Source organism: Streptomyces angustmyceticus (genome assembly GCF_019933235.1).
Lineage (GTDB): Bacteria > Actinomycetota > Actinomycetes > Streptomycetales > Streptomycetaceae > Streptomyces > Streptomyces angustmyceticus.
Window position 1 is genome coordinate 8041995 of sequence record NZ_CP082945.1, and the last position, 56459, is coordinate 8098453.

General features: G+C 71.8%; 54 protein-coding genes and 3 pseudogenes (2 of these 57 cut by a window edge). 41 read left to right on the forward strand and 16 right to left on the reverse strand.

The genetic code is table 11. From position 1 onward, the window contains the following. Positions 1-102, reverse strand: partial view of a CAP domain-containing protein gene (locus K7396_RS35245; protein WP_086718701.1) — the beginning only. The gene continues 546 nt to the left of window position 1, outside the view; the window shows 102 of its 648 coding nt (coding positions 1-102); it begins with the start codon at positions 100-102; its stop codon lies off the left edge, out of view. Positions 103-592: 490 nt separating this feature from the next. Between K7396_RS35245 and K7396_RS35250 the strand changes: the two genes are divergently transcribed. From K7396_RS35250 to K7396_RS35260, 3 genes are all read left to right on the forward strand, one after another. Then, a complete protein-coding gene (locus K7396_RS35250) occupies positions 593-1216 on the forward strand; it encodes a histidine phosphatase family protein (protein ID WP_086718702.1) in 624 nt (207 codons plus the stop codon). A gap of 89 nt (positions 1217-1305) precedes the next feature. Beyond that, positions 1306-1512: a DUF2180 family protein gene (locus tag K7396_RS35255; RefSeq protein WP_086718703.1), complete on the forward strand. Its 207-nt coding sequence runs from the start codon at positions 1306-1308 to the stop codon at positions 1510-1512. A 99-nt stretch (positions 1513-1611) separates the two neighbouring features. Further along, a complete protein-coding gene (locus tag K7396_RS35260; RefSeq protein WP_086718709.1) occupies positions 1612-2340 on the forward strand; it encodes an alpha/beta fold hydrolase in 729 nt (242 codons plus the stop codon). 155 nt (positions 2341-2495) lie between these two features. Here the strand turns inward: K7396_RS35260 and K7396_RS35265 are convergent, their stop codons facing one another. Further along, positions 2496-3137, reverse strand: coding sequence for an HAD family hydrolase (locus K7396_RS35265; protein ID WP_223660338.1), 642 nt, complete (start codon positions 3135-3137; stop codon positions 2496-2498). A 42-nt stretch (positions 3138-3179) separates the two neighbouring features. On the opposite strand from K7396_RS35265, the gene K7396_RS35270 reads away from it, so the two are divergent. After that, positions 3180-4097 (forward strand): DUF4232 domain-containing protein, encoded by a 918-nt coding sequence (locus K7396_RS35270; protein WP_223660339.1) that lies wholly within the window; start codon positions 3180-3182, stop codon positions 4095-4097. A 169-nt stretch (positions 4098-4266) separates the two neighbouring features. Continuing rightward, the gene (locus tag K7396_RS35275) at positions 4267-4920 is read left to right on the forward strand and encodes a DUF2238 domain-containing protein (protein WP_086718705.1); all 654 of its coding nucleotides are present in this window, start codon (positions 4267-4269) and stop codon (positions 4918-4920) included. Between the two features lie 66 nt (positions 4921-4986). Here K7396_RS35275 and gntA read toward each other — a convergent pair whose 3' ends face one another. Together gntA and K7396_RS35285 are read right to left on the reverse strand one after the other, a co-directional pair. Continuing rightward, on the reverse strand, positions 4987-5664 hold the full coding sequence (gene gntA, locus K7396_RS35280) for a guanitoxin biosynthesis heme-dependent pre-guanitoxin N-hydroxylase GntA (RefSeq protein ID WP_086718706.1): 678 nt from the start codon (positions 5662-5664) through the stop codon (positions 4987-4989). 347 nt (positions 5665-6011) lie between these two features. Further along, positions 6012-6617: a hypothetical protein gene (locus K7396_RS35285; protein ID WP_086718707.1), complete on the reverse strand. Its 606-nt coding sequence runs from the start codon at positions 6615-6617 to the stop codon at positions 6012-6014. 636 nt (positions 6618-7253) lie between these two features. On the opposite strand from K7396_RS35285, the gene K7396_RS35290 reads away from it, so the two are divergent. From K7396_RS35290 to K7396_RS35315, 6 genes are all read left to right on the forward strand, one after another. Next, positions 7254-8207, forward strand: coding sequence for an LPXTG cell wall anchor domain-containing protein (locus K7396_RS35290; protein WP_086718708.1), 954 nt, complete (start codon positions 7254-7256; stop codon positions 8205-8207). Positions 8208-8345: 138 nt separating this feature from the next. After that, a complete protein-coding gene (locus tag K7396_RS35295) occupies positions 8346-8939 on the forward strand; it encodes a hypothetical protein (RefSeq protein WP_152104929.1) in 594 nt (197 codons plus the stop codon). 187 nt (positions 8940-9126) lie between these two features. Then, positions 9127-9336 carry a ferredoxin gene (locus tag K7396_RS35300; protein ID WP_086716248.1) on the forward strand — a complete coding sequence of 70 codons (210 nt, stop codon included), beginning with the start codon at positions 9127-9129 and terminating at the stop codon, positions 9334-9336. Continuing rightward, entirely contained in the window at positions 9326-10690 is a 1365-nt protein-coding gene (locus K7396_RS35305; protein WP_086716246.1) for an NAD(P)/FAD-dependent oxidoreductase, read from the forward strand. Before K7396_RS35300 ends, K7396_RS35305 begins: the two co-directional genes overlap by 11 nt. Positions 10691-10725: 35 nt before the next feature. Then, entirely contained in the window at positions 10726-11958 is a 1233-nt protein-coding gene (locus K7396_RS35310; protein ID WP_086716245.1) for a cytochrome P450, read from the forward strand. Positions 11959-12089: 131 nt separating this feature from the next. Continuing rightward, positions 12090-12749 carry a CatB-related O-acetyltransferase gene (locus K7396_RS35315; RefSeq protein WP_086716243.1) on the forward strand — a complete coding sequence of 220 codons (660 nt, stop codon included), beginning with the start codon at positions 12090-12092 and terminating at the stop codon, positions 12747-12749. 48 nt (positions 12750-12797) lie between these two features. On the opposite strand, the gene K7396_RS35320 is transcribed toward K7396_RS35315, so the two are convergent. Further along, positions 12798-14285, reverse strand: coding sequence for an alpha/beta hydrolase (locus K7396_RS35320; protein WP_086716242.1), 1488 nt, complete (start codon positions 14283-14285; stop codon positions 12798-12800). A gap of 170 nt (positions 14286-14455) precedes the next feature. Between K7396_RS35320 and K7396_RS35325 the strand changes: the two genes are divergently transcribed. From K7396_RS35325 to K7396_RS35375, 11 genes and pseudogenes are all read left to right on the forward strand, one after another. Further along, complete coding sequence (locus K7396_RS35325; RefSeq protein WP_152104928.1) at positions 14456-15712, forward strand: ATP-grasp domain-containing protein; 1257 nt, start codon at positions 14456-14458, stop codon at positions 15710-15712. Then, positions 15709-16596 carry a Rossmann-like domain-containing protein gene (locus K7396_RS35330; protein ID WP_152104927.1) on the forward strand — a complete coding sequence of 296 codons (888 nt, stop codon included), beginning with the start codon at positions 15709-15711 and terminating at the stop codon, positions 16594-16596. Before K7396_RS35325 ends, K7396_RS35330 begins: the two co-directional genes overlap by 4 nt. Further along, complete coding sequence (locus K7396_RS35335) at positions 16593-17789, forward strand: PLP-dependent cysteine synthase family protein (RefSeq protein ID WP_152104926.1); 1197 nt, start codon at positions 16593-16595, stop codon at positions 17787-17789. Before K7396_RS35330 ends, K7396_RS35335 begins: the two co-directional genes overlap by 4 nt. Further along, positions 17786-18844 carry a mandelate racemase/muconate lactonizing enzyme family protein gene (locus K7396_RS35340; protein WP_152104925.1) on the forward strand — a complete coding sequence of 353 codons (1059 nt, stop codon included), beginning with the start codon at positions 17786-17788 and terminating at the stop codon, positions 18842-18844. Before K7396_RS35335 ends, K7396_RS35340 begins: the two co-directional genes overlap by 4 nt. Then, positions 18841-20130 (forward strand): MFS transporter, encoded by a 1290-nt coding sequence (locus K7396_RS35345; protein WP_152104924.1) that lies wholly within the window; start codon positions 18841-18843, stop codon positions 20128-20130. The genes K7396_RS35340 and K7396_RS35345 overlap by 4 nt, the downstream gene beginning before the upstream one ends. 19 nt (positions 20131-20149) lie before the next feature. After that, positions 20150-21046: a class I SAM-dependent DNA methyltransferase gene (locus K7396_RS35350; RefSeq protein ID WP_152104923.1), complete on the forward strand. Its 897-nt coding sequence runs from the start codon at positions 20150-20152 to the stop codon at positions 21044-21046. A 72-nt stretch (positions 21047-21118) separates the two neighbouring features. After that, a complete protein-coding gene (locus K7396_RS35355; RefSeq protein WP_086721086.1) occupies positions 21119-22705 on the forward strand; it encodes an ABC transporter substrate-binding protein in 1587 nt (528 codons plus the stop codon). Then, positions 22702-23655 carry an ABC transporter permease gene (locus K7396_RS35360; protein WP_086721087.1) on the forward strand — a complete coding sequence of 318 codons (954 nt, stop codon included), beginning with the start codon at positions 22702-22704 and terminating at the stop codon, positions 23653-23655. Before K7396_RS35355 ends, K7396_RS35360 begins: the two co-directional genes overlap by 4 nt. Beyond that, positions 23652-24485, forward strand: a pseudogene (locus K7396_RS35365) (ABC transporter permease subunit); the annotation flags it as partial. The gene K7396_RS35360 and the pseudogene K7396_RS35365, both read left to right, overlap by 4 nt. A 203-nt stretch (positions 24486-24688) precedes the next feature. Further along, complete coding sequence (locus tag K7396_RS35370) at positions 24689-26371, forward strand: ABC transporter ATP-binding protein (RefSeq protein ID WP_152104922.1); 1683 nt, start codon at positions 24689-24691, stop codon at positions 26369-26371. 38 nt (positions 26372-26409) lie between these two features. Further along, the gene (locus tag K7396_RS35375) at positions 26410-26988 is read left to right on the forward strand and encodes a dihydrofolate reductase family protein (RefSeq protein WP_086721688.1); all 579 of its coding nucleotides are present in this window, start codon (positions 26410-26412) and stop codon (positions 26986-26988) included. Between the two features lie 60 nt (positions 26989-27048). Here the strand turns inward: K7396_RS35375 and K7396_RS35380 are convergent, their stop codons facing one another. Next, positions 27049-28338 carry a cytochrome P450 gene (locus K7396_RS35380; protein WP_086721680.1) on the reverse strand — a complete coding sequence of 430 codons (1290 nt, stop codon included), beginning with the start codon at positions 28336-28338 and terminating at the stop codon, positions 27049-27051. Beyond that, positions 28335-29129, reverse strand: coding sequence for an alpha/beta fold hydrolase (locus K7396_RS35385; RefSeq protein ID WP_086721681.1), 795 nt, complete (start codon positions 29127-29129; stop codon positions 28335-28337). Before K7396_RS35385 ends, K7396_RS35380 begins: the two co-directional genes overlap by 4 nt. A 259-nt stretch (positions 29130-29388) precedes the next feature. Between K7396_RS35385 and K7396_RS35390 the strand changes: the two genes are divergently transcribed. Further along, complete coding sequence (locus K7396_RS35390; protein WP_086721689.1) at positions 29389-31158, forward strand: MOSC and FAD-binding oxidoreductase domain-containing protein; 1770 nt, start codon at positions 29389-29391, stop codon at positions 31156-31158. Between the two features lie 130 nt (positions 31159-31288). Here K7396_RS35390 and K7396_RS35395 read toward each other — a convergent pair whose 3' ends face one another. Beyond that, positions 31289-31966 (reverse strand): DsbA family protein, encoded by a 678-nt coding sequence (locus K7396_RS35395; RefSeq protein ID WP_223660340.1) that lies wholly within the window; start codon positions 31964-31966, stop codon positions 31289-31291. A gap of 450 nt (positions 31967-32416) precedes the next feature. On the opposite strand from K7396_RS35395, the gene K7396_RS35400 reads away from it, so the two are divergent. Continuing rightward, positions 32417-33022, forward strand: a complete 606-nt coding sequence (locus K7396_RS35400; RefSeq protein WP_086721682.1) for a hypothetical protein — start codon at positions 32417-32419, stop codon at positions 33020-33022. A gap of 151 nt (positions 33023-33173) precedes the next feature. On the opposite strand, the gene K7396_RS35405 is transcribed toward K7396_RS35400, so the two are convergent. Both K7396_RS35405 and K7396_RS35410 read right to left on the reverse strand, forming a co-directional pair. Further along, positions 33174-33743 (reverse strand): GNAT family N-acetyltransferase, encoded by a 570-nt coding sequence (locus tag K7396_RS35405; protein ID WP_086721683.1) that lies wholly within the window; start codon positions 33741-33743, stop codon positions 33174-33176. A gap of 166 nt (positions 33744-33909) precedes the next feature. Further along, positions 33910-34362, reverse strand: coding sequence for a winged helix-turn-helix transcriptional regulator (locus tag K7396_RS35410; protein WP_086721684.1), 453 nt, complete (start codon positions 34360-34362; stop codon positions 33910-33912). A 109-nt stretch (positions 34363-34471) separates the two neighbouring features. Between K7396_RS35410 and K7396_RS35415 the strand changes: the two genes are divergently transcribed. Then, the gene (locus tag K7396_RS35415; protein WP_086721685.1) at positions 34472-35770 is read left to right on the forward strand and encodes an MFS transporter; all 1299 of its coding nucleotides are present in this window, start codon (positions 34472-34474) and stop codon (positions 35768-35770) included. Positions 35771-36133: 363 nt separating this feature from the next. Here K7396_RS35415 and K7396_RS35420 read toward each other — a convergent pair whose 3' ends face one another. The 4 genes from K7396_RS35420 to K7396_RS35435 all read right to left on the reverse strand — a co-directional run bounded on the left by K7396_RS35420 (position 36134) and on the right by K7396_RS35435 (position 40392). After that, positions 36134-36967, reverse strand: a complete 834-nt coding sequence (locus K7396_RS35420; RefSeq protein ID WP_086721686.1) for a PIG-L family deacetylase — start codon at positions 36965-36967, stop codon at positions 36134-36136. A 339-nt stretch (positions 36968-37306) separates the two neighbouring features. Beyond that, positions 37307-38071: a YqjF family protein gene (locus K7396_RS35425; protein ID WP_152104921.1), complete on the reverse strand. Its 765-nt coding sequence runs from the start codon at positions 38069-38071 to the stop codon at positions 37307-37309. Positions 38072-38158: 87 nt separating this feature from the next. Further along, positions 38159-39586, reverse strand: coding sequence for a carboxylesterase/lipase family protein (locus K7396_RS35430; protein ID WP_086716222.1), 1428 nt, complete (start codon positions 39584-39586; stop codon positions 38159-38161). A 185-nt stretch (positions 39587-39771) separates the two neighbouring features. Beyond that, complete coding sequence (locus K7396_RS35435; RefSeq protein WP_086716224.1) at positions 39772-40392, reverse strand: hypothetical protein; 621 nt, start codon at positions 40390-40392, stop codon at positions 39772-39774. 556 nt (positions 40393-40948) lie between these two features. Here K7396_RS35435 and K7396_RS35440 point away from each other — a divergent pair. The 13 genes and pseudogenes from K7396_RS35440 (at position 40949) to K7396_RS35500 (ending at position 53166) form a co-directional block, all read left to right on the forward strand. Then, positions 40949-41725, forward strand: coding sequence for an IclR family transcriptional regulator (locus K7396_RS35440; RefSeq protein WP_086716226.1), 777 nt, complete (start codon positions 40949-40951; stop codon positions 41723-41725). A gap of 393 nt (positions 41726-42118) precedes the next feature. Beyond that, a complete protein-coding gene (gene dhaL / locus K7396_RS35445; RefSeq protein WP_167392708.1) occupies positions 42119-42784 on the forward strand; it encodes a dihydroxyacetone kinase subunit DhaL in 666 nt (221 codons plus the stop codon). A gap of 193 nt (positions 42785-42977) precedes the next feature. Further along, the gene (gene hppD / locus K7396_RS35450) at positions 42978-44087 is read left to right on the forward strand and encodes a 4-hydroxyphenylpyruvate dioxygenase (RefSeq protein ID WP_086716230.1); all 1110 of its coding nucleotides are present in this window, start codon (positions 42978-42980) and stop codon (positions 44085-44087) included. Next, positions 44084-45256, forward strand: a complete 1173-nt coding sequence (locus K7396_RS35455) for an alpha-hydroxy acid oxidase (protein ID WP_223660341.1) — start codon at positions 44084-44086, stop codon at positions 45254-45256. The genes hppD and K7396_RS35455 overlap by 4 nt, the downstream gene beginning before the upstream one ends. Next, positions 45253-46170 carry a phytanoyl-CoA dioxygenase family protein gene (locus tag K7396_RS35460; protein ID WP_086716232.1) on the forward strand — a complete coding sequence of 306 codons (918 nt, stop codon included), beginning with the start codon at positions 45253-45255 and terminating at the stop codon, positions 46168-46170. Before K7396_RS35455 ends, K7396_RS35460 begins: the two co-directional genes overlap by 4 nt. A 65-nt stretch (positions 46171-46235) precedes the next feature. Next, positions 46236-47489, forward strand: a complete 1254-nt coding sequence (locus K7396_RS35465; protein ID WP_086716240.1) for an aminotransferase-like domain-containing protein — start codon at positions 46236-46238, stop codon at positions 47487-47489. Further along, positions 47486-48439: a DMT family transporter gene (locus K7396_RS35470; protein WP_086716234.1), complete on the forward strand. Its 954-nt coding sequence runs from the start codon at positions 47486-47488 to the stop codon at positions 48437-48439. The genes K7396_RS35465 and K7396_RS35470 overlap by 4 nt, the downstream gene beginning before the upstream one ends. Positions 48440-48528: 89 nt before the next feature. Further along, complete coding sequence (locus K7396_RS35475) at positions 48529-49614, forward strand: prephenate dehydrogenase (protein WP_086716235.1); 1086 nt, start codon at positions 48529-48531, stop codon at positions 49612-49614. A gap of 343 nt (positions 49615-49957) precedes the next feature. After that, complete coding sequence (locus K7396_RS35480; RefSeq protein WP_086716237.1) at positions 49958-50317, forward strand: 5-carboxymethyl-2-hydroxymuconate Delta-isomerase; 360 nt, start codon at positions 49958-49960, stop codon at positions 50315-50317. A 515-nt stretch (positions 50318-50832) separates the two neighbouring features. Continuing rightward, positions 50833-51180 carry a DUF6042 family protein gene (locus K7396_RS35485; RefSeq protein ID WP_174886978.1) on the forward strand — a complete coding sequence of 116 codons (348 nt, stop codon included), beginning with the start codon at positions 50833-50835 and terminating at the stop codon, positions 51178-51180. Next, complete coding sequence (locus K7396_RS35490) at positions 51077-51343, forward strand: DUF6042 family protein (RefSeq protein ID WP_223660343.1); 267 nt, start codon at positions 51077-51079, stop codon at positions 51341-51343. Before K7396_RS35485 ends, K7396_RS35490 begins: the two co-directional genes overlap by 104 nt. A gap of 24 nt (positions 51344-51367) precedes the next feature. After that, positions 51368-51919: pseudogene (locus tag K7396_RS35495) on the forward strand (kinase); the annotation flags it as partial. 890 nt (positions 51920-52809) lie between these two features. Then, positions 52810-53166 (forward strand): tyrosine-type recombinase/integrase, encoded by a 357-nt coding sequence (locus K7396_RS35500; protein WP_223660344.1) that lies wholly within the window; start codon positions 52810-52812, stop codon positions 53164-53166. Positions 53167-53843: 677 nt separating this feature from the next. Here the strand turns inward: K7396_RS35500 and K7396_RS35505 are convergent. Continuing rightward, positions 53844-54344 carry a hypothetical protein gene (locus tag K7396_RS35505; RefSeq protein ID WP_143589040.1) on the reverse strand — a complete coding sequence of 167 codons (501 nt, stop codon included), beginning with the start codon at positions 54342-54344 and terminating at the stop codon, positions 53844-53846. Between the two features lie 109 nt (positions 54345-54453). Here K7396_RS35505 and K7396_RS35510 point away from each other — a divergent pair, with 109 nt between their 5' ends. The 3 genes and pseudogenes from K7396_RS35510 to K7396_RS35515 all read left to right on the forward strand — a co-directional run bounded on the left by K7396_RS35510 (position 54454) and on the right by K7396_RS35515 (position 55803). After that, the gene (locus K7396_RS35510) at positions 54454-54831 is read left to right on the forward strand and encodes a site-specific integrase (RefSeq protein ID WP_223660345.1); all 378 of its coding nucleotides are present in this window, start codon (positions 54454-54456) and stop codon (positions 54829-54831) included. A 147-nt stretch (positions 54832-54978) separates the two neighbouring features. Continuing rightward, positions 54979-55161 (forward strand): annotated as a pseudogene (locus K7396_RS35780) (tyrosine-type recombinase/integrase); the annotation flags it as partial. After that, positions 55162-55803, forward strand: a complete 642-nt coding sequence (locus tag K7396_RS35515) for a hypothetical protein (RefSeq protein WP_233476825.1) — start codon at positions 55162-55164, stop codon at positions 55801-55803. It begins immediately after the preceding pseudogene. 20 nt (positions 55804-55823) lie between these two features. On the opposite strand, the gene K7396_RS35785 is transcribed toward K7396_RS35515, so the two are convergent. Next, positions 55824-56459, reverse strand: partial view of a TniQ family protein gene (locus K7396_RS35785; protein WP_263296030.1) — the 3' portion only. Its footprint extends 408 nt past the window's final position; 636 of the gene's 1044 nt are visible here — the last part of the coding sequence; its start codon lies beyond the right edge, outside the window; it ends in the stop codon at positions 55824-55826.

The following is a 56459-nucleotide window of genomic DNA, read 5'->3' on the forward strand; positions in this document are numbered from 1 at the left end:
CCCCAGACAGGCCATGGCGGCGGAGGGAATACCCACGGCTCCTACGGCCAGGGCGGCGACGGTTATCTGCCGGTAGCGCCGCGTCCTGCGATGTTTCGTCATGCGTGACCTCACTCGGTAATTGCGGAGCGTCCCTGGCGCGGCTGGCTCTGTGCAATTCCCGCGCCTGAGCTGCGGAGACGCCTTGCGGCTCGTCATTCTTGGCACCGCCGTGCAGGTGAGGCAACAAACTCGGCTACTACCGCGCTTCGTAGTGATGACCGACCCTTGTCATGGGTGCGGGGGCATGCTGGTCCGCCTCCCCGATCTTCGGGAATTCCTGTTGTCCCGTCAGAATCCTTTAGGGGTTCGTCGCCCGGGTAATCGCGCCGAGCGGACCGAATGGCTTTGAATGGCGAGCGAGATATGCATAGACCAAGACGGACAAATCTCTTATGTCGCCGAGGCGTCACCTACTAAGCGGCTTAGTTGATACCGGAATGCGCTATGACGCATGTCACGGAATCGCTTTGTCCGTACGGGGAACCGCGCCGGGCGGGCCCGCGTCCACCAGGGCATCCGAAGATCATGAACGCTCACGGGGACCGGACTCATGACGCGAACGGCTACGCGCTTCCTCTACCTCGCCCGGCACGGCGAGGCTTCACCGGACGAGACCGAGCTGACCGACCGCGGCCGCCGTCAGGCCGTCCTGCTCGGCGAGCGGCTCCGGGGCACGCCCGTCTCGGTGTGCCATCACGGCCCGCTGCCGCGCGCGGAGCAGACCGCCCGGCTGATCTGCGCCCAGCTCGACGACGTTCCCCGGCAGGTGTCGGACGTGGCCGGGGACTACGTCCCCTACCTGCCGCAGCGGGCGGAACTGCCTCCGGAGTGCGCGGACGACATGCTCCGCCGCCTGGCCCAGTTCCCGGCGGCGGAACGGGAACACGGACCGGGGCTGGCTCGGCAGGCACTCGACCACTTCACCGGCCCCGTCCCCGGTGACGAGCCCCGCCACCAACTCGTCGTCACCCACAACTTCCTCATCGGCTGGCTGGTCCGCGCCGCCCTCGACGCGCCCGCATGGCGCTGGATGGGCCTCGCGCACGCCAACGCCGCGCTGACCGTCATCCGCTATGCGCCCGGCCGCCCCGCGTCCCTGGTCTTCTTCAACGACATGGGCCATCTCCCCGCGGAGCTGCGCTGGACCGGCTTCCCGCCCGACGCCCACCCCTGAGGGCGGCGCCTTCCCGCGTCCGCCGGGCATCGCGACGTACATTGCGCTTGGGTCCGCGTCGACCTCCCCCACGAGATCGGACATGTGCCATGAACTGCTACGACTGCGCGACGAGCGACGCATCCGCCGCCGCGGTGGCGATCTGCCGGAACTGCGGTGCGGCGCTCTGCGACCGGCACGCCTGGGCCGCCCCGCAGACCGTGGTGCGCGTCCAGGGCGTGGGGCAGAGCACCATGCCGGAGCCGGCACGCCGCATCGTGTGCACGGTCTGCCGCGGGGCGACGCAGCCGGTCTGATGCCCGGCGCCGGGGGAGTGCCGGTGGACCGGGTCCAGCGGGCGGGAATCCGGCCGGGAACGGGGGTACCGGCCCGCCCGCGGTGGCATGATGCGGTCGATGACGACCTTCGTGCTGATACCGGGTGCGGCCTGCGACGCGTGGCACTGGCATCTCCTGGAGAGGGAGCTGCGCGCCCGGGGCCGCGATGTGGTGAGCGTGGATCTGCCCTGCGGTGACGACGCGGCAGGTCTGGACGAGTACGCGGACACGGTGGCCGAGGCGGTCGCGGGCCGTGGGCGGCTGGTGCTCGTGGCGCACTCGTTCGCCGGCTTCACCGCGCCGCTGGTCTGCGAGCGGGTGCCGGTGGACCTGCTGGTGCTGGTGGCCGCGATGGTGCCCCTGCCGGGTGAGGAGCCGCGGGAGTGGTGGCGGGCGACGGGCCACCCGGACTCCCGGGTCAGGCGGGCCGCACGGGACGCACAGCGGGCCGGCGCGGGCCCGGCCGCGGAGGACGTACCCGAGTCCGCCGTGCCCGGCTCCGCCGCGGATCCGTTCTTCCAGGACCTGCCGCCGGAGCTGGCGGCCGAGGCGGCGGGCCGCTGGCGGCGGCAGTCCGGGACCCCGGCCGCACGGCCCTGGCCGATGGCGGCCTGGCCCGAGGTGCCGACCCGGTTCCTGCTGTGCCGTCAGGACCGCCTCTTCCCCGCACCGTTCCTGCGCTCCGTGGTGGCCGAGCGCCTGGGGATGGCGCCCGACGAGATGCCGGGCGGGCACTTCCCGATGCTGTCCCGCCCGGCCGAGCTGGCCGGCCGGCTGGAGGGCTACAGCCGGCCGGCCGCGAGGTGAGGACGACCTCGTACACGGGCCCGCACGCACCGGCCCGCACCAGCTCGTCCGCACGAACCGGCCCGTTCAAGTCGGCTTGTGAAAGCCGGTTTCACAGGCCGGTCCGTTTCACCGCACTCTCGCTCCGCGCTCGCCCGCTCGACCGGCCGGGCGCCTCAACGCTCCTTCACGGCCCGCGTTTCCAACTGGGGAAGGTGGGCCAGGGCGGTGATCACCGGCACCGGGAGGTACGTGGGCCACTTGGGCCGGGTGGCCAGGTAGGCGAAGTATCCGAGGGAGCGGCTGGCCTGCACCTCGTCAGACGTCTCCGCCTGGTACACCAGCCGGCAGCGGCCCGATGCGCTCCTGGCGCGCTGCCACAGCGCCGGCGCGGGCTTCCGCTCCGCCTCGGTCCGCGGGGTGAAGATCCGGTCGCCGAAGTCCGACCAGGCGAACGGCGTGCTGTCCGCCCAGTCCTTGTTGATCACCCGCTTCATCTCCGCCGCCCGCTCCTCGTCGGTGGAGCCCCAGGACGACGGCACGTTGGTGATCAGTCCGACGGGGATGTGGCGGGCACGCAGCGCGCGCAGATACCGGGCGGCTCCCGGCATGTAATGGATGCTCTTGTCCTCGGCCGTGTGCACCAGCGTTTCGCCGAGGTCGAAGTACACCACGGCGCACCCGCCGCCCCGGCCTCCTTCCGAGGTGGTGCGCGGTACGCCTTCGGCGGCTCCCGCGGTCGGCACGCTTAACGCTGCCGCACCGCCCAGGGCGAGCAGGGTGCGCCAGGTGGCTCTGCGCGCGGATGTCTTCTTCATGGAGATGCCTTTCCCGTAGGGGGGCATCCGATCGTACGCGCCATGTGCACGTCATCGGTGGGTTCGGTGCGGTCCGGCCAATGGATCTCGGCCGTCCTCGCGACCATGACGGTGGCGGACGGCAGCGCGGCGTCAGCGAGCCGACAGTGCGGACGGAGAGGCTCGTTCCCGCTCGTCCGCACCACCGACGACCGCGCCGGCCGCACGCCGACGGCGCCCGACCGGTTGCCGTCGAATCGCGGCGACGCCGTGGCGAACGCCCACGGACGGGGCGGACGGGTGTACCACAGCAGTGACCGGTACACGTACCACCAGATCGGGAGCACGATGTCGCCCTCCACCTCGCCCCGCCGCGCACGCCACCTCGCCGCCGTCGTGCTGGCGGCCGCCTGTGCCGTCGCGCTCTGCGCATGCGACAAGAACATGGCCGACCACGCGAGGGGCCCGTCGCCCGCGGCCTCGTCCGACACCGGCTCCGGCTCGGCCTCCGGCGGGACGGGCGGCAACGGCCGGCCCACCGCGGCGCAGAGTGCCGCCTCAGCGGCCGGCTCGGCCGGCCGCTGCCGGGCCGCGTCGATGCGGATGAGCCTGGGCCGGCCCGACCAGGGGGCCGGCAACATCCGCTATGCGCTGGTCTTCACCAACAGCGGCAAGCAGTCCTGCACCCTGCGGGGCTACCCGGGCGTCTCGCTCCTGGCCAGGGACGGCCAGCCGGTCGGAAGGCCGGCGGGCCGTGAGGGCGGCGCGGGCAGGGCCGTCACCCTCGCGCCAGGTGCCAGTGCCCACGCGGTGCTGCACACCGTCAACGAGGGGATGAAGGGCTCCGGCTGCTGGAAGGGCGCGGACCTGGTGCAGGCATACCCGCCGGGCTCCAAGGAGTCGATGACCACGCGTGGCTCCGGCCTGCGGGTGTGCGGCAACGAGTTCACGGTCAGCACGCTGTCACCCGCCGCCGGGTAGCTGCCGGCCCCCTTCCCTCGACGGCCAACCCTCCTCGTATCTCACGAGGGTTGGCCGTCGTGGTCTTCCCGCCCGTGGTGTGGCGACGGGCCCGCTGGGCAGACGCGCCATGCGGCACGGAGTACGCCGACCCTTGTCCCGATCCCCCACGTCGATCCATAAGGGCACCATGACCACTTCCCGTAAGTTCCCCCCGATGCTGGCCGTAGCGGTGTTCCTCGCGCTGGCGCTCTCGGGCCTGCAGCCCCACGACCGGACCACCTGGGTCATGGAGACCTGCTGGGTGATGGTCGGCCTGCCGCTGCTGGTCGTGGTGTGGCGGCGGTTTCCGCTCAGCCCGCTCCTATGCTGCCTGCTCGCCGTACACGCGCTGGTCCTGATCGTCGGCGGCCACTACACCTACTCCGAGGTCCCCTTGGGCCACTGGCTGCAGGACGCCCTGGACCTCTCGCGCAACCCCTACGACCGGATCGGGCACCTGATGCAGGGCTTTGCGCCCGCCATCCTGGTCCGCGAACTCCTGGTCCGCACCTCCCCGCTGCGCGGCAGCGCCTGGCTGGCCCCGCTGACGGTGTGCGCCTGCCTGGCCTTCAGCGCGTTCTTCGAGATGATCGAGTGGTGGAGCGCACTGGCCGGCGGGTCGGCGGCCGACGCGTTCCTCGCCACCCAGGGGGATCCGTGGGACACCCAGTGGGACATGGCCTGCGCGCTCCTCGGGGCGATCGTCTCGCTGCTGCTCCTCAGCCGCGTCCACGACCGTCAGCTCGCGCGCTACGGCACCGTCGTGGAGGAGCAGCGGAGCACGGAACGGCAGGCCGTCTGACCGTGCTCCGGGCGGGCTTCGTCACCGTGGCGGCGACGCGGACGGCCGCCGCTCGCTGACGTGCCCTCAGGTCCGGGCGGAGAAGGGGCACTCCCAGTCCGCCGGCTTGCGCCGGCCCGAGTAGCGCCGGGCCTCGGAGAGCTGCTCGTACTCCACGAGGTTGGGGTTGATGTTGCCCTGCAGCTCGATGTCCTGCTTGCGGATCTTCTCCTGCAGGCGGTCCCACAGGCCCGCGGCCTTTATTCGGTCGAACTGGGCGTGGGAGTTGAAGGCGAGCATCGGGAAGGGCGGACGGCGGCCGATGCGGCTGTGTGTCTCGTGCAGTCCGATCACGAAGAAGGGGTGCCCGGCGACGCTGTACGCGAAGGCGCCGGACGCCGGATCGCGGTCGTAGCCCTCGGCCCAGGGGTGCGTGAGGCTGTCGTAGTCGTGCACGGCCTGCAGCTGCTGCCACAGCAGCGTCTCGAACTCGACCTCCGAGACGTTCAGCGGGCCCGAGAAGGTGGCCACGAAGCTGGTGAAGGGCTTGGCGGCCCAGTCCACCGCCTCCACGTACGTCTGAAGATCGGCCGCCATCAGCCGGGCCGCCTCGTCATCACCGAACCACGTGTAATGGCGATGGGTGATGCCACCCTGTCGCCATGCCGAACGGCCGGCCAAGCAGGGGAAGGCATCGCCGAGCAGGAAGCGACCGACGTCGGCGGCGGCGTCAACTTCGGTGGCGGCGGAGGCGTCAACCGTCATGTTCGTGACCTTCGGTGAGTGGGGCAATACCCCTGGTGGGGGCCCTGCAGTGGTGGGACCCTGGCAGTCAAGATCGGGCGGGGCCGGTTCGTCAAGACTCGGCCGTGTCACCCCCTTCCGACTGCCCTCACCGACGGCTCAAGCGCCGCTTTCGCTGCGTTATGTCCGAATCTGGCCGTGGCGTCGCCGCGGCGTCGGACAGCTCGCTCTCACTGCAGGGCTTCTTGTCGATCTTCATCGTCTCAGACGATCTGCCGTCTGAGCGCCGGGGTGGGTCCCGGCGGCGCCACGCCCCGCGCCGCCCGGCCCCTTCTGCGGCGAGCGACCGCTCGCCCGCGCGGCCCCGGTCAGGCTCGGGCGGGCGCGGCCTCCTCGGCGGCCTCCGCGGCGTCGGCCGCGCGCTCCTTGGTGCCCTCCTGGGCAGCGCCCGGGAGGGAGTAGAAGACGCTCCTGCCCTGCTTGCTGCGGTGCGCCAGGCCCTTGGCGACGAGCGAGGTCTCCAGGGTGTTGCGCACGGCGGTCTCCGGTGCCGTGTGGTCCGGATGCTCCTGTGACAGCAGCTTCGTCAGCTCGGTCACCGTGCGCGGCTGCTGGTCGAGGAGGGCGAGCACGCGGTCGGCGCGGGTGGCGTTGCGCTGGCGGGCCTTGCCCCGGGCCGGCGTGGCCTTCCGCGCCTTCTTCGCGCTCCCCGCGGGCTTGGCCGGGGCCTTCTTTGCCGGCTTGCCCTTCGGCGCGGCGGGCTTCGCGCGCCGCGCCGCGGGCACGGTCGCCGGCTTCGCCGCCGTGGTGCCGGTCTCCGGGGGCTGCGGCGCGACGGCCCTCTTCTGGGGGCCCGTTTCGAGGTGCTGCTGGAGGTCCTCCAGCTTCGCCCGGAGCTTCTGCAGTTCGTCGATCTCCTTCGCGATGCTCTTCAGCTTGGCAGCCACCTGCACGGCGAATTCCGAGTCTGACATGAAAAAGCCTGCTCTCTCTTGCCTGATCGATCTGCGGTTGGCTGGATGTTACTCATCTCGCCCCGCAATTAACCCGGTACCGCTCTCTTTCATCGCCGCGCACGGCGCTCCGGCGGTCGGCTCCACGGCCGAACATTCCCACCGTCATGGGGTGTTCGGATGCTGCCCAACCCTTCTGTCGCAGCCAAGAAAAGGGACTTGAATGAGCCATACGAGCCGTGAATACGCTCCCACGCACGGTCAACGCGGGTACGGAACTCCGTCCGGTTGTCACTCCTTTGAGTCCTTCCGTCGGTGGCGCGGTTCGCCGGCGTCTCGTGCGGAAATGTGAGGTTGTTCGGTGGGGGCGGGCCGGTGCGCATGACGGCCTGTCACCCCATCCCGATCCGCCGCTCGGTGATCCCCGAAGGCGGGCGTGGCGGACATCCCCGGACACCTCCCACCCTATGCGTCACTTCGGTGACTTGAGTAGGCAACCTTTTCGTGGTGCGACTCCTCCTACATAAGGCGCAGGTGTGCTCATGTACGCATATCTGCGTGCACACTCCCGCACGCCATGAGTCATGCACGGCCTGAACATGGCGAACGTCAATCTGTGCCGCCCAGGCGGCACTTGGGACACGAGAGGTCTGCTGAATGAACATTCGCCGCACGCTGACGGCCGCCGCAGCGGCTGCCGTGATAGCGCCTGCCGCCGTACTGGCCGGTCCCACCGCCGCGTTCGCGACGGAGGCGGTGCCCAAGGCCGGCCCCCGCACGCCCGCCTCTCCCGGCTCCGCCGATGCCGCGACTCCGGCGGAGCGGTTAGCGGGGACCACCGGCGCGGGTGGTGCCACCGGCAGGGGCAAGGACGCCGGTGATTCCGATGGCGCGGGTCAGTCCTGTGCGTTCGAGTCCGACCAGTTGCAAGCGGCCGTCCACGGGCTGCCGCGCCGGCTGGTCGCGGGCGGTGCCTGGACCCCCTTCTCCATGACGCTCACCAACACCACCGGCAAGCCCCTGGAGGAGGTCCAGCCCTTCCTGCTGGTGTCCTCCGCCGAAGATGTCGACCGGCCGTACTGGGAGCTGGAGACCGAGTACCGCGACGCCAGGACGGGGCGGTGGAAGACCTTCCACGACGCGGCGCCCGAAGACCTGTTCGGCTTCTTCGCCATCGGTCCGCGCAGCACCCTCACGCTCCAACTGCGCACCCGCGCGGTCAAGGACGCCAAGCCCGGCGCCGGGTACGCGCTCGCCGCCGGCGACTACCGCAACCGCGACGGCTCCTGCGGTTCGGCCAAGGAAGCCTGGTACGACGTCACCCTCCTCCCCGCGGGCACGAAGCCGACGCAGCCCCCGGCCGACAAGCCGGGAGGCACGGCCGAGCCCGGTAAGGGCGCCGCGTCCGGTGGCGGTACGGGTGGTTCCGGCTCCACCGGTGGCCTCAGCCCGCAGGGCGGCGCCGAGCTCGCCGCGACCGGCTCCTCGTCCGCGACCCCGGCGGTCGCGCTCGCCGGCGGAGCCGCGATGGCGGTCGGCGCGGGCGCGGTCATCGGCGTCCGCCGCCGGAAGGGCGCGGCCGGTCCGGGCGCCGCGGACCTCCCCGCGTAAACCCGCCGGTCCTCCCAGAACCCGTTCTCCCAGAACCCGTTCTCCATGAACCTGTCGACCCAAGGACCCACGGCCTCGGAACCCCATGACATGGGCAACACGGCTCAAAGGGTCCGACGACCCAGGAAAGAGATCTTCATGAAGCTGCGCCGCGCCCTGTCGGCCACGGCCGCGACGGCCGCCCTGCTCCCCGTGGTGATGACCGCCGCCCCCGCCGCCCAGGCGGCCCCCGCCGCGGAACTCCCGAAGTGCTCCGACCTCGACACCGGGGAGCAGCACCACACCTTGGTGGGCCGCTCGTTCGGCATACCCAAGTCGATCACCCTCGGCACGCACTGGACGACCTACACCGCCACGCTCACCAACGCCTCGGCGAAGGAGCTGAAGTCGTTCGTACTCAGCGCCAAGCTGGGCAGTTATGTCTACAACGAGGGCGAGCGCGACCTGAGCCCGTACGGCGACCTGCAGTACTGGGACACCTCGCAGCGCGCCTGGAAGACGCTGCGCCAGGCCGACGGAAAGGCCGGCGGCATCCTTCCCGGTCCGAAGACGCTGAAGCCCCGTGAGTCCGTCCACGCGCAGCTGCGGTTCAGGGTGAGCAAGGACCTGCCCCTGGACCACGCGTACGACGCGTTCACCGGCCTCACCGGCAGCTTCACCGACCGCTACCGCGACACGGACTGCACGGCCGGCGTCGACGAGGTCGGCGGCTTCTACCCCCGCAAGGGCTGACGCCCACGGGGCTGCCGCCGTCGCGGCCCGACGGCGGCAGCCCCCGCCCCCGGACAGGTGCCTCGGCGAGACCCCCGGATGGCCCAGCATCACATGCCGCCCACCGCCACCGGCTGTAGGACGGAACCCGTACGACACAAGCGGCAGGACACCATCCACGGGTGCGGCGACGGGAGGAGGGCCGGCGGTGAACGTCGTCGTCGATCTCAATCGATGTCAGGGCTATGCGCAGTGTGCCTTCCTCGCTCCCCGCGTGTTCACCCTGCACGGCGAGGAGGCCCTGCTGTACACCCCGGCCGTCCCGGAGGAGCAGCAGGACGCCGTGCTCCGGGCCGCCGCGGCGTGCCCGGTGCAGGCGATTCTCGTGGGCGAGGAGGCGGGCGCCGATGCGGGGTGAACCGCGCGACGGCCGCATCGTCGTCGTCGGTGCGTCGCTCGCGGGGCTGCGGGCCGCCGAGACGCTGCGCGACGAAGGGTTCGCCGGCTCGCTGACGCTCATCGGGGAGGAACCGCATCCCCCGTACGACAGACCGCCGTTGTCCAAGCAGGTGCTGCTCGGAAAGGCACCGGCCGACCGGACGGGGCTGCCGCGGCGGCGCCCCGTGGACGCCGAGTGGAGACTCGGGGTGCGCGCCACGGGGCTCGATCCGGTCGGGAAGGAGGTGCTCCTCGCCGACGGCGGGAAGGTCCCCTTCGACCGGCTGCTGATCGCCACCGGCACCCGCGCCCGGCCCTGGCCGAAGCCGGCCGAGGCCGCCCTGGACGGGGTGTTCACCCTGCGCACCAGCGAGGACGCCGGCCGGCTTGCGGAGCGCCTCGACGCCGGGCCGGGCCGGGTCCTGGTCATCGGCGCCGGCTTCACCGGCTCGGAGATCGCTTCCGCCTGCCGGGAGCGGGGCCTCGCGGTGACCGTCGCGGAGCGGGGCCCGGCGCCCCTGGTCGGTGCGCTCGGCGGCACGCTGGGGGCCCTCGCCGCGAAACTGCAGCGCGCGCACGGCGTCGATCTGCGCTGCGGGGTGACGGTCACCGCGCTGGAGGGCGACGGCCGGCTCACCGGCGCGCAGTTCTCCGACGGCACCCGCATCGACGCCGATGTCGCCGTGGTGGCCCTCGGCGCCGTCCGCAACACCGAGTGGCTGGCCGAGTCCGGACTCGCCGCCGGCCCGCGGGGAGTGACCTGTGACGCGGGCTGCCGCGCCTTCGACATGTACGGGATCGTCACCGACGACATCTTCGCCGCCGGCGACGTGGCCCGGTTCCCGCACCCGCTCTTCGAGTACCAGCTGCTTTCCCTGGAGCACTGGGGCAACGCGGTCGCCCAGGCCGAGGTCGCGGCCCACAACATGGTCAATCCGGGACCGCGCCGGCGCCCGCATCTGACGGTTCCGGCGTTCTGGTCCGGCCAGTTCGGCCTCAACATCAAGTCGGTCGGCGTCCCCACCTTCTCCGACCAGGTCGTCATCGCGCAGGGGTCGCTCAAGGACGCCCGGCTGGTGGCCGTCTACGGATACCGGGGGCGGGTCACGGCGGCGGTGAGCGTGAACCAGGCCAAGGCACTGGAGTACTACCAGCGGCTGATCGAGACGGCGGCGCCGTTTCCCCCCGCCCAGGGGGCCGCCGACCAGATCGAGTCCCCGGAGCCCGTCCCCTCCGACGTACCGGATCCGAAGATGCTGTCGCACGGTCCGACCGTCGCGCTCACCGGCCATCTGCCGGACCGGCGCCTGACCCTGGTGCAACCGGCCCGCTGAGACCGCCACTCCATAGCGATGAGGAGCCCCCGCGCATGGCTGCGGACACCCTGTTCCACCGGATCACCGACTACGCCCACCGCGCCGACCCCTACCCCCTCTACGCCGAACTCCGCGAGGAAGGGGTGGTGCGGCAGGAGGACGGCAGCTACCTGGTCGGGACCTATCACGAGATCGAGGCCCTGCTGCACGATCCGCGCATCAGCTCGGACCGCCGCAAGCGCACCGTCCCGGACGAGACCGCCCTCGCCGAACAGGGGCTCCCGCCGGCCTTCATCGGACTCGACGACCCCGAACACCACCGGCTGCGAAGCCTGACGATGCGCTCCTTCGGTCCGCCCCACACGCCGGACCGGATCTCCGGCATGCACGACGAGATCACCCGCATCGTCAAGGACCTCCTCGGCACCTTCCCCGGCAAGGAACGCCTCGACGTCGTCGACGACTTCGCCTACCCGCTGCCCGTCACGGTGATCTGCCGTCTCCTGGGCGTGCCGATCGAGGACGAACCACGCTTCCGTGCCTGGTCGGACGACATCGTCGCGGGCATCGACCCCACCCCGGGGGAGGACCCCGAAGCGCGCCCGCGAGCCGCCGTCGAGGCCCGGAAGGAGATGGGCCTGTACCTCGGGGAACTCGCCGAGAAGCGCCGGGCCCACCCGTCGGACGACATGCTCTCCGCGTTCGTCGGCGACGGCTCCGGCGGGCAGCTGACGCCGCTCGAAATCATGACCACGTCCGTGCTGCTGCTCATCGCCGGCCACGAGACCACCGTCAACCTGATCACCAACGGGGTCCTCACCCTGCTGCGCCACCCCGAAGAGCTGGCACGCCTGCGCAGCGACCCCGCCCTGATGCCCAGGGCGGTGGAGGAGCTGCTGCGCTACGAGCCGCCCGTCCACATGCTCCCGCAGCGCACGCCGTTGGCCGACATCGAGGTCGCGGGCGTCACCGTCCCCAAGGGCGCGCCCCTCATCCTGATGCTCGCGTCCGGCAACCGCGACCCCCGCAGGTTCCGCGACCCCGACCGCTTCGACCCGGCCCGCGAGGACAACCAGCACCTCGGCTTCGGCAGCGGCATCCACAGCTGTTTCGGCGCTCCCCTCGCCCGCCTGGAGGCGCAGATCGCCCTCCACGGACTTCTCCAGCACCTCGACGCCCCCCGCCTGCTGGAGGACCCGCCCCCTTACCGCCGCAGTCCCGTGCTGCGCGGCCCCCGCCACCTGCTCATCGAGGACGGGCGGTCCGGCGGGCGAGAGCGGCGGTAGCGCGGGTTCTCACCGGTGCCCCGTCCGTTCGCCCCCGGCGGCCGGGCCGTCGGGAAAATGCCTGGCCCGTCGACGGAGTCGGTTGCGATCATGGGGAGTTCGTCTGCCCCGCCTGTCGTGAGGATGCCCTGATGGTGCCTGCTGTTCCCGCCGGTCCCGCGGATCCGACCGTGTTGCATCCGATGCCCGAGCAGCCGCGGGTGGTGCTGTTGAAGCCGTTGGTGACCTCGCCGCTGATCGAGGTGGGGGAGTTCACCTACTACGACGACCCGGACGATCCGACGGCGTTCGAGACCCGCAATGTGCTGTACCACTACGGGCCGGAGAAGCTGGTCATCGGGAAGTTCTGTGCGCTGGGGGAGGGGGTGCGGTTCGTGATGAACGGGGCCAACCACCGGATGGACGGGCCCTCGACGTTCCCCTTCCCGATCATGGGCGGTTCCTGGGCCGCGCACTTCGACCTGATCACCGGGCTGCCCGGCCGGGGCGACACCGTGGTGGGCAACGATGTCTGGTTCGGCTACCGGGCCATGGTGATGCCCGGTGTCCGGATCGGCCATGGCGCGGTCATCGCGTCCGGCTCCGTCGTCGTCGACGACGTTCCGGACTACGGGGTCGTCGGCGGCAACCCCGCCCGCCTGATCCGCCGTCGCTTCGACGACGCGGACATCGCCCGGCTGCTGGAAGTGGCCTGGTGGGACTGGCCGCTCGACCACCTCACCGCACACCTTCCGGCGGTCATGTCCGGCAGCGTCGACGCGTTGGAGGCGGCCCGCCCCGGGGAGCGGTGACCGCGTCGCGGGGCGGGCCGGGCGGTCCGCGGGCGTGCCCGGCCGGGTTCAGGGGGTCGGCAGGCCGGGCCCGGTGCAGTGGACGTCGGTTCGCGGGACGGTTCCGTCGAGCAGGTACGCGGCGGCCGTGCCGTCCACGCAGGCGTTGCCGCGGCTGGCGAACACGCCGTGGGAGTAGTCGTCGTGCAGGGAGACGAGCCGCGAGCCGGGCAGGCGCCGTTGCAGTGCCAGGGCGCCCCGGACGGGGGTGACGGGGTCGTGCGTGGAGGCGATGAGCAGGACGGGCGGGGCGTCGGGGCTGCCGAGCGGTGTGCGGCGTGCGGGACGGTGGTGCCAGTAGGCACACACCGAGGCTTCCACACCGGTGAGCACCGGTTGCGGGTCGAGGCGGCGTATCCGTCGGATGTCGGCGGTGACGCGGGCGGGTGCCGGTGCCGGTCCGTCGGCGCACTTGACGGTGCGGTTGGCGGCCTCGTAGGTGCGTGAGGCGGCGCCGTCGAAGGGCTCCGCCGGGCGCAGCGGGCCGGTGGTCCCGTCGCGCAGATACGTCCGCAGGCCGTCGGCGAGGCCCGTCCAGCGTTCGGCGCGGCCCAGCGCGCGGTACACGGCGCGGTCGAACTCCGCGGCACCGAAGCCGTCCACGGGATGCTTCGCGAGACCGTCCCGCACCCGCTGGTAGGCGGTACGCACCGCCGCGCCGTCGGCACCGAGCGCGAAGCGCCGGTGGTGCCCGGCGGCCCAGGCGAAGAACACGTCCCGCTGCCGGATCAGCGCCCGGCCCTGCACGAGGTCGAAGTCGTACCACGACCAGGGGCCGACGACGCTGTCCAGCACCATCCGGCCGACCCGCTGCGGGAAGAGGGCGGCATAGGCCGCGCCGAGGTAACTGCCGTACGAGACGCCGAGGAAGCCGATCCGGGGTTCGCCGAGCGCCGCGCGCAGGGCGTCCATGTCGCGGGCGGTCTCGGTCGTCGACAGGTGCGGCAGGGCGTCCGCGACGCCGCGGGCGCAGTCGTCCGCGGTCCTGCGGAGGGTGGCGAGGTGGGCCTTCTCGGCGGGCCGGCTCGCCGGGACGGGGTCCGGCGCGGGGGCGTCGAAGAGGCCGCCCATCGGGCCGCAGTCGGCGGGGGCGCTCGCGCCGGTGCCGCGGGGGTCAAAGCCGATCACGTCGTACGCCCGCCGTACGCGTTCCGGCAGTTTGGCGCGCTTGGTGACGGCATAGGGCAGGCCCGAGCCGCCGGGACCTCCGGGGTTGACCAGCAGGACGCCCCGTCGGTCGGACGCCGGTCCCGAGGCGCGGACCCGGGAGACCGCGATGTCGAGGTGCTTGCCGTCCGGGCGGTCCCGGTCCAACGGCACGCTCAGGCGGCCGCATTCGACGTGTGCGGGCGCGGGCGGGTCCGGTACGGAGTCCGGGCAGGGGCCGAAGCGGAGGGCGGCGGCCGGGGGAGTGGCGTGCACGGGGGCCGCGGGGAGCAGGGCGGCGGTGGCCGTCAGGGCGCAGAGCAGGCCGGTGCGGCGGAGGGCAGGAAGCACGGATTTCGCCTTCGGGAGTGCGGCGGAGGGGCCGCTGAGCGGATGTAGCGATGAAAATGATTATCGTTTACAGTAATGGCCGGTCAAGCCCGGCGGTCTCGTCATGCCGCGGCATCACCGTCACCCACCGCCGCCACCCGTGCGGACAACGCTTGCGAAGAAGGGACACCGTGGCTCATCTGCTGATGGTCGAGAGCTGGGTCGGAGCGATGAGCAGGCTGCTGCCACGCGCGATCCGTGAGGGCGGGCACGAGTTCACCTTCCTCACCCGCGACCTGCACCACTACCTGCGCACCGCCCCCGAGGGCACCGCCCACCCCCTGCTCGGCGCCCGCCATGTGCTGACCGCCGACACCAACGACCTCGCCACACTGCTGCCCTACGTGGCGCGGCTGCAGCCGGCGCTCGGCTTCGACGGGGTCCTCACCTCCTGCGACTACTACCTCCCGACCGCCGCCCGGATCGCCGCCCGCCTCGGCCTGCCCGGCCCGGCGCCCGAGGCCGTCGAGAACGCCTGCCGCAAGGACGCCACCCGCCACCTGCTCGCCGCCGCGGGGATACCCGGGCCGCGCTACGCGGTCTGCGCGGACCGCTCCGAAGCCGCCGCCGCGGCCGCGGAGATCGGCTATCCGCTGGTGCTGAAGCCGGTCGACCTGTGCGCGGGGATGTTCGTCCGGCGCGTCGACGACGAAGCGGAGCTGATCCGCGCCTGCCGCGCGCTCGACGGCTTCCCCGTCAACGCCCGAGGGCAGCGCAGGGCGCCCGTGATCCTCCTCGAAGAGCTGCTCCACGGCCCCGAAGTCAGCGTCGAGACCGTCACCTTCGACGGCGGCACCGAGGTGATCGGGATCACCGACAAGAGCGTCGGCGGGGCACCGGCCTTCATCGAGACCGGCCACATGTTCCCCGCGGCGCTGCCGGCGGCCGACGCGACGGCCGCGCAGGAGACGGCCGTCCGGGCGATCGAGGCACTCGGGCTCGACGGCGTCGTCGCGCACACCGAGATCAAGCTGACGCCGGACGGCCCCCGCCTGGTCGAGGTCAACCCCCGCCCCGCGGGCAACCGCATCACCGAACTGATCCGCCACGTCACCGGCATCGACACCGCCGCCGCCTGTGTGGACGTCGCCCGGGGACAGCGGCCCGACCTGCGGACACGGGAGACCGGACTGCGCAGCGCGGCCATCGGTTTCGTGGTGCCGCAGACCGCCGGCGTGCTGGAGGCGGTGGACGGCGCCGACCTCGTGGGCGCGGCGCCGGGAGTACTGGAACTCCAGCTCGCCGAGCCCGGCACGGCCGTCAAGGAGGCCGGCAGCAACAACGCCTACCTGGGACACGTCATGGCCGGTGACGCCGAGGGCCCGGACGCGCGCCGGCGCGTCGAGGCGCTGCTGTCCCAGCTGCGCCCGCGGGTGGTGAACCGATGAACCCGCTCGTCACCCGCACCCCGGACCCCGACGCCCCCGTCCCCGCCGCTCCGTTCGACGCCCCCGCCGCTTCCTACGACGACCTCGTGGCCCGCGTCCTGGACGGCGAGTTCGGGCCCGCCCCGCGCAGCCACCGGATCTCCGTCGCCTTCAGCACCCGCCAGGCCGTACGCCATGACGGCCGCGGCGGCGGCTACCGCAACGAGGTGCTGAGCCTGCGGCTCGCGGCGGCGGTCGGCTCCTGCGCCGTGGAGCCCGGAGAACTGCCGGACGCGGCCGTCGAGGACTGCGTCGGCGCGGACCTCGCCCACCTCCTGGAACACGAGCTGCGGCCCGTGCGGGTGGCCGCCCTCGACGCGTATCTGATGCACGTACGCCCGCACACGCCCGCGAACGGCGCCCGGCCCTGGTCGCTGCCCGCCGGGTCGTCGCTGCGCAAGTCGCGGGCCAGGGCGCGGGCGGTCACCGCCCTGGTCGATGCCCCGCCCGGCGCCCGGGTGCTCGTGGTCGGCGTCGTCAACTCGCTGCTGGAGGCGCTGCGGGAGCGCGGAATGCCGTACGTGCCCTGCGACCTCAAGGGCGGCACGACGGAGTGGGGCGAGCCCGTACGCACCGACGCGCTCGCCGAGGCGGAGCGCTGCGACGCGGTCCTCGCCTCCGGCATGACGCTCGGCAACGGCAGCTTCGAACCGCTGCGGGAACACGCCCGGCGCCACGGCAAACCTTTGGTGATGTTCGCCCAGACCGGCAGCGCGGTACTGCCGCGGTTCCTCGGCTCGGGGGTCAGCGCGGTGTGCGCCGAGCCCTACCCGTTCTTCTGGCTCGACGGCGGACCGGGGCTCATCCACCGCTACGGCACCACGGCACCGGGAGCCGCCCGGTGACCACCGCCGTCGCACCGCCCACCGGCAACCGCGCACTCCTCGGCCTGCTCGGCCGCACCCCGCTCGCCCGCGTCACCACCGACCTGCCCTGCCCGCACCCCGGCTTCTGGGCCAAGCTCGAAGGGCTCGGCGCGGGCGGCATGAAGGCGCGAGCCGCCGTCTCGATGCTGCTCGGCGCCGAGGAACGCGGCGAACTGCGCCCCGGCGCCCCCGTCGTGGAGTCCACCTCCGGCACCCTCGGCGTCGGCCTGGCCTTCGCGGGACAGGCACTCGGCCACCCCGTCGTCCTGGTCGGCGACACCGAACTGGAACCCTCCATGCGCCGCCTGCTGCGCACCTACGGGGTCCGGCTCGAACTGGTCGACCGGCCCGCGGCCGAGGGCGGCTGGCAGGCCGCCCGGCTCGCCCGGCTGCGGCACCTGCTCGCCGAACTCCCCGGCGCCTACTGGCCCGACCAGTACAACAACCCCGACAACGTGGCCGGCTACGCCTCCCTCGCCGCCGAGATGGCAGCCGAACTCGACCACCTCGACGTCCTGGTGTGCAGCGTCGGCACCGGCGGCCACAGCGCCGGAGTCGTCGCCCCGCTGCGCCGGCACTGGCCGCGGCTGCGCCTGATCGGCGTGGACGCCACCGGATCGACCATCTTCGGCCAGCCCGCCAGGGCCCGGCTGATGCGCGGCCTCGGCAGCAGCATCCACCCGCGCAACGTCGCCTACGACGCGTTCGACGAGGTGCACTGGGTCGGCCCGGCCGAGTCCGCCGCCGCCTGCCGCAGGCTCGCCGCCGGCAACTTCGTCAGCGGCGGCTGGAGCACCGGCGCCGTCGCCCTCGTCGCCGCATGGGCCGCCCGCGTCCACCCCGGAGCCGTGGTCGCCACGGTCTTCCCGGACGGGCCGCAGCGCTACCTGGGCAGCGTCTACGACGACGACTTCACCACCGCCCACGGCCTGGACCTGACCCGCGCCGCCGCCCGGCCCGTCGAGATCCCGCACCCGCGGGCGGCGGAGGCGACCGGATGGACACGCTGCCGCACGGTCGCCGACCCGCTCGCACCCCCGGCCGCCGAAGGCCGCCAGGACCCTCCCGCCACCCCGCTCCCCGCCGCGACCGGCCCCCGCCCCGTCCCCACCGCCCCCGCCGCGGAGTCCCCCCGAACCGCCCGCCGCACCACCCGGAAAGAAGCCCCGTGAAGGTCAGCCAGCGCACCGTACGACTCGCCCTCAGCGAACCGCTGCGCATATCCCGCTCCACGATGGCGGCCCGCGACGCCGTCTGGCTCGCCGTCGAACACGACGGCCGGCACGGCCACGGAGAAGCCGTCACCAGCACCTACTACGGCCTGGACACCGCCACCCTCGGCCGGCTGCTGCACACGGCCGGACGCGAACTCGCCCGCTGCACCGACCCCGAGAGCGCGCTCGACGCGCTGCGCGCGGGCGATCTGCCCGCACCCGGCACGCCCCCGGCGGTGACCGCGGCCGTGGAGTCCGCACTCCTCGACCTCGTCGGCAAGCGCGCCGGCGCCCCCGTCCACCGGCTGCTGGGCAGCACCGCGCCGCCGCGCGCCGCCACCGCCCGCACCCTCGGCATCACCTCCTGCCGCGCGGCCGCGGAACAGGCCGCCCGGCTCGCCCGGCAGGGCTTCTCCGTCCTCAAGCTCAAGGCCGGTGCCCCGGACCCCGAGGACGACCTCGACCGGGTACGCGCCGTCCGCCGCGCCGCGCCGCACGCCCGGCTGCTGCTCGACCCCAACGGCGCCTGGCACCCGGCCCTGGCACAGGACCTGCTGCCCCGCTACGCCGACCTCGGCATCGAGGCCGTCGAGCAGCCCCTCGCCCCCGGCGACCCCGAGACGCTGGCCCGCCTCGCCGCGCGCTCGCCACTGCCGGTCATCGCCGACGAGGACGCCGCCGGCCCCGACGACGCCCGGCGGCTGGCCGGCCGGGTGCACGGCATCAACGTCAAGCTCGCCAAGTGCGGCGGCGTCACCGCCGCACTGCGCATCGCCGACCTGATCGCCGGCAGCGGCACCGACCTGATGCTCGGCTGCCTCACCGCCAGCTCCCTGGGCCTCGCCCCCGCCGTCCACCTCGCCGACCGGGCCCGCTGGACCGACCTCGACGGCCACCTGCTGCTCGCCCACGACCCCTGGACCGGCATCGGCGGCACCGACGGCACGGTGGAGGCCGGCCGGCAACCAGGGCTCGGAGTGCGGCCGGTCCGCGATGCGGAGGCCGCACGGTGAAGATCTGGCACGAGATACGCCGGTTCCCGTTCGCCATCCGCCTGTTGCTCATCAACCAGCTCGGCGTGAACACCGGCTTCTATCTGCTCATCCCGTACCTCGCGGTGCACCTGGGGGAGGACCTGGGGATGTCCGCCGCGGTCGTCGGCATCGTGCTCGGCGTCCGCAATCTGAGCCAGCAGGGGCTGTTCCTCATCGGCGGCTCGGCCTCCGACCGGCTGGGCGCGCGCGGCGTCATCATCGCCGGCTGCGCACTGCGCACCGTCGGCTTCGGGCTCTTCGCGCTCGGCGACGGCCTGGCCGTACTCGTCGCCGCGTCCGTCCTCAGCGGGCTCGCCGGCGCGCTGTTCAACCCCGCGGTCCGCGCCTACCTCGCGCAGGCGGCGGGCGACCGCAAGGCCGAGGCCTTCGCCCTCTTCAACGTCTTCGCGACCACCGGAGCCCTGGTCGGGCCGCTGCTCGGCAGCGTCCTGCTGCTCGTCGACTTCCGGGCCGCCGCGCTCACCGCCGCCGCCCTCTTCGCGCTGCTCACCGTCGCCCAGGCCCTGGTGCTGCCGCCCTGTACGGTCGCCCCGGCCGAGAACAGCGTCCTCGGCGACTGGCGCGAAGTGCTCGGCAACCGCGTCTTCCTGGCCTTCGCCCTGGCCATGGTCGGCATGTTCACCCTGCAGAACCAGCTCTATCTGCTGCTGCCCGACGGCGCCCGGCGGGCGACCGGCTGGGACGGCGCGGCCGGTCTCGTCTTCCTCGTCGGAACCGTCGCCAACCTCGCGCTCCAGCTGCGGATCACCCGCGCACTCAAGGGACGTGGCGACCGGGCGCGGTGGATCTGCGCCGGGCTCGCGCTGATGGGTCTCGCCTTCCTCCCGCCGATGGCCGTCGCCGGACCGGCACCGCCGCCCGCCGGCCCCGGCGCCGCCGCGCTGCACGCACTGCCCGTCCTGGCCGGGGCGCTGCTGCTCTACCTGGGCGTGATGATCGCCCAGCCGTTCGTGATGGAACTGATCCCCGCCTTCGGGCGCGCGGAGCTCACCGGCACCTACTTCGGGCTCTTCTACGTGGTCTCCGGCATCGCCGCGGCGGTGGGCAACACCGTCATCGGCTGGGCCATGGACACCGGCGAGCACACCCGTACGCCATGGCTGCCCTGGGCGTGCGCGCTGGCCTTCGGCCTCGCCTCCGCCGCCGGTGTCGGCTGGCTGCACCGCCTCCGGGCCCTGCCGGGACGGACCACCGAGGAAACGACGGCGGCCACGACGGCGGCCACGACGGCGGGAAAGGCGTGACACTCCCATGGACCCCCGGATGAACCACGAAGCCGCCGCCACCGACGACGGAGCGGCCCGGCCGCGAAACGCAGAAGCCCGGCCGCGCCATGACGCATCCCGGCCGCGCCACGAAGTCCCCCCGCCGCGCCACGAAAACCTGCTGACCGACAACCCCGCGCTCTACGAGGCCCGCTTCCCCGACGACGACCGTCTGGCCGGCCGCTGGGCCGAGGACTGCCTGCGACGCCACGGGGCGGGACCCCGCGTCCTGGACATCGGCTGCGGCACCGGACGCGACGCCGCCCACCTGCACGCGGCGGGCCGTACCGTCGTCGCGGCCGACCTCTCCGACGCGATGCTCGCGTACGCCCGTACCCACCACCCGGGGCCGGAGCACGTCCGCGCCGACCTGCGCGGCTTCGACCTCCGCACGGAGCCCTTCGACGCCGTCGTCTGCCTGGACAGCGCCCTGCTCTACTGCCACACCAACGCCGAACTCGACGGCTTCCTGGCCTCCTGCCGGCGCAGCCTCGCCCCCGGCGGACTGCTCGTGGCCGAGATGCGCAACGGCGCCTACTTCCTCGGCCGCACCGACCTGCTCGACACCCCGGCCGTCAACGGCTTCACCTGGCGGGGCACCACCCACACCTCCACCACCACCCTCTCCCTCGACCGCGCCGCCCAGCTCCTGCGCCGCACCCGCCGGTGGACCGCCGACGACGGCACCCCGCCGTACGAACAGCGCTCCGCCTGGCGGCTGCTCTTCCCCCAGGAAATCCGCCACCTCCTCGCCACGCACGGCTTCGAGACCCTCGCCCTCCACGACGGGCCGGGCCCGCGGACCGAACCGGCCTGGCAGGAGGGCCTCGGCCCGGGAGAGACCGCCGACCAGGACCGGCTCCACCTCGTCGCCCGGCTGACCGATCCCGGCTGACCGACCCCGGCTGACGCCCCGCCCGCCGCCCCCTCGCCCCGCCCCGCCTCCGCACCCAGCAAGGACACCGCCATGTACGACGGCCCCCTCGACAATCCCCGCTCTCCCGGCCTGCGCCGCCGCGGCTTCCTCGCCGCGGCCGGTGGTGCGGCCGGACTCGGCGCCCTGGCGCTCACCGGATGCACCGGCCCCGCCGGCGCAACCGCCGGCGGTGGCGGCACGCCCCGCCGCGGCGGGAAGCTGCGCGCCGCGTTCGCCGGGGGCGGCGCGAGCGAGACCCTCGATCCGCACCGGGCAAGCCTCTTCGCCGACGCGGCCCGCGCCAAGGCCCTCTTCGACAAGCTCGCCGACTTCGGGGCCGACCTCGCCGCCGAGCCGCGCCTCGCCGCGTCCTGGGAGCCGAACGACCGACTGGACCGCTGGACGGTGCGACTGCGCAAGGCGTCCTTCCACAACGGCAAGCCGGTCACCGCCCGCGACGTCCTCTACAGCTACCGCCGCATCGCCGACCCCCACCAGGCGTTCCGCGCCAGGGCCTCGCTGGAGCCCCTCGACCTCGCCGCGAGCCGGGCTCCCGACCAGCGGACCGTCGAGTTCGCGCTGAAGCGGCCGACCGCCGAATTCCCCAACCTGCTGGCCGCGTTCGGCGCCTACATCGTCCCCGACGGCGCACAGGACTTCGACCACGAGCCGGTCGGCAGCGGCCCCTTCCGCTTCGTCTCCTTCACGCCGGGCCGCTCGGCCCTCTTCCGGCGCAACGACGCCTACTGGGACGGCGCGCCCCACCTGGACGAGCTGGAGTTCCTGGTCGCCAACGAGGAGTCCGCGCGCCTCGACTCGCTGCTGGGCGGCCAGGTCGACTACGCCCACGAGCTGACGCCGACGACGGCCCGCGCACACGAGGGCAGGGGCCAGATCGAGATCGTACGGCTGCGCAACAGCGCCATGCAGTCGTTCGCGATGAAGACCGACCGCCCCCCGTTCGACGACAAGCGGGTGCGCGAGGCGTTCTTCCTCCTCGCCGACCGCAAGGAACTCGTCGACGGCGCGCTGTCCGGCGCCGGGGAGATCGGCAACGACCTGTTCGGCAAGGGCTACGAGTACTACGCGGACGGCCTGCCGCAGCGCGAACCCGACCTGGACCGGGCCCGCCACCTGCTCAAGCAGGCCGGCGCGGAGGGACTCCGGGTCACCCTCGACACCTCCGCCGTCGCGGCCGGCTTCACGGAGGCCGCCGCCATCTTCCGCGACCAGGCCGCCAAGGCCGGAGTGCGGGTGAAGGTGGCGATGGGCGGCAAGGACAGCTACTGGCAGGACACCCTCGACTCCGGAACGCTGTGCTGCTACCGCTCCGGCGCGATGCCCATCGAGTCGCACTTCTCCCAGCGGCTGCTGACCGCCTCCACCACCAACGCCACCCAGTGGCGGCACAAGGACTTCGACGCGCTCTACCAGCAGGCCCAGTCCACCAGGAACACGCAGGACCGGGCCGCCGTCTACGCGCGCATGCAGCGCCGGCTGCACGCCGAGGGCGGCTTCCTGGTCTGGGGCTTCGCCGACTGGATCCTGGGCACCGCCCGCACCGTCCGCGGGGTGGCGCACCGGGCGCCCGCGAACACGCTCGACTGGGCCCGCTTCGACAAGGTGTGGCTCGCGTGACCGGCCTGCGGTCATGGCTGGTGCGCCGGCTGCTGCTCGGCGCCGGGCAGACCGTCGCGGTCGTCCTGCTGGTCTTCGCCCTCACCGAGGCGCTGCCCGGCGACGCCGCGGTGGCCCTCGCCGGAGACCAGCCCGACCCCGGACGGATCGCCGCCCTCCGCGAGACCCTGCACCTCGACCGGCCCGCCCCGGTCCGCCTGGGGGAGTGGGCGGCAGGGCTGCTGCACGGGGACCTCGGCACCTCGCTGACCTCCGGCCGCCCGGTCACCTCCTACCTCGCCGCCGGCTTCGGGCCGACCCTGCTGCTCGCCGCGCTCACCCTCGTCCTGCTGGTGCCGGCCGCCGGCGGCCTCGGCGTGCTGGCCGCCCGCCACGAAGGACGGCTCCCGGACAGGCTCATCAGCGCGGTCACCCTGGCCCTGTACGCCGTACCGGAGTTCGTCCTCGGCGTGCTGCTGGTCGCCGTCCTCGCGCTGCGCCTGGGCTGGCTGCCCCCGACCGCCGTCGGCTACGGCGACGACCTGCTCGCCCACCCCGCGGCGCTGGTGCTGCCCGTCCTGGTCCTGCTGGCCCGGCCGGTGTGCTCCCTGACGCGCCTGGTCCGCGCCGGCATGATCGACGCGCTGGCCTCGCCGTACGTCGCCCACGCCCGCCGCTACGGCGTTCCCGGCACGCGCATCCGTTACGCGCACGCCCTGCCGCACGCCCTGGGGCCCGCCGCCCAGCAACTCGCCCGCACCGTCGACTGGCTGCTGTGCGGCGTCATCGTCGTGGAGGCCCTCTTCGTGATCCCCGGACTCGGCACCGTCCTGATGAACGCCGTGACGGAACGCGACATCCCCGTCCTCCAGGGCCTGGCCGTCGTCTTCGGCTGCACCGCCGTCGTCCTCAACCTGGGCGCCGACCTGGTCACCCACCGCTTCGTGCCCCGGACAGGGGAGGCGGCATGACCCCGCGGCCGACCGGCCGACGCCGGCGCTTCACCCTCGCCCTGCTGCTCCTCGCCGTACCGCTGCTGCTCGCCCTGCTCGGGCCGCTGTGCGCGGGGGAGCCGGGGCCGCGCGCCGCGTCCTTCACCACCGGCGGCGGCCACTGGGCCGGCACCGACTTCGTCGGCCGGGACGTCTGGCGGCAGGTGCTGCTCGGTGGCCGCCCCGTGATCCTGACCGCGCTCGCGGCGACGGCACTGGCCTACGCGGCGGCGCTGCCCCTCGGCCTGGCCGGCGCGCTGACCCACCGCCGGTGGCTGGAAGAGCTGTTGATGCGCCCCCTGGACGTCCTGCTCGCCGTGCCCTCGCTGCTGGTCGTCCTGCTGGTGGCGGCGGTCCTGACGCCCGGCGCCGGCGGGCTCGCGCTCCTGGTGGCGCTGGTCAGCATCCCCGACGCCGCCCGCACCGTCCGGGCCGCCGTCGCGGAGGCGGCCGCCTCGCCCGCGGTCGAGGCGCTGCGGATGCAGGGCGAGACCTGGTGGCGGATCGCCGTCGGCTACGCCGGCCGTTCGGCCCTGCGCACCCTCGCCGCCGACGCCGGGGTGCGGCTGACCGGCGTGCTCTACCTGGTGGCCACGGCCGCGTTCCTCGGCGTCGGCGCCGCACCGGACGCCGCCGACTGGGCGGTGATGGTCGACCGCAACCGGACCGGCATGTTCGTCCAGCCCTGGGCCGTCGCGCTGCCCGCCGCCTTGATCATGGCCCTGACCATGGGCACCAACCTGCTGTGCGACGCCGCACTCGGCAGCGGCGGCGCCCGGCGACGGGGCCGGGCGGACCGGGCAGCGCGGCCGGACCGACCACCAGGTTCGGACCGACCGGACCGATCACCACGACCGGACCACGCGTCAGGGCCCTCGCACCCTGCATCACGGGCCGACCATCTGCCCGGCCCGCGCCTTGACCACCTGTCTGCCCCGCGTCCCGACCACCTGCCCGCCACCGACGACGCCACGGCGGCCCCCGGGACGGGGCGTACCGAGAAGAGCAGCCCATGAACGCCACCGACGCCGCCCACGTCCGAGACCTCCGCATCGAGATCGACGGCCGGGCCCTCGTCGACGGCGTGAGTCTCCGGGTGCCGCCCGGCAGGATCACCGCCCTGATCGGCGCCTCCGGCAGCGGCAAGACCACCACCGGACGCGCCCTGCTCGGCGAGTATCCGCCCGGCGCCGTGGTGACCGGCCGGGTGAGCGTCCCCGACGGCCTCATCGGCTACGTACCGCAGCACCCCGCCACCGTCCTCAACCCCGCCCGGCGGATATCCGCCCTCCTCCAGGACATCGCCCGCACCCAGGTCCGCCACCTGCCCCGCCGCGCCCGCCGCGCCGCCGTCCGGCAACGCGTACTGCGCGCGCTCGACCAGGCCCGGATCCCCGACGGCGAATCCCTGTTGCGCCGCTACCCCCACCAGCTCTCCGGCGGCCAGCAGCAGCGCCTCGTCCTCGCCCAGGCCCTCCTGACCGGCGCCACCACCCTCGTCGCGGACGAACCGACCACCGGACAGGACGCACTGACCAAGCAGCAGATCGCCCGCCAACTGGCCGCCCTGGCCCGCCAGGGCCGCGCGATCCTGCTCCTGAGCCACGACCTCGACGTGGTCCGTGCCCTGGCCGACGACGTCCACGTCCTGCGCGCCGGCCGCATCGTGGAGTCCGGCCCGCCGGATAGGCTCCAGCGCTCCCCACAACACCCTTGGACCCGCGCCCTGTTCGCCTACACCACCGCCACGGACACGGCCATGGAATCGGCCAACGACGCGGACGCAGCGACGCAGACAGCCACGGACACAGCCACGGATACGGACGCCACCGCCCCCCGCCAAGCCACCGCCCCCGAAACGACCCCCGCCGCCCCGAACCCCGTCCTCCACGTGCGGGCCCTCACCGCCCGCCACGGCAGGACCACCGTCCTGCACCCCGCCGATCTCTCCCTCCCACCGGGCTGCTCGGCCCTCGTCGGCCGCTCGGGCAGCGGCAAGACGACCCTCGCCCGCTGCCTGGCCGGCCTCCACCGGACCTACGACGGAGAAGTCCTGCTCGACGGGGCCGCGTTGCCCCGCAGCCTCCGTGACCGCACCCGCGCACAACTGGCGGCGGTGCAGTACGTCTTCCAGGACGCCCGCGCCGCCTTCGACGAACACCGCCCGGTCCTCGACCAGGTGAGCCGCAGCGCCGTACGGCTGCGCCGGGTCCCCGCCCCCGAAGCACTGGCCGACGCCGAGCGCACCCTGAGCGCCCTCGGCCTGGACGGCGGCCTCGTACGCCGCAGGCCCGCGGAGCTCTCCGGCGGCGAACTCCAGCGCGCCGCCCTGGCCCGCGCACTGCTGGCCCGCCCCAGGGTCCTGATCTGCGACGAGATCACCTCCGGCCTGGACACCGTGGCGCGCCGGACCCTGCGCACCGTCCTCACCGGCCTCCAGCGGACCCACCCGGACCTGTCCCTGCTTCTGATCACCCACGACCCCGACACCGCGGCCCTGGCCACCCACACCGCCGTACTCGACCGGGGCCACCTCGTCGAACAGGGCCCGACCCCCCAACTCCTCACCGCGCCCCGGCACTCCCTCACCACCGCACTGCTGCGACCCGCACCCGATCCGAACGCCGCGTCCAGGGCCGGCCATCCGGATCGTCCGGATCATCCGCTCGTACACGAGGACTGCCGATATGTTTGATCAAACTCTCCTTGATCAACATCGCGAAGGACCACCGCATGCGCAAGCTCACGTACTTCGTCGCCTCGACGGTGGACGGGTTCATCGCCTCCCCCGACTCCGAACACACGATGTTCGCCGAGGGGGAAGACCATGGTGCATGGGTGCTGGAGCGCATGCCGGAGACGGTCCCCACGGCCTATCGGCACCTCGTCCCGGGGCTCTCCGAGACCGAGAACCGGCGTTTCGACACGGTGCTGATGGGCCGCGGCACCTATGAGCGCGGTCTGCGCGACGGTGTCACCAGCCCGTACGGCCATCTGCGCCAGCACGTCATATCCAGGGGTCTGGCAAGCGTCCCGGACCCCGCGGTGGAACTCGTCTCCGGGGACCCCCTGGAGTTCGTACGCGCACGGAAGAAGGAAGAGGGGCTGGACATCTGGCTCTGCGGTGGCGGCAAACTCGCCGCCTCGCTCCGGGACGAGATCGACGAACTCATCGTCAAGATCAACCCGGTCGTGATCGGCTCGGGTGTCCCGCTCTTCGACTCCGCCTACTCGCCGCAGCGCTACCACGCAGTCACGGGCCAGGTCTTCGACAGCGGCGTCACGATCATGACCTACGCCCAGCGCGGCTGACCCGCCGTGCAAGCTCAGCGTGCGGCCGCAGGAAGGTTGACGCACTCCGAACGAATCGGCCTACCCGTGCTCCTCATCCACCAGCCGCAAGGGCAGCGACTTCAGCCCGTTGATGAAGTTCGACACCAGGCGCCGTGGCCGCCCGGCGAGTGTCAGGGCCGGCAGGAGTCCGCTCGTCTCCTCGTACAGCACCCGTAGCTGCAGCCGGGCGAGGTGTGCGCCCAGGCAGACGTGCGGTCCGTCGCCGAACGAGACGTGGGGGTTGGGGGAGCGGGCCGGGTCCAGCCGGTGCGGGGCGGGGAAGGCGCGCTCGTCGTAGTTCGCCGAGCCGTGGAAGACGACCACCTTCTCGCCGGCGCGGATCCGCTGCCCGGCCAGCTCGGTGTCGCGCACGGCGGTCCGGCGGAAGCTGAGCACCGGCGCATGCCAGCGCAGCAGTTCCTCCGCGCACGCCGCCGTCCCCACCGCGCCGGTACGCAGCCCGTGGTAGGTCTCGGGGTGCTGTGCCAGCGCCAGCAGGCCGCCGGGTGCCGCGCTGCGTACGGTGTCGTTGCCCGCGATGGTCAGCAGGAAGAAGAACATCTCCAGCTCGGACGTGGCCAGTTCGTCGTCCGAGGCCAGGACGGTCATCACGTCGTCGCCCGGATGCCGTCGCTTGTGAGCGGCCAGTTCGCGCGCGAAGGCGAACATGTCCTGCAGCATCGCCGGGGAGCGCGGGTCGGCGGGCCGGCCGTCCGGACCCGGTGCGGCCGGGCCCGACTCGTCCGGGTCCTGATACCCGATGACGCGCCGGGTCCAGTCCAGCAGCAGCCCGCGCTCGGTGGGCGGCACACCGAGCAGATCGGCGAGGTTGAGCAGGGTGAAGTCGTCCGTGACGTCGGTGACCAGGTCACGCACCCCGTTCCCCGCCCGTGCGGCGTCGACGGCCGCGGTCAGCAGGCCACGGGCCCGTTCGCGTACCGCCGTCCCGAACCGCTCGACGCGGCGCGGGGTGAAGGCACGGCTGACCAGGCGCCGCAGCCGCCCGTGGTCCGGGGGGTCCTGATTGAGCATCATGCGGCGGATGAACGGCAGATCGGCCGGGTCGGGATCGCGGATCTGGGTGGCGCCCAGGCGGGAGGAGAAGGTGCCCGCGTCCTTGAGGACCCGTACGACGTCCTCGTGCCGGGTGACCGCCCAGAAACCGGGGCCGGCGGGCCAGCCGAGCACCTCGTGCTCCTCCTGCCAGGCCACCGGGTGCCGGTCGCGCAACAGCCGGTACGCCGCGTGCGGCAGACCGTCCGCGTAACCGCGGGGGTCGAAGACGTCCGGGACGTCCGGCCGGGCGGCACTCCCCACGGGCGCGGTCATCCGGCGCCGGGTCCGTCGCCGTCGCCGTCGGCGCGCAGGAAGTCCTCCACGGCCCGGATCAGCTCCAGCGGTGTTTCGTCCATGGCGTAGTGCCCCGCCGAGCCGATCTCGACCAGCTCGCTGTTGGCGTACCACCGCATCCACGTCGCCCGCGCCAGTTCGGCGGTCAGCGCGGGATCCAGCGCCCCGGTGACGGCCAGCGCGGGCACCGCCGCCCCCTCGACCTCGGCGGCGAACGTCTCCCCGGACCAGGAATCCAGCCAGGCCCGGAACGCCTTCGCGTCGCTGCACCGCAACGAGCGCCGCACCATCCGGTCCAGCCAGGCGGCCGGGCGCCGCCCGCCGGTGGTGAGGTCGATGATGGCCCGTCGGTTCTCCGGCGTGTGCGCGGCCGAGGAGAACAGCTCCCACTGCTCGGGCGGCAGCGGCAGCCCGGAGGCGGGGACCGGCGAGATACCCACGAGCCTGCGCACCCGCAGCGGGGCCGCGGCCAGCACCCGCTGGACGACACTGGCACCCATCGAATGGCCGACCACCGAGAACCGGTCCCAGCCCAGCAGGTCGGCGAGCGCCAGCACATCGGCCGCGCCCTCGCCCGAGGTGTACGCGCCGGCCGCGTCCCTGGCCTCGCCGTACCCCCGCAGATCCACCAGCGCGTACTGGAACGCTTCCTGGTCCAGGTCCGGCAGGAGCGGGTCGAAGGCGGACCGGTCGGCGAACCAGCCGTGAACGGCGATCACCTTGTGCGATCCCCGGCCGTGCAGGGCATGAGGCAGTACGAAGGAAGTCACGCGCACTCCAGTGTGTGACGAACTTGCCGACGGCCAACGGCCACGTCCGACCACAGTGGCCATAACCTCCCCGCCCCGCAAGGGCGCCCCGGCCCCGGCACGCCCCGCCCGAGCAGGTGTTCCCGCCGGCAGGCACCGCTCCGGGGGGACGCCTTCCGCCGCGCCCCACCGGCGCGGATGACCGACCGCGCGCCCGGCGCCGCGCCGTGGTTACGATCGGCAGGACAGGTGGGGGCCGTCAGCGCATGAGGTGGACGCCGTGGCCAGGCTGGTCTCCGTCAACGTGGGTCTCCCCAAGGACGTCTCCTGGCGCGGGCGTACGGTCCGCACGGGCATCTGGAAGAGCCCGGTCACCGGCCCCCGGACGGTACGGCGGCTCAACATCGACGGCGACGGACAGGGCGATCTGGCCGGGCACGGCGGCGAGATGCGCGCGGTGATGGTCTACCAGCTCGACTCCTACCGCTACTGGCAGCACGAGCTGGGGCGCGACGACTTCGTCCTCGGCCAGTTCGGCGAGAACTTCACGGTCGAGGGGCTCGCCGACGACGAGGTGTGCATCGGCGACCGCTACCGGATCGGGGACGCGGTCTTCGAGGTCACCCAGCCCCGGGTGACCTGTTACCGCGTCGGCCTGCGGATGGACGACCCCCGGATGCCCGCCCTCCTGGTGTCCCACCGCCGGCCGGGCTTCTACTTCCGGGTCATCGCGGAGGGGGAGGTGGCGGCAGGACAGGACATCATCAAGATCGCCACAGGGCCGGGCCGGATGACCGTCACCGAGGTGGACGGCCTGCTGTACCTGCCCGAGCACCCTCGCGACCGCCTCGAACGGGCACTGCGCATCGACGCCCTGAGCCCGGGGTGGCAGGGCTCCTTCCAGGCCCTGCTGGAGCAGGCGGCGCACGGCCCCGCGGGCACCACCGGCAACGCCGGCCTGCATGCCGAGAACGCCGGCGCCGGGCCGGCATGGGACGGGTTCCGTCCCCTCACCGTGGCCCGGGTCGCGCGGGAGAGCCGCAGCGTGATCTCCCTCTGGCTCGCCGACCCCGACGGCACGCCCCTGCCCGCCGCGGCACCCGGCCAGTACCTCACCGTGCGCCTGGACGCCGGAGTGGACGGACCGGAGCTGGTGCGCAGCTACTCCCTGTCCGGTCAGCCGGGCGGCGACCAGTACCGCATCAGCGTCAAACGGGAGTCGCACGGCGCCGCCAGCACCCGTATCCACACCCGGGTCCGGGCCGGCCGGCACCTGCAGGCCGCCGCGCCCCGCGGCACCTTCACCCTCGCCCCCGGACGGACCCCCGTGATCCTCGCCTCGGCAGGGGTGGGCGTCACACCGGTCGAGGCCATGCTGCGCGCGCTCGCGGACTCCCGGACGACGCGCCAGGTGTGGTGGCTGCACGGGGCGCGCAACGGCGACGACCATGCGTTCGCGGCGGAGAGCAGGCGCCTGCTGGCACAACTGCCCCACAGTCACGTCCGCATCTGCTACAGCCGGCCCCGGCCCGAGGACCGGCACGGCACCGACTACACCGACACCGGGCACCTGTCCGCCGCGCTCCTCACCCGCGTCGGCCTCCCCACCGACGCCGACGCCTACCTCTGCGGCCCCACCGCCTTCATGAACGACCTCACCGAAGCCCTCACGGCGGCCGGCCTGGGCCCCGGGCAGATCCACACGGAGGTCTTCGGCGCCGGGCCCGCGCTCACCCCCGGCATCGCCGCGACCGCGGCCCGCCCACCGCATCCGCCCGCCGGAGCCCCCGGAACGGGGCCCGCGGTGTCGTTCGCCCGCAGCGGCCTGACCGTCCCCTGGAAACCGGAGTACCGCACGCTCCTGGAACTGGCCGAGGACTGCGACGTGCCCGTGCGCTGGTCGTGCCGTACCGGCGTGTGCCACACCTGCGAGACCGGACTCCTGGGCGGACGCGTGGACTACGCCCCCGACCCCGTCGGACCGCCCGCCGGGGGCAACGCCCTGATCTGCTGCTCACGGCCCCGCGGCGACGTGGTGCTCGACCTGTGAACTGTGACCTGTGACGGGCCGGCCGCTGGGCTGGGGGCCGTGACCGCGGGGCCGCGCCGTCGCCCCGACTACATCGGCTCGAGCGACCACGACGACAATTGCCCGCTGCCTCCGCGGAGGCTATGGCTGATCAAGGAGCGGCGGCCGCGGCGACGTGCTGTGCTTCCTTGTTCACCAGGGAGGTCAGCTTGCCGGGCGTCAGCCGGCTGGTGGGGACGGGCAGGGGGCGGCCGTTGAGCTGGACGACCGGGGGCTCGCCCAGGCCGGCGGAGGCGAAGTCGGACTGCGACTGTGCCACCCAGCCCTTGCGCTGGCCGCGGTCGACGCACAGCTGGAACGTGTCCTGATTGATCTTCCCGGCCTTCTTCGCGAGGTCCGACAGCAGGTTCCGGTCCTTGAACGCGTCGTCGGCGGGCGCCGGCTGGTGCTGCCACACCTGGTCCATGAAGGCGGTGAAGCGCCCCTGGTCCTGAGCGCAGGCGGCCGCGGCAGCCGCTTCCTGCGCGCCGCTCCCGCCGTACTGCTTGTCGCTCTGCGTGACCAGGCGGTAGTTGACCTGGAGCTGGCCGGACGCGAGGAGGTGGGAGAGCGTGGCCGCGTAGCGCTGGGCGAAGGCACGGGACTGCGGACTGCGCGGGTCCTCGTACACGGTGAGCGTCACCGGCACGGTCGGCCGGACCGGCAGGTCGAACTTGGTTCCGCCGGCCGGCCCCACCGCGTGCTCCGGCGCCTCCACCGCGGTCGCCTCGTGAGCGCGCGCGAGCTGGCCGACCGCTCCAGCCGCCCCGCAGACCACAGCGAGGCCCACGGCTACCACCCCGTAGAGGCGCCAGTTCCTCCGCGGCGCACCGGCACCCGTCCGATTCGCCTTGCTGTTCTGTTCATCTATCCCCGCAGCGGACAAAGTACGTGCCCTTCATTACTTCCCTCGACGGGCTCGGCCGTCCTGCCGTTCGCGCCGCCGGATGGTGAGCAGCAGCAACCGCTTCGCACGATCGCTGTTCCGGTCATTCGTGCGAGTGTGCCAAAGGGGGAGCTCACAGCCGTCCGGCATGTCGCGCGCGGCTCCATCCGCTCTGACCTCCTGGCCGCCGGGGCATGCGGCGCACGGGGGCCTGCGGGCTGGTCAACCCCGTTTGGGTATTGGCTTCGTGCTCGTTCGGTGAATCCGGTAGTGGGCCCGTCGACGTTGCGCCATTGTCGTCTACGGGCCCGGTCGGGGCGCCAAGGACGTGGGCGGAGCGGATGGAGGGCTGTCATGGGTGAGCGGGAGACGTGGACGACGGAGGAGTTCGGTTCTTCTCACGAGGGTGCGGTCGGCGTGCTCCTGGCCGACGGCACCGTCCCGGGCGCCGTCTACTTCGATACGGGCTCTGGCGCGGGCGGTCAGTCGGTGTCGCAGTGGAGTGTCTACGACGGTCAGGTCGCGCACGGGCCGCGGGCGCCGGCACTGCGCGCGGTGTGCTCCTGCGGCTGGAGCGGCCCGGAACATCGCCTGGACTGGGACGTGATCGGCGAGGAGGAGCTGGTGGAGGTGGCTCACGGTACGGCGGACACCTGCCTGGAGGACTGGGACACCCACACCGCAGACGTCGAGCAGTCGGCCATCCCCTTCCCGGAGACGGTCACCGCCTTGCTGGACCAGTTGCAGGAGGAGATCGAGAAGCTGGCGAAGACCTCCTCGCTGGCGGCTGTACGGGCCGCCCGCCGGCTGGAGGTGGCCGCCGCGCGGGTCGGGTACTGGCCGGCCCATGAGGCTCGGCAGGACACGACAGCCGAACGGGCCGCCGCGGCCCTCGGCCTGGACGAGAACGCTGCCCGCAAGCTGATGGCCCGCTTCGGCGGCTGGAGCCCCTACAGCTGATCACCGCCCCGAAAGGAACCTCGACGCAGACCTCGACCGCAGCGCGATCCGCACCTGACCCGCAGACGAACGGCCGGCCCGCGCCGTTGTTGAAGTGGCCGTCGGGCGCGGGCGGCGTATCGGCCCCCGCTGTCACCGGCCTGCTGCCGGCTCAGAGACAAGACCTGCTCATGTACAGGGCTTGCTCGCCCGATGAGGGTGTGCCGTCGTAGAGCGCCATGTCCAGTCCGCAGAAGCTGAATCCCATGCGCCGGTAGGCGTGGATCGCTGGGGCGTTGATGTTGGTGACCTCCAGCCAGATGTGCCTGGCACCGCGCTCACGGGCAAACTCGGCGGCGTGGCCCACCAGGGCACGGCCGACGCCCTGGCCACGGTGGGCCGGAGCGACTTCGATGTCCTCGATGGTCAGCCGCCCGTTCCACGGAGCGTAGGAGACAGCGGCGAAGCCCGCCAGACCACCGTCAGCGCCGATGGCGACGAAGGTACGGCTGTTCGGGTCTTCCCCGGCCGCGGGGCTGTTGCCGTCGTCGGTGTCCTCCGCCGGGAAGACTTTGTGGATGGGCGGGTCCACCGGGATTTCCTGGAGGACGAACCCGCCTTCGGTGACGGCCACGTGGAAGATGGTGCGGGTGGTGAAGGATCCATCGAGTGCATCGATCGCCTCGGTGTCCTCGGGCCGGGCAGTGCGGAACTCGTAGTTCATTGTGTCAACGGTCGTCATGGCATGAACCTATGACCAGTCCGACCGGCCTGGATCGCGTTTCGGGCAGCGCCGGTGCAGCCCACCGCATCGTCGGCAACAGGTGAGGCCATCGCTGGTTCGCGTCTCCGGCGGATGCCGGCGTGTGCTGCTGTCCCGTCTCAATCGGTCTGGTCCGCGGCTCAGCTCACTGGGAGGAGACCTTCTGGACGGTGGTGTCGTCGGGGTCCAGCCGCCGTCCGTCCTCGGCCAGCACCTCAAGCGCGCGGAGGCGATGCCCCTGGCGGCGGTCGACCAGCTGGGAGTGCGCTTCACCGGGGGCGAAGAAGTGCTGTTCGCCCCACTGCCGCAGTGCCACGATGACGGGGAAGAGCGCCTCGCCCTTCGACGTCAGTACGTACTCCCGGTAGGCGCTGCCGTCCGAGGCGGGGACGGATTCGAGGACGCCGCCGGCGACCAGGCTGCGCAGGCGTGCGGTGAGGATGTTCTTCGCGACGCCGAGGCTGCGCTGGAACTCGCCGAAGCGACGGCTTCCGTCGAAGGCGTCCCGCACGATCAGCAGGGACCACCAGTCGCCGATCGCGTCCACCGACCGGGCGACGGGACATTCGCTGCCGTCGAAACGCGTCCTGGTCACCATGGTGCCTCACCCTCATCCCTCAAGCGGTTGCAACATGCTACCAAAAGCCCTACGGTCACCCTCGTCGCCTTTGGTAGCAAGATGAAACCAGATTCAGGGGGAACCGCCGATGCACGACAACCGACCAGGCCACGGTCCCGGCACAGATGAGGCGGTGCCACGTCACGGGTGCCGCCCGCCCCGCACCGGGCCCCGACGCGGGGAAGCCTCCGCTTCTGCCCTGTCCCGTGGCGTCGTCATCCTGTTCGCCTTCGCCTGTGGAGCGGCGGTGGCCAACGTGTACTTCTCCCAGCCGCTCCTCGTCACCATCGGACGCGATCTCGCCATGAGCCCGGCTCTCGTCGGCAGCGTGGTCACCCTCACGCACATCGGATACGGACTGGGACTCTTCTTCCTCGTACCGCTGGGCGACACGACCGACCGCAGACGGCTCATCGTGGCCCAGTTGCTGCTCCTGGTGGCAGCGCTGGGCGTGGTGGCCGTCGCTCACTCCGCTGCGCTCCTGCTCGCGGGCATGGCCGCGACGGGGCTTCTCGCGGTCGTCACGCAGACGCTGGTGGCCTTCGCGGCCTCACTGGCCCCGCCCGCCGGGCGTGGACGGATCGTGGGTCAGGTCACCAGCGGCGTGGTGATCGGCATCCTGCTCGCCCGCACGGCCTCCGGCCTCGTGGCCGACCTCGCGGGCTGGCGCGCCGTCTACCTCGCCTCGGCGTCCCTCACCGCTCTCCTCGCCCTGGTTCTGCACCGAGTACTGCCGCGTCACGGTGCCGCTCCGCCGGCACCCCTGCGTTACGGACAGCTGCTGCGCTCCACGATCACCCTGTTCGCGCGGGAACAACTACTGCGGCTCCGGGCCCTGTTCGGTCTGCTGATCTTCGCTGCCTTCAGCACTCTGTGGAGCAGCGTCGCACTGCCGCTCAGCGAGGCCCCTTACCTCCTGCCGCACAGCGCGATCGGTGCGCTGGGACTGATCGGTGTCGCCGGCGCGCTGGCCGCGACCGCGGCGGGCCGCCTGAACGACCGCGGACTCTCCCGCCCCACCACCGGCATCGCCCTGACCCTGCTCACCGCTTCGTGGCTGCCCCTGGCCTTCACCCGCAGCTCGCTGTGGGCCCTGGCCCTCGGGGTGCTCCTGCTCGACCTCGCCGTGCAGGCGGTCCATGTCACCAACCAGGCCCTGATCTACGCCCTGCACCCCGAAGCGGGCAGCAGGCTGATCGGCGGCTACATGGTCTTCTACGCGATCGGCAGCGCCACCGGCGCCCTCGCCGCGACCTCCCTCTACACGGTGGCCAGCTGGGGTGCCGTATGCGCACTCGGTGCCGCGTTCAGCTCCCTCGGGCTCGCCCTGTGGACCTTCACTCGGCACAACACCCCAGACCCAGCAGCCAAGTTGACCGCTGAGTGAAGCCTGCGCGTTCTCGCCGCCGAAGCCCGCGCTCCGGACGGCACAGCGCGCACGCCACCACCCCGACCGGTCACCCGCCCCGAGGCTACGCGGCGGGTGACCGGTCGGTCGGGTACGGGGCTTCCCGACGGTGCCCTGGGTCTGGGACCGGGTCATGCCGGACGAGCCGTTCACCGTCCGCTCACTTCCGGGCAGCCACGGCCCGCTCGCCGCTCGGCAGGGTCCGGGACCGGCGACTGACCGATGGTCGGTTCCTGCTGGCCGGTGCTGCTGAGCGCGACCCTCGTGCAGGCGCTCAACGTCACGATCGTGCGGCTCACCGTTTCCGGGTCCCGAGCCCGGTCGGGCGGTCGGACGATCGGGTCAGCGCAGTCCGGCGAAGAGATCGTTCTCGGGTACGGCCGCGCCGGTGGGGTCCTGGACACGCAGGAAGGTCTCCATGCCCATCAACTCGCCGAACCTCTCCTTGCCCATCTTGAGGAAGAAGATGTTCTCGCCCTGGCTGGCGTGTGCGGCCAGGGCGTCGAACTTCTGGCCGCTGAACGCGGTGGTGTCCACCCACGTGGTGATCTCATCGTCGGGCAGGCCGATCTCGGCCATCGCGGCGGCCTCGGCGGGATCCGGCTCCGGCATGTCCGCATCGAGCTCGCGCATGATCTCCCCGAACCGCTGCATCCCCGAGCGGGGCATCGTCGTCCAGTACACCTTCGGTGTCAGCGAGGCCATCTCCAGCGCCGCCATCGTGATGCGGTGGGCCTGGATGTGGTCGGGGTGGCCGTAGAAGCCGTTCTCGTCGTAGGTGACGACGACATCGGGGCGGTAGTGCCGCATGAGCTCCGCGAGTCGGGCGGCGCTTTCCTCCACGGGGGTCTGCCAGAAGGAACCAGGGGCGTCGTTGCTCGGCCAGCCCATCATCCCGGAGTCGGCATAGTCCAGCATTTCCAGATCGCTGATCTTGAGGGCTTCGCAGCTCGCCTCCAGTTCTTGGCGACGCATCGAGGCGACGGCCGCGGGATCGTGCTCGGGGTCGCCCGGCTTGGCACCCCCTGGCCCGTCACCGCACCCGCCGTCGGTACACGTCACGAGAACCGTGCGGATGCCCTCCGCCGCGTACCGCGCGAGGACCCCTCCGGTTCCGGTGGCCTCGTCGTCGGGGTGGGCATGCACCGCCATGAGCGTCAAGGGCCGGTCAGTCATGAACAAGTCCTCCTGCGGAAATGCTTCCTGGTCAGAGCGCGCGGCGGGTGTACCGCGATCCCGGGGCTCCGGATCCTTTCGGGGCGAATGATCTTGTTCGCGCCGAGCGTCGCCGGTCCCTCGGTCGATGCAACAGCGCCGGCGTGACGGTGATTCCCAGCGGGTCGCGGCTACGGGCCTGGCGGCAGAGGGGCGGCCGCCGCGTACGGCACTGAGCACCCGCCCCGGGAAACGGACATGGCCACCCCGAAGCCTTTGACGACCGTGCCACCACGCTTCCGGCGCACGTCCGACGGCCCACGCCCGACGGTCCACGTCCGACCGCCGCGCCGCGCGGGCTCAGGGGGTGGGCAGGCCGCCCGGGCGGGCCGGGCGGCCGAAGCGGACCGGCACGCCGGGGGAGTACAGCACGCTCACCGGAGGGCCGGCCGGCGACGGCAGCCCGGCGGCGGTCACCAACTCGTCCTCGCAGTGCAGGAGATCGGCCCGATGCAGCGGCCAGCGCGGGTGGGTGTTGGGCAGATACACCGGCCGTCCGAAGAAGGCGTTGTGCATGCCCCAGCGGGCGGTCAGGAAGTGTTCGAGGGCGGTCGGCTCCTCGATCCGCTCGCCGATGCGCACCGCGATCCGGCAGCGTGCCCCGCGCGGCCCTGGCCAGCGTCGGCTGCTGGTGTAGCTGATGGTGTCCGCGTCACGGTGGATCGCCATCCCGGCCCACACGTAGGGCATCCGGAAGGCGCTGCGGGCGACGGCCACCGGCAGCAGCCGCGAGGCCTCCAGCGAGAGGAACACCACGCCGCGCCGGCCGTGCCGGTCCACGGAGTAGAGCCGCACGTTGGTCTCCGGAAAGGTGCCGAGGTACGGGATGCCCGGCATCCTCCACCAGCCCACCCGGTGCATCCGGAACGCCACCAGGCCGATGTAGGTGAGCCCGTCATGGGTGTCCGGCACGGTCCCGGCCGGCAGCAGCGGCGCCACGTCCGCGGGGTCGGCGGCCCAGTGCAGGAACGACAGGTCGAGCCAGGACTGGGTGAGCAGCGTGTCCGGAACCTCGCGCGCCGGATCGGGTGTTATCGGCTCCGCGGGGGCAGGGGAGAGCGACATCGGGTCAGCCTCGCACACCTCTGCGACCGTCGTCGCCAGAGACCCTTCGGCGGCTGCGAGGCAGTCCCGACGGGTCGGCGGAAGCCGCTATGCGGGGGCGTCGCCTTCCCAGATCTGCCGGGAGGCTTCCAGCGGGTAGAGGGTGTCGGAGGGTGGGAGGTTCCACACTCTGGTGGTCGGCTCTTCCAGGGTGAAGCGCGGCCAGCCCGGGTCGCCGGCCGCGGCGAACGAGGTCCAGGCAGCGCGCAGCCGGCCGGACAGGCCGGCGAAGTCGGCGGGCGGCGGTGCACCCAGAAAGCGGGCGGCAAAGCGGCTGGTGGCGTTGCCGAAGGTGAACGGGACGTCGATGCCGTGGGCGGCGCCCAGAGTGGGGCCGTGCCAGGTGAAGTCGTACAGCCAGGTGCGGCCGCCCGCGCGGGCGTGGGCCCGGGCGACCCGGGTGGTCGGCATCCGTACGAGGGCGTCGGACAGCACGACCGTGAACAGGTCGGTGTCGGTGAGCCCGGGGTGGGCCCGGCGGTAGGCGGGGGCCGCCTCCTTGCCCAGGCCGACCGCCTCGGCGACCAGCTCCAGGTCGACTCCCGTCGCGGGGGCCGGGCCCTGGCCCCGGTACTCCTCGTGGGTGAAGCCGCAGATCAGGTCGACGTCGCGGCCCGCGCCGGTGTCGAGGGCGGCCCAGGGCTGCCCGGTCACCAGGTCGCCGTCGATGACGGGGCCGAAAGCGCTGAACCCGTCCTCGCGAGTCCGCAGCGGGGCGTCCTGGAGCGCCAGAAGCGCCTCGGGCGGCAGGCCGGCCAGCCCGTCCCACGTCGCCGGGACACCGGCGGCCCGCGCGATCGTGGCAGTGATCGTCTCTGCCTCGGTGTGGGTGCGGACCCCCGCCGGGATGCTCTGGGCGATCGCCCGCCGGAACAGGCCCCGCGCCGCGGGCGCGGCCATGAGCAGGGCGGCGGAGGCGGCGCCGGCGGACTGTCCGAACACGGTCACGTTGCCGCTGTCGCCGCCGAACGCGCCGATGTTGTCCCGCACCCATTGGAGGGCGGCGATCTGGTCGTGCAGCCCACGGTTGTCCGGCACGCCGGGCAGGTGCCCGAACCCTTCAAAGCCGACCCGGTAGTTGAAGGTCACCACGACGACCCCGGAGCCGGCGAGCGTGCCGGCGTCGTAGTGGGGCATGCTCGCCGAGCCGTGCTTCCACAGGCCCCTGTAGATCCACACCATGACCGGCAAGCCGGCCGCACCGGGGTCCGGGGTCCACACGTTCACCGTCAGACAGTCCAGCCCGTCGCCCGGCCGCCACATGGCCGGGGCGCCGGGCGCCGGGGCCGACTGCGGGGGCGCGGCCCCAAAGGCGAGAGCGTCGCGGACTCCGTCCCACGCCGCAGGCGCAGTGGGGGGCCGGAACCTCAGCGGAGCCTCGGGCGGCGCGGCGAAAGGGATCCCCCGGAAGCACGAGATCCCGTCCCGGCCGGCCCCGCGCACCTTCCCCGCGGACGTCACCACCACCGGATTCATCCAGCCCTCCTCAACCAAGACGGGCCTCCTCAACCAAGACGAGCCTCTTCGGCCAAGCCAGCCCTCCTGGGCCAAGACGGGCCTCCCGGCCACGACAGGCCGGCCCGATTCTATGGATGGGGATGCCGGCCGGCCTCATACGCCTCGCTCGGAACCGGCGCGCCGGGTGGGGGCGAGGGGGCTGCTCAGTCCTTGACGATCCCGCGCGGCGGCATCCAGTGGTGAACCGTGAAATCGCCCTTCTCCAGGGTCTCGAACGGAGCGGAACCCAAACATGCGCCGACGCTGTTCTCCGGCAGACCGTCCATGGCCCAGCTGTAGCCCAGCCGGTCCCTCTTGCCGTCGTCCAGCACGGTGAAGCCGAACCGCTTGCCCTTCAGATCACCGATCTCCGGCATGCCCGGCGCGCTCTGGAAATGCGACTCCTCCACGATCCCGGTGGCGACGGCCACCGGACCGCCGGTCACCAGACAGTCGATACGGCCCTTGAAGTAGCCGCCCCACTGCTTGCCGACGTGATGGCTGGCGTAGAAGGTGCCGCGCGCCTTCTCGCCGAACCCATGCGCGTCAAAGGCGAAGTGGACGTTGTCGCCCGGCTGACGCTTGAGCTTCGCCGACCCCTTGAGCAGCGGTTCGTCGACGGTGCGCCGGGCGGTATGTGCCCCGGCCTCGGCGGGGGCTCCGGCAGTGGCCCCGGCCGCGGTGGCCGCGCCCATGGTGCCCAGGGCGAGTGCGGTCGCCGCGCCGACGACGAGGGTCGTGGCGGTGACGAGAAAAGAGCGGCGCCGGACGGGGGTGCGGAGCATGGCTTCCTCCAACGGGAAGGGCGTCGAGCGGACCGTCATCGGGCCCGTCGGCCGGGAACCTCCCGGCCACTCACCACGGTGCCGCCCGCACCCGCATCACCACGTCAGACCACAGGCCGGTGCGCCTCCGCCGCCCGGCGGAAGGAGGGACGGTACGCCAGGCCGATGCGAGGGGAGCCCGACCTGCGGTGTCCACGCACGACTACTTCCCTCTGAAGTGGCCGTTCGGCGGCCAGTCCCTCAGGCCGGACGGCGCACCCACCCGGCCACCTACCTCAGTCCGGTCGGGCGGTGACCGAGGGGTTTCTGATCTTCCCTGCTTACGGCACCACTTGGGGCGAGGATGTCGGAGTACCTCGTTCCCGAACGGTCGTCGTCGGTGCCGCCGGCCGTGGTGACGCCGACCTGTCCGCAACCCACTGCTCGACCAGCGACTTCACGCCGAGGGCGATCTCCGCACGGTGCGACACAAGTACGATGCCAACCAACGGTGCCATGAACGAAAAGCCTACGAGTCGGAACGCCGTTCATCAATACCGAACAGGGAGTTGCTTCCATGGTCCAGGCGGTGCACAGGGCGATGCACGTTCTCCGGGAGCTCGCCACGGCGACACCGCGACTGGGCGTGACGGAACTGGCCGACCGCATCGGTGTCGCCAAGCCCACCGTGCACGCCCTGCTCCGCACCCTGGAGGCGGAGGGGATGGTCGTCCAGGACCGCGAGACCGGCAAGTACCAATTGGGCCCCGGACTGGTGGTCCTCGGCAACGCCTACCTGGACTCGCACGAACTGCGCACCCGCGCGGTGACCTGGGCCGATCTGCTGGCCACCCAGACCGGTGCCGCCGTGTGGGTCGGGGTCTTCACGGACCGTCACATCCTCGTCGTCCACCATGCGTTCCGTCCCGGCGGTTCGGTGCAGGTGCTGGAGACGGGGGCCAGTCTGCCCTGGAACACCTGCGCCCTGGGCAAGGCCATCGCGGCCTTCCTGCCCTCCGAACGCCGCGCGGAACTGCTGGCGGGCGAGCTGCTCCGGGTCACCGGTGCCAGCATCGACGATCCCGCACGGCTCGTGGCGCAGTTGGACCGGGTGCGTGAGACCGGTTACGCGCTGGACGACCAGGAGCTGACCTTGGGGGACGCCGGCATCGCGGCCCCCGTCTTCGACCGCTCCGGCGAAGTCGTGGGCGGCCTCGGCCTGGTGGGCCCGGTCGAGCGACTGCTCGCCGACAGCGCACGTCAGGAGTGTGCCATCGCGGTGCGCGAAGTCGCCCGCAGCCTGTCGCGGGATCTCGGCGCGCCACGTGACGCGGGTCTGCGCGCCAGCAGCTGACTCCCCTCGGGGCCTCCCGATGTGAGTGAACCTTCGTCAACTCCGCTGTGTCACTGGTGGATTCGACAAGATCTGCCGCCTGCCGACCCTCTGGGCAAGAAGTCCTTGACGGGGCCGGGGTCGGTGGGTTTTGCTTCCTGTGGTCATTCGGCAATGCCGAACAGCTTTCGGAAACTGCCGGTGACCCGACCTACCGTTCAAGGCTGCGATCACGGGGGAGTGAAGGGAGCGCCTGCCATGCGGAAGTCAGCGAGGAAGCCCGTCAAGTTACCCGAGCACCCGGCTTCGTGCCCGGCGTCGGGTACGTTCCCGCCGCGCACCCCCGTCGTGCGTCACTCCCGTCAACACCCTTGGTTGCACAGCCTTGTTGGAGTACCAACCGAAGGAGTACCGGTGGATGTTTCGCTCACCCGTGACTGGGTGCAGAACATCGCCTCGGCCATGAGCCGGAACCAGGACCACCTCACCACACTGGATTCGGCCATCGGGGACGGCGACCACGGGGCCAACATGGCCCGTGGTTTCGGCGCGGTGCGCGCCGTCCTCGACGACGCGTCACGGCCCGCCGCCTCGGTCGACGAGATCCTCGTGGCGGCGGGAAAGACCCTGATGTCCGTGGTCGGCGGCGCCTCCGGTCCCCTGTTCGGCAGTGCTTTCCGGGCCCTCGGCGAGGCCCTCGATACCGAAGCGGAGGTCGACACCCCGCGGTTCGCGGCGGGGCTCGCCGCGGCGCTCGACAAGCTCCAGCAACTGGGGGCGGCGGAGCCCGGCGACAAGACCATGATCGACGCGTACGCGCCCGCCGTCGCGGCCTTCCGTGACGCGGCGCAGTCCGGCGCCGACTTCCGCACGGCCGCACGTGCCGCGGCCGACGCGGCCGAAGCCGGTATGCGGGCCACCGTGCCGATGCAGGCCAGGAAGGGCCGCGCGTCGTATCTGGGACTGCGCAGCATCGGCCACCAGGACCCGGGCGCCACCTCGACCACCTATGTCTTCCGTGCCCTTGCCGAGGCGGCGGAAGCCGAGGCGGCAGAGCCCGGCCCAGGCAACCGTTTGTGACCTGCGGGACTTCCGCCGCCCTGGCCGACTGCCCGCACGGCCTCTGATGACTACTCGACTCCTCTTGATTCTTCACCCGGGCCGGAGCTCTGCGGCCGTTTGCCCGCATCGTCGCCACGCCACGCCCGTGCCGGATTCCGGGTCGCTTCCGTAGCGCATCCGGTCACCTTTCTGAACGCGAGATTGGATCAACGTGACTGTCCATTCCGTCGACCATGTCGAGTTTTACGTCGGGGATGTCAACCAGGCATCTCACTACTACTGCGGTACCTACGGATTCCGGGTGGTGGCCGAGGCGGGGCCGCTCACCGGCCTGGCCGGAGCCCGCTCGCTGGTGCTGGCGCACGGCGGCGTCCGCCTGGTGCTGACCTCCGCCCTGCACGCCGACCACGCGGCCTCGCGGTTCGTCCGCAGGCACGGCGACGGGGTCCGCGATGTGGCCCTGCGGACGGACGACGCGGTCGGCGACTTCGAACGGGCGGTGGCGGCAGGGGCCGAGGTCGTCTCGGAACCGCAGACCTTCGAGGACCCCACCGGCCGGGTCACCCGGGCCACCATCGCCGCGACCAACGACCTGGTCCACAGCTTCGTGCAGCGTGACGAGCCGACAGGCGCGTTCCTGCCCAAGCGATACCGGCCCGTTGCCGCCGTAGCCGCGCCGGGACCCGAGCTGCTGCGCTCGGTCGACCACCTGGCCCTGTGCCTGCGCGCCGGTTCGCTGGAGACCATGGTCGACTTCTATCAGCGGGCGCTGGGGCTGCGGCACACCTACGACGAGTACATAGTCGTCGGTGGCCAGGCGATGGCCTCGAAGGTCGTGCAGGACGAGACCCGGGGCGTCACCTTCACCATGGTGGAGCCGGACCCGGTCGGCGACCGCGGTCAGCTCAACGACTTCCTCGACGGTTTCGACGGTCCCGGTGTCCAGCACGTGGCCTACGGCACGAACGACATCGTCCGGGCGGCCCGCGAACTGCGCGCGTCCGGCGTGGAGTTGCTGTCGACCCCGGCCGGTTACTACTCCGCGCTGGCCGACCGGGGCATCGAGGTGGACATCGACACCGAGGTCCTGCAAGAACTGGGCCTGCTGGCCGACCGGGACGAATGGGGCCAGCTGGTCCAGGTGTTCACCCGCTCCCCCTACGCCCGCCGTACGGTGTTCTTCGAGCTGATCCAGCGGCTCGAGGCGCGGACCTTCGGCAGCGGAAACATCAAGGCCCTCTACGAGGCCGTGGAGCGCGAGCGCGCCGATGGCCCGGATGCCGGCGTTCCGGTCGGCGCCGCGGCGAGGACCGAGGGGTGACCGCGCCGGTGGCCGGGCGGGCCGAACCGCACCATGCCCCGGAGGACTCGCCGCTGTCCCCCAAGGACTACGCGGCGGCGGCAAGTGCCCGGCTCGACCGGTCCGTATGGGACTACATCGCCGGTGGCAGCGGTGACGAGGTGACGCTGCGCGAGGACCGCGCGGCCTACGACCGTTACCGGCTGCGTCCGCGGGCTCTCGTCGACGTGTCCCACCTCGAGTTGGGCACCACACTGCTCGGCCGGCCGGTGTCGGTCCCCATCGGTATCGCGCCGATGGCCTACCACCGGCTGGTCCATGCGGACGGCGAGATCGCGACCGCCCGCGCGGCCGGTGCGGTGGGTGCGCTCACCATCACCAGCACCTTCGCGAGCAAGACGATCGAGGAGACCGCGCGGGCCGCGCCCGGCCCGCTGTGGCTGCAGCTGTATGTGATGCGCCGCAGAGAGGTCACCGAGTCCCTCGTGCGGCGGGCCGAAGCCGCCGGCTACCGGGCCCTGGTGATCACCGTCGACACCCCGCGGATGGCGCGCCGCGAGCGTGACCTGCGCAATGGGTTCAGCCTGCCGCCGTACGTCCGGCCGGCCAACCTGGACATCAGCCAACGGGCCGGACTGCACGAGGGCCGGTCCGGCAACTCCACCCTGGCCGAACACGCGGCGCTGCACCATGACGCCGCGTTCACCTGGGAGGACCTGGCCTGGTTGCGGTCGCTGACCGGTCTGCCGCTGGTGCTCAAGGGCGTACTCACCGCGCAGGACGCCCGGCGGGCGGCCGATCTCGGGGTGGCGGGGCTGATCGTCTCCACCCACGGTGGCCGTCAACTCGACGGCGTGATACCGGCGTTGGACGCGCTGCCCGAAGTGGTCGCCGCCGTGCCGCCCGAGTGCGAGGTCCTCGTCGACGGTGGCATCCGCCGCGGTACGGACGTGCTCAAGGCGCTGGCGCTCGGGGCCCGCGCCGTGCTGGTCGGCCGTCCCGTGCTCTGGGGCCTCGCCGTCGACGGCGCCGACGGTGTCGAACGGGTCCTGGCCACCCTCCGGGCGGAGCTGGAGGAAGCGATGGCACTGACCGGGCGTCCCCGCCTCGACACCATCACCCGGGACCTGCTCCACCCCTCCGCGGACCTTCCGTTCCACCCCACTTCGAACGACAAGGAAATGGCATGACGACGAACGACGCACGCTTCGCGCTGACCGACGCCGAGCGGGACCTGCTGCCGTCCGAGGAAGACGTGCGGTTCTACCAGGAGCACGGCTGGTATCTGTCGAAGAAGCTGCTGACCGACGAGGAGGCCGACCTGCTGAACTCCGCGGCCGACCGCTTCTACGCCGGCCACCGGGACCGCACCCTGCCGGCCCGGCCGCCGCGCCTGGCGTACTGGGAGCCGTCGAAGGGCGATGTGCACCGGCACAACGACTACATCTTCTACGAGGACGAGACCATCCGCAGCATCCTGGCCAAGCCGCTGATCGCGGCGGTCGCGGCACGTATCGCGCGGACCAGCCAGATACGGCTGTGGAACAGCACGCTCATCCACAAGCCGCAGCGTGCGGACGATGACCGCAACATCGTGCCGTGGCACTTCGACCGCCACTACTGGCAGACCTGCTCCTCCGACGAGATGCTCACCGCCTTCATCCCCTTCCACGACTGTGACGAGGAGATGGGGACGATCACGATGGTCGACGGCAGCCACCGCTGGAAGGAGACCGGCGGCGACGATTCCACCAGCCGCCACTTCGCCGACCGCGACCGGTCGGAGCTCGAGGACATGCTCTCCGAGAACGCCGCGTTCAACAACGCTCAGGTGCGCAAGGTTCCGGTGAACATCCCCAAGGGACACATCAGCTTCCACCACTGCCGTACCTACCACGGCAGCGGTTACAACCTCAGCGACCGTCCCCGCCGGGCCATCTCGCTGCACCTGCAGGACCGGACCAACCAGTGGCGGCCCTTCGAGCTGTCCTCCGGCGACCTCGTCGTCTACAACAACGATGTGCTCGTCGGCAAGGACGAGAACGGCAACCCCGACTACCACGACGCGGACTTCTGCCCCGTCCTGTGGGAGGACCCCCGGTGAGTCACGTTTCCCCGACCACCGTGCTGGCCGCCGACGAGCTGCACGGCTCGCTCGGCGACCCGCTCATGGAAGTGATGAACTTCCTCAACGAGGTCACCTCCCGCTACCCGCAAGCGATCTCCTTCGGGCCGGGCCGCCCCTACGAAGGGCTGTTCGAGGTCGAGCGGATCGGCGACTACCTCGACGCGTACACCCGGCACCTCTCCGAGGACCTGGGCCGGACCCCCGACGAGGTCCGGACACAGCTCTTCCAGTACGGGCGGACCAACGGCCAGATCCATGAGCTGGTGGCCCGCGCCCTGCGCAACGACGAGGCCATCGACGCGGACCCCGCATCCCTCGTCGTCACCGTGGGCTGCCAGGAGGGCATGTTTCTCGCCCTTCGCGCGCTGTTCCGTGACTCCTCGGACGTCCTGCTGGTCTCCTCGCCCTGCTATGTCGGGATCACCGGAGCGGCCCGGCTGCTGGACATCGAGACCGTGCACGTGCCCGAGGGCGAGAACGGGATCGACCCGGACGTCCTGCGACGGACCGTCGCCGACCTGCGAGCGGCCGGGAAACGGCCGCGCGCGCTCTACCTGGTTCCGGACTTCTCCAACCCCACCGGCACCTGCCTGCCCCTCCCCACACGCCACCGTCTGCTCGACATGGCCGAGGAGGAGGACCTGCTCCTCCTGGAGGACAATCCGTACGGATTCTTCACGCGCACCGGTACCGGCCTGCCCACGCTCAAGGCGCTGGACAGCCGGCGGCGCGTCATCTACCTCGGTTCCTTCGCCAAGACCTGCTTCCCCGGAGCCCGGGTCGGCTATGTGGTCGCCGACCAGCATGTCCAGGCGCCGGACGGCAGCCGTACGCTCCTGGCGGACGAACTGTCCAAGATCAAGGGCATGGTGACGGTCAACACCCCGGCGCTCAGCCAGGCGGTCATCGGGGGCATGCTCCTCACCCATGACTTCCGCCTGCGGGAGGCCAACAAGCCGGCCGCCGACTTCTACCAGGAGAACCTGAAGGTCCTGCTGGAGTCGCTCGACCGGCTGCTGCCTCCGGAGCGACGCGAGGCGGCAGGGATCCACTGGAACTCGCCCGAGGGCGGCTTCTTCCTCACCCTGACCCTGCCCGTCCCAGCGGACAACGCGCTGCTCGAAGAGTCCGCTCGCGAGCACGGGGTGATCTGGACGCCCATGAGTTACTTCTATCCGGATCCGGACAGCGGCGGACGGCACCAGATGAGGCTCTCCCTCAGCTATCTGACGCCTGCTCAAGTTGCCGAAGGAGCACGCCGTTTGGTCGGTCTGCTGGAACGGAGCTGCGCATGAACGCCTTCCTGTACGTGGTGACGGTGCTGATCTGGGGCTCCACCTGGCTGGCCATCAAGGGCCAGCTCGGGGACGTACACCCCACGGCATCGATCGCCTACCGGTTCGCGCTGGCGGCCGTCATCCTGCTGGCCTGGGCGCGCCTGCGCGGGCTGCCGCTGCGCTATCCGGCACGCGTGCACGGGCAGTTCGCCCTCATGGGCGCGCTGATGTTCTCCACCAACTTCGTGTGCTTCTACTTCGCCGAGCAGCACCTCACCACCGGCCTCGTCTCGATCATCTTCGCGATGTCGCTGGTGGTGAACATGGCGTTCGCCCGCCTCTTCTTCAAGCGCGCGATCACCGCGAAGATGCTCCTCGGCGGAGCGATCGGGCTGCTGGGGATCGGTACGGTGTTCTGGCCGGAGTTCCAGAACTTCGGCCTCTCCTCCGGATCGGGGCAGGGCATCGTGCTCTCGGCCCTCGGCACCCTGGTGTTCTGCCTGGGCAATGTGGTCTCCGGCAAGACCCAGGCCGCGGGCATCCCGGTGATCCAGGGCACCGGGTACGCCATGGCGTACGGAGCGCTGCTGATGGCCCCGTTCGCCGTGTTCTTCGGGCACGGGGCCCTGTTCGACCCGACGCCGCAGTACGCCGGCTCGCTCGTCTATCTCGCCGTCTTCGGCTCGGTGATCGGCTTCGGTGCCTATCTCACCCTGCTCGGCCGGATCGGCGGCGAGCGCGCCGCGTACGCGATGGTGCTCTTCCCGATCGTGGCGCTCCTGCTGTCCACGGTGTTCGAGGAGTTCCACTGGACGGCGCGGGACCTGGCGGGCGTCTTCCTGATCCTGGTCGGCAACGCCGTGATGCTGACCAACCCCGCGCTGCTACGGCGGCTGACCGGAGACCGCTTCCCCGCGCCGCCGGCGGAACCGGCCGAGCCGGCGGCCCAGAGCGCCGCCGACCGGTAGCCCCGTCCCAAGGTCCGTCCGGGCCCGTCCACTTCCCGGATGGGCCGGGACGGTCGCGCCCCATCCCGCCACGGTCGAGGAGCGACACCTTGCACACCGCCGCAGTCGTCGGAACCGGTCTCATCGGCACATCGATCGCCCTGGCACTGACCGGCCGGGGAGTCACCACCCACCTCATCGACCGCGACCCCCACAGCATCCGGATCGCCGCGGCGCGCGGCGCGGGGACGCCCGCACCACCTTCGGCACCCGTGGACATCGCCGTCATCTGCGTGCCGCCCTCGGACGTCGCCAGGACCATCGCGGGCCACCAGAAGGCCGAGCTGGCCAGGGTGTACACGGATGTGGCGAGCGTCAAAGCGCTGCCGCACGCCGAATGCCTGGCCCTCGGCTGCGACACCGCCGCCCTGGTGGGCGGGCATCCGCTGGCCGGGCGGGAACGCTCCGGGCCGCTCCCGGCCCGTGCCGACCTCTTCCAGGACCGTCACTGGGTGCTCACCCCGACCCCGGAAACCACCGAAGCCGCCCTCAACCGCGCCCTGGAGCTGGTGTCGCTGTGCGGCGCCGTCCCGGTACTGCTCGATCCGCCGGACCACGACCGGGCGGTGGCCCTCGTCTCCCACCTGCCGCACCTGGTGGCGAGCCTCACCGCGGCCCGGCTGCTGGAGGGGGAGGACCACGCGGTGCGGCTGGCCGGCCGCGGTGTGCGGGACGTCACCAGAATCGCCGCCGGCGACGCCGGGCTGTGGACGGACATCCTCGCCGCGAACGCCCCCGCCGTCAGCGCGCTGCTCACCCAGCTCACCGCGGACCTGCAAAGAACGGCCGACGCGCTGGACCGGCTGACCGAAGGAGGACCGGAGCAGCAGGACGGCGCACTGGCGGACCTGACCGACATGCTGCGGCGCGGCATCGAGGGCCGGGCCCGCATCGCGACCACCCACGGCAACGGAGGCGCGGGCTCCCGCACCGTGCTCTCGGTCTCCCTCGGTGACCGGGACCGCCGCCTGGAACGGCTGCTCGACGATGTGACCGAGGCACGGGTGGACCTGGAGGACCTGCTGCTTCCGGAGACGACGGCACCGCCGCGCAGCGCGGTCGAGCTCCTGGTCGCACCGGACGTGGCACGCCCCCTCACCGACGCCCTCCGCGACCGGGGCTGGGCGGTCGGGTAGGGCCCCGCCGTGCGCGTATCGGGACGGGAGCGCTGACGCCTCGGCGCGGTGATGCCGGGGGCCGGTCGCGAGGTTTCGTCTTCGCGGGCCGGCTCCCTGTGGTTGCCGCTGCGGGAGCGTTCCGCGCGTTTCGGCGGACACTGCGCCGCAAGGGGCATCACGGTCCGCGTCTCCGGGAAGGACGGTGTGCGTGTCACGGTTTGGACCGCCCGAAGACAACGACGCCTTTTTGCGCGCGGTCCAGAGTTTCGCTGTCTCGTAAGGCCGTCAACTTCGTGGGGCGAGCGGCCTGATGAGCAATGGAGCACTGGAAAGCCCACCTTCGACCACCTGGGAGAATCACATGCCGCACATCACCGTTGACTACGACGCGCCCTTGGACGGCTTCTTCGACCGCCGCCGCTTCGCACTCGAACTGCACACCCTGGCCGCCAAAACGGTCGACGGCATCACCGTCGAAAGCTGCAAGACACGCTTCCGGCGCCTCGACGAAGCCGTCATCGCCAACGGAGAGCCCGGACAGGCTCTGATCCACATCGATTTCGCGATCCTGCCGGGCCGCACGACGGAGACCAAGGCCGCACTCAGCCAAGCGGTACTCGACCTGGTGCGCAGTCACACGGCGGCAGTGCCCGACACGGTCGTCCACGCCTCCGTGGACGTGTCCGACCTCAGCGGCGCCTACCGCAAGCACGTCCAATGATCCGCCCGTGACGGACCGGCATCCGGCGATCTGGCCTCACGACCACGGGACGCTCGACGGCGGCGACAACAACTCGTATCCGGGGAAGTCGGCGGAGAGCCGGTGAATGTGACCGGTCCTGCGCAAGGGCCTCGAGGACAACAACCCCGGCGCCCTCCGCTCGCGCGCAGACCACGAGAAGACAGCCCCTGCACCCCGCACAGCCAGTGACTCATCTCCGCGCAAAATGTTCACGTAGTTCCAGCCACCGGGGCGGTTATAGATTCGCCTGTCGGGAAGTGGGGTGCCCGTCGCCGAGTGGCTTGGTTTGCGGTGGTCGGTCGCTTGTTGTGGTCTCGGCGTGGTCTGCAGCGCTGGTTGGTGATCGGTGGGAACGGCTGCGGGCGTTCCCGCGCGGTGTCTGGCAGAGTCCCTGACCGTGTCGGTGATGACGTGGCTGCCGGCCGGCAGGTATGTGATGTGCCGAACAGGTTGTGGCGTGCGGGCGTACGAACCGCTGGGAGACGTTCGGCGCCGTGTTCACGGCCGCCGGCTTCCCGGTGCCCACGACCGTGCGGGACGTTTCCGAGCACTACCTGATGTGGGGTCTGGCGCGCCGCGAGGAGACACCGGACGGCACCCGATGGTCCGTGCCCGCCGCGCTGCCGCTGCCTGGTGACCTGCTGCCTTTGGACGCCGACCTCACCAAACGGCTCGAATGGATCCGCTGGACGACGCGCACCGGCCCGCTCGTCAACGGGCTCATCGAATACCTGGTCGATGATCTGGGCGAGCCGCAGAGGTACTCACCTTTCTGGACCGCCTGGCGGCTGCCACCGCGGCGATGCCGACGATGTCCGCATCGCCTTTGCGGAACTCGTTGAGGCTGGTGACGCTCAGGTGCGTCGAGGGCAGGAGCAGGCCGACGCGGAACGGCTGGAGGCGCATCAGCGCTTCCGCCTGGTCATGAACTGGGATCACTGCCACAAGACGCGGATGCGGCTGAGCGTAGGCCGACGGCGAGCGACTGAGACGGGCCCTGCGTAGTCCGCAGCTCAGTGAGAGCAGGTCGTGTCAGTGGCCGTCGCTATCGTGCCGGGTGTGGTGGGAACTGAAGACACACGCCTCAGCGTGGTCCGCGGCAACAGCGCCTCGGGGAAGTCGTCCGTCGCGGCCGGCCTGCGCGAGAAGTTCGGCCGCAACCTCGCGATCGTCGGCCAGGACAATCTGCGCCGGATCGTGCTGCGCGAACGTGACCGGCCCGGTGGCGCGAACATCGGCCTGATCGACCTCACTGCCCGCTACGCCCTGGACGACGGCTTCCACGTCGTCGTGGAAGGCATCCTGTACGCCGACCGCTACGGCTCGGTGCTCCAGGACCTGGTGCGCGCCCACCGTGGCGTCTCGCGCTGCTACTACCGCAACGTGCCCTACACGGAGACGCTGCTCCGGCACGCGACGAAACCCGATGCCGAGTACCTCAAGCACGTCATCGCCGACCACCTGCGCAACTGGTACGGGGAGAAAGACCTGCTGCCCGACGGCTTGGAGACCGTCATCGACCCGTCCAGCACCCTGGACGACACCATCCAGCAGATCCTGCACGAGAGCGGCCTGGCAGGGTGGTCCCGATCGACTGCTAACGATGCGGCCCGCTGGAAACAGCGGGCCGCCTGCGCCTGTTGCGCGATCCGGCCCCGGAGCAGACGCCCGCGACATCCTGTTGTCAGTGCCGGACAGGAGATCGTTCGTGGGGACGGTCGGGTGTCCTACACGATCGTGGACACGGACTGCACGCTTGTGGCGGAGGCGGACGGGTTCCTGCGTACCTGCCGGGCGGGCACGGACCGTACGTACGCGTATGTGCTGGTGGATCATCTGCGGTGGCTGCGGTTCGCGGGCCTGAACACGGAGTCGGTGTCGCTTGAGGACGTGCGGCACTACATGGCCGCTCTCGGAGCGGATTACCCGGGGCCGTTCGGTCTGCCGTGGCGCGAGGGGAAACGCCCCTACGGACACAGCGCACTGAAGACCGTCGCGGCCTGTCTGAAGGGCTTCTGCCTTCACCTGGGCACCCACGGCGTGAACCCGGCACTGGCGGAGGCACTGCGCGTGACCCGTTTGCCGACGCGGGCGGACCGCCGGCGGGCGATGCTCGGGCACGTCCTGCACAGCATGCCCGCGAATCCTCTGGCTCCGGCGGAGCGGATGCGCCGGCATCCGAAGATGCTGCCGGAAGGTGCCCGGGAGGCGTTGCTGGTGGCGGTGTCGTGCGCGCGGGGCCGGATGGTGGTCACGTGGCTGGCCGACGGCGGGTTCCGGATCGGTGAGCTGTGCGGGCTGCGTCTGGTCGACCTGCACTTGCGCGAGCAGGCCGCGTGCGGTCAATGCCGGGGGCCGCACGTGCACATCTGTCACCGTGAGGACAACGCCAACCGGGCCCGGGTGAAGACCAAGTCCCCTGGACGTCGCAGGACGGCAGTGGTGGGACGGTGCGCCGGGTGAGTCCGGCGATGATTCACACCTACTTCGAGTACATCACCACCCAGTACCCCGCCCAGACCGCTCACGACATGCTCCTGGTCAGTCTGCACGGCCCCACCCGGGGGCAGCCGTGGACCACGGCCGCGGCCCGCGGCGTGCTGCGCCGGTCCGCAACCCGTGTGGAGATCGGCCGGGTGGTCCCGCACGCCTTCCGGCACAGCTTCGCCACCGCGGTGCTGGACGCCGCACGGGGCAACGCTGTGATCGCGCGTGACGCCGGCGGCTGGGCCTCAGCGGCGACCGTCGAGCAGGTCTACGGCCACGTAGACGTCCACGACCCGGTCTTCACCGCAGCGCTGGAGCAGGTCTGGGGGACACAGCCGTGATCCCGCTGACGCTGCTGCCCGGCCGCACCGACACCACCCGCATCGGCCGCGACCGGCTCGAACTGCTCACGGCCCTCATAGAGGCTCCTTCATTCGATCCGCTCTTCCGCGACACACTGATCTTCATCCCGCCCCAGCACCCGGTCTTCGCCTGGCAGTGCGGCGCCGACGGCTGCGAGCGCATCCGCCGCGTCAGCCACAACCTGTGCGGTTCTCACTGCCTCGAGTGGGAGCAGGCAGAGCGGGCCGGCCAGTCCAAGCGCGCTTTCATGCACGCCGCAACGCCTCTTCCGGCCGCGCGGGGAGTGGACTACGGGCGCTGCCGGATCTGCCCCGACCGCCCGGCCCTCAGCCCCACAACCCAGTTGTGCCATCAACACCAGAGCCGCTGGCAGTACGGTTCGGCGGCGCGTGTCGACCGAAAACACCTCAAACGATGGGCTCTGGACCAGCGCGCGTTACCCGGTTTCGGCCTCTGCAAAGCCCGCTGCCCGTTCTTGGCCTGCGGCTCGGTGGGACTGTGTATCCAGCACCAGGCCCGTTACCAAACCGAGCAGCGTCTGGGAGGAGCCCGGTCGGAACGCATCCACGGTCGCATCAAAGACGGACGCCCGCTCCCCGTAACGTACGACGATGAGTCCGCTTTCCACGCATGGTGTGCCACCACGGAACCTGTGTCACAGCCGGGACTGGTCAACCTCCACCCACTGCCTCCCTTGCTGCGGGCCGAGATCCAGTGGGGCCTGCACACACATGCCCAGGTCGCACAGCACTCCGAGTGGACCACCAACGGCATCAGGAATCTCGTCAGACATTGTCAGCGAGGCGGCAGCACGTCCCTGATGGACCTGCACGACCAGGGCTACAAGAACCTTTCCCGTAAGCAGATGGACTCCGAAGTCCGCAAGATCATCTGGGAGATCGTCAACGGTCTGCGCTGCGTCTACTACAGCCCCTCGGACACGAAAGACGCCGGCTTCCTGGAGACCGATCACTTCGGGCGACGCTTCAAGAACGCCCAGAGCCACTTCAACATCACCGCCGTACCTCAGCGGTGGCTGCGCGACCTGCTTTGGGACCATCTCACCGAGTGGCTTCGGTCCCCGCAATGTCCCCGCACCCGAGGTCCCTTTGGCCAGATGCGCCGCGCCGCGGTCGAACTGGGTGTCTTCCTCCAAGCCGATGCCCCGAGGCAGGCCATGACCCCACCGTGCTGTGCCGTGAGCACGCCGAGCGGTTCGTCGCCGACCAGCGCCACCGCGCCCGCCATGGCCGCCGTCCCTGGGCATGGTCCTGGTCGACGGACGATCCCCCACGGTCACCGACCTGAGCTGCCAATTCGTCTTCAACCAGGCGCGCAAGCTGCTCTACAGCGCCATCCCCGCTGGCCAGGCCGAGCGCCTCGGTATCGACACCGGCTTCCTGACCGCCATCCCCTTCGGCGGCACCGGCCTCAAGCAGCGCTCCCGCAACCCCTTCAGCGACGACGTCGCCCGCGCGCTGACCGACGAGGCCAACCTGCGCCGCCTGGAGGAGCTCGACCTCAACGACCGGGGCCTGCGGGACATCTGGGAGACCATCGTCGCCACCGGGCGCCGCTGCAGCGAGGTCGTCGGACTGCGCCTGGACTGCATCGGCCGCTACCGAGGCCTTGCCATGCTATAGCACGACCAGACCAAGGTCGGCAACTACAACGAGGGCATCCGCATCCCCGAGCCCATCTACCAGCGCCTCGACGCCCGACGCACCAAGACACTCCAACTCTTCGAAAAGCGCTACGGCCGGACTCCAGCGGCTGCGGAACGCCCCGGCCTGGCCCTGTTCCCTTCCCGCATCCGCAACCCCAACGGCCGCCAGCCGATCTCCTATGGACACTTCAACGAGCGCTTCAGGACCTGGATCTCCGACCTCGACCTCGGCGGCGCGTACGTCGCCCACCAGGCCCGCCACACCCTGGCCACCAACCTGCTGCGCGCCGGCGCCACACTCACCCACATGCGCCGCTACCTCGGCCAGCTGTCCGAGCGCATGGCCGAGCACTACGTGAAGATCACCAACAGCGACCTCGAAGACGTCCTGAACACGGTCTGGGTGGCCGGACCCGGGGCTCCCAACCCAGGTGAACTCCTCTCCGGCGACACCACCCCCGTGGACCGCGAGACCGCCCTCGCCTTGGCCCTGGACCTTTCCCGCCGCAGCACCCCCGCCGACAGGGGATTCTGCACCTACCAACCCGTCGTCAACGGCGGAGCCTGCCCCTGGAAACTCGACTGCGAGAACTGCGACAACTTCATCCTCTCCGGCGCAGACCTCCTCTACTGGCGACGCAAAGCCGAACAATGGCGCTCCATCGCCGAGAACGCCCCCGACGACGCCACCGCCGACTACCTCCACACCGTCTTCGAACCCACCGCCAAGGCCATCAAAGGACTCGAGCAGGCCCTGGCCGCCCTCGGCATCCTTGACGAAGCCCTCACCCTCGACCTGCGACGCCCCCAGGACTACTTCCACCGCACCTGGCGCACCGCCTTCCGCGCCCGCGACCTCGCAGCACTGCAAGCCCCCTATGGCGTAGCTGATGGCGTGCTTATTGATCTTGATTGTGGCCTGCTGTTGTTCAGTCGTACTGGGTGGTAGTTCTGATCAGTCGGTGGGGCTTACGCGAAACCGGGTGCCCGGTGTCGGGGGATACGTGGGTTGAGCTGGGTGTTTGGTGTTGCGCAGTGTGCTGAGCGGGGTGGTGGTTTTTGCTCAGTGTGGTTGGCGCGTCTATAGGTACCGGTGCTGGCCGGCTGGGTGAGGGCTGGGGCGGTGTGGGGTGTGGGTTGGTTCAGCGGGTGGTGAGGCGTTGCCAGAGCAGGTCGTGGTCGGCGGGTGCGAGGCGGGTCAGGTGGAGGCGGCGGGCGAGGTGGTGGAGGAAGGCGGTCTGCTGGGTGCGGGTCAGGGGGGTGGCGGGGGAGGCGGTCGAGGGTTGTGGCGAGGGTGAGGGTTTCGGGGTAGGTGATCAGGGTCCGGCAGGTCAGGGCGGGGGAGGCCGGGCTGTGGGTGAGGTGGGGGTTGGCGGTGGTGAGCTGGTGCAGGCGGGTGTGCCAGCGGGTGTGGAGGTGCTGGTGGTGGTCGTACCAGCGGGTGGTGATCGTGGTGGCCCAGCTCAGGGAGGCCGTGGTGGGCGGCCGGCGGGCGGTGAGGCGGGCGTGGGTGAGTTCGGGCAGGGTCCGGATGTCGAGGGGGATGCGCTGTCGGGGGTCGCTGGAGGCTTGATGGTGACGGGTGCAGATCATGGCCCGGGGCAG

What these genes read in the sequence shown, in the direction of transcription:
- K7396_RS35405 (WP_086721683.1), bottom strand. Translation starts at nt 33,743, where the DNA reads ATGACGACCGTTGACACAATGAACTACGAGTTCCGCACTGCCCGGCCC.
- K7396_RS35355 (WP_086721086.1), top strand. Translation starts at nt 21,119, where the DNA reads ATGTACGACGGCCCCCTCGACAATCCCCGCTCTCCCGGCCTGCGCCGC.
- K7396_RS35305 (WP_086716246.1), top strand. Translation starts at nt 9,326, where the DNA reads ATGCGGGGTGAACCGCGCGACGGCCGCATCGTCGTCGTCGGTGCGTCG.
- K7396_RS35265 (WP_223660338.1), bottom strand. Translation starts at nt 3,137, where the DNA reads ATGAAGAAGACATCCGCGCGCAGAGCCACCTGGCGCACCCTGCTCGCC.
- K7396_RS35380 (WP_086721680.1), bottom strand. Translation starts at nt 28,338, where the DNA reads ATGACCGCGCCCGTGGGGAGTGCCGCCCGGCCGGACGTCCCGGACGTC.
- K7396_RS35410 (WP_086721684.1), bottom strand. Translation starts at nt 34,362, where the DNA reads ATGGTGACCAGGACGCGTTTCGACGGCAGCGAATGTCCCGTCGCCCGG.
- K7396_RS35420 (WP_086721686.1), bottom strand. Translation starts at nt 36,967, where the DNA reads ATGACTGACCGGCCCTTGACGCTCATGGCGGTGCATGCCCACCCCGAC.
- K7396_RS35375 (WP_086721688.1), top strand. Translation starts at nt 26,410, where the DNA reads ATGCGCAAGCTCACGTACTTCGTCGCCTCGACGGTGGACGGGTTCATC.
- K7396_RS35330 (WP_152104927.1), top strand. Translation starts at nt 15,709, where the DNA reads ATGAACCCGCTCGTCACCCGCACCCCGGACCCCGACGCCCCCGTCCCC.
- K7396_RS35490 (WP_223660343.1), top strand. Translation starts at nt 51,077, where the DNA reads ATGATCTGGGCGAGCCGCAGAGGTACTCACCTTTCTGGACCGCCTGGC.
- K7396_RS35430 (WP_086716222.1), bottom strand. Translation starts at nt 39,586, where the DNA reads ATGAATCCGGTGGTGGTGACGTCCGCGGGGAAGGTGCGCGGGGCCGGC.
- K7396_RS35295 (WP_152104929.1), top strand. Translation starts at nt 8,346, where the DNA reads ATGAAGCTGCGCCGCGCCCTGTCGGCCACGGCCGCGACGGCCGCCCTG.
- K7396_RS35425 (WP_152104921.1), bottom strand. Translation starts at nt 38,071, where the DNA reads ATGTCGCTCTCCCCTGCCCCCGCGGAGCCGATAACACCCGATCCGGCG.
- K7396_RS35440 (WP_086716226.1), top strand. Translation starts at nt 40,949, where the DNA reads ATGGTCCAGGCGGTGCACAGGGCGATGCACGTTCTCCGGGAGCTCGCC.
- K7396_RS35250 (WP_086718702.1), top strand. Translation starts at nt 593, where the DNA reads ATGACGCGAACGGCTACGCGCTTCCTCTACCTCGCCCGGCACGGCGAG.
- K7396_RS35415 (WP_086721685.1), top strand. Translation starts at nt 34,472, where the DNA reads ATGCACGACAACCGACCAGGCCACGGTCCCGGCACAGATGAGGCGGTG.
- K7396_RS35515 (WP_233476825.1), top strand. Translation starts at nt 55,162, where the DNA reads ATGCGCCGCTACCTCGGCCAGCTGTCCGAGCGCATGGCCGAGCACTAC.
- K7396_RS35310 (WP_086716245.1), top strand. Translation starts at nt 10,726, where the DNA reads ATGGCTGCGGACACCCTGTTCCACCGGATCACCGACTACGCCCACCGC.
- K7396_RS35400 (WP_086721682.1), top strand. Translation starts at nt 32,417, where the DNA reads ATGGGTGAGCGGGAGACGTGGACGACGGAGGAGTTCGGTTCTTCTCAC.
- K7396_RS35465 (WP_086716240.1), top strand. Translation starts at nt 46,236, where the DNA reads ATGGAAGTGATGAACTTCCTCAACGAGGTCACCTCCCGCTACCCGCAA.
- K7396_RS35370 (WP_152104922.1), top strand. Translation starts at nt 24,689, where the DNA reads ATGAACGCCACCGACGCCGCCCACGTCCGAGACCTCCGCATCGAGATC.
- K7396_RS35315 (WP_086716243.1), top strand. Translation starts at nt 12,090, where the DNA reads ATGGTGCCTGCTGTTCCCGCCGGTCCCGCGGATCCGACCGTGTTGCAT.
- K7396_RS35460 (WP_086716232.1), top strand. Translation starts at nt 45,253, where the DNA reads ATGACGACGAACGACGCACGCTTCGCGCTGACCGACGCCGAGCGGGAC.
- K7396_RS35480 (WP_086716237.1), top strand. Translation starts at nt 49,958, where the DNA reads ATGCCGCACATCACCGTTGACTACGACGCGCCCTTGGACGGCTTCTTC.
- K7396_RS35290 (WP_086718708.1), top strand. Translation starts at nt 7,254, where the DNA reads ATGAACATTCGCCGCACGCTGACGGCCGCCGCAGCGGCTGCCGTGATA.
- K7396_RS35255 (WP_086718703.1), top strand. Translation starts at nt 1,306, where the DNA reads ATGAACTGCTACGACTGCGCGACGAGCGACGCATCCGCCGCCGCGGTG.
- gntA (WP_086718706.1), bottom strand. Translation starts at nt 5,664, where the DNA reads ATGACGGTTGACGCCTCCGCCGCCACCGAAGTTGACGCCGCCGCCGAC.
- K7396_RS35510 (WP_223660345.1), top strand. Translation starts at nt 54,454, where the DNA reads ATGGTCCTGGTCGACGGACGATCCCCCACGGTCACCGACCTGAGCTGC.
- K7396_RS35270 (WP_223660339.1), top strand. Translation starts at nt 3,180, where the DNA reads ATGTGCACGTCATCGGTGGGTTCGGTGCGGTCCGGCCAATGGATCTCG.
- K7396_RS35260 (WP_086718709.1), top strand. Translation starts at nt 1,612, where the DNA reads ATGACGACCTTCGTGCTGATACCGGGTGCGGCCTGCGACGCGTGGCAC.
- K7396_RS35350 (WP_152104923.1), top strand. Translation starts at nt 20,150, where the DNA reads ATGAACCACGAAGCCGCCGCCACCGACGACGGAGCGGCCCGGCCGCGA.
- K7396_RS35470 (WP_086716234.1), top strand. Translation starts at nt 47,486, where the DNA reads ATGAACGCCTTCCTGTACGTGGTGACGGTGCTGATCTGGGGCTCCACC.
- K7396_RS35435 (WP_086716224.1), bottom strand. Translation starts at nt 40,392, where the DNA reads ATGCTCCGCACCCCCGTCCGGCGCCGCTCTTTTCTCGTCACCGCCACG.
- K7396_RS35500 (WP_223660344.1), top strand. Translation starts at nt 52,810, where the DNA reads ATGATTCACACCTACTTCGAGTACATCACCACCCAGTACCCCGCCCAG.
- K7396_RS35285 (WP_086718707.1), bottom strand. Translation starts at nt 6,617, where the DNA reads ATGTCAGACTCGGAATTCGCCGTGCAGGTGGCTGCCAAGCTGAAGAGC.
- K7396_RS35275 (WP_086718705.1), top strand. Translation starts at nt 4,267, where the DNA reads ATGACCACTTCCCGTAAGTTCCCCCCGATGCTGGCCGTAGCGGTGTTC.